Origin of the sequence: Algoriphagus antarcticus, from assembly GCF_002150685.1 — a bacterium.
In the GTDB taxonomy this organism is placed as follows: domain Bacteria; phylum Bacteroidota; class Bacteroidia; order Cytophagales; family Cyclobacteriaceae; genus Algoriphagus; species Algoriphagus antarcticus.
Map to the genome: position 1 here is coordinate 1 of NZ_MSSW01000044.1, position 57,671 is coordinate 57,671.

Annotated in this window: 51 protein-coding genes (1 of these 51 running past the window's edge); 20 read left to right on the forward strand and 31 right to left on the reverse strand. The window is 39.9% G+C overall.

Annotation, left to right across the window (positions count from 1 at the left end):
• Positions 1-116: 116 nt before the first annotated feature.
• The 4 genes from BVH04_RS14465 to BVH04_RS25170 all read left to right on the forward strand — a co-directional run bounded on the left by BVH04_RS14465 (position 117) and on the right by BVH04_RS25170 (position 3,241).
• Positions 117-347, forward strand: coding sequence for a hypothetical protein (locus tag BVH04_RS14465; RefSeq protein WP_086542181.1), 231 nt, complete (start codon positions 117-119; stop codon positions 345-347).
• 94 nt (positions 348-441) lie between these two features.
• Positions 442-990: an RNA polymerase sigma factor gene (locus BVH04_RS14470; RefSeq protein ID WP_086542182.1), complete on the forward strand. Its 549-nt coding sequence runs from the start codon at positions 442-444 to the stop codon at positions 988-990.
• Positions 977-2,341 (forward strand): porin family protein, encoded by a 1,365-nt coding sequence (locus BVH04_RS14475; RefSeq protein WP_086542183.1) that lies wholly within the window; start codon positions 977-979, stop codon positions 2,339-2,341. The genes BVH04_RS14470 and BVH04_RS14475 overlap by 14 nt, the downstream gene beginning before the upstream one ends.
• Positions 2,342-3,022: 681 nt before the next feature.
• Positions 3,023-3,241: a hypothetical protein gene (locus tag BVH04_RS25170; protein WP_140160598.1), complete on the forward strand. Its 219-nt coding sequence runs from the start codon at positions 3,023-3,025 to the stop codon at positions 3,239-3,241.
• Between the two features lie 135 nt (positions 3,242-3,376).
• On the opposite strand, the gene BVH04_RS14480 is transcribed toward BVH04_RS25170, so the two are convergent.
• From BVH04_RS14480 to BVH04_RS14495, 4 genes are all read right to left on the reverse strand, one after another.
• Positions 3,377-5,824 (reverse strand): hypothetical protein, encoded by a 2,448-nt coding sequence (locus BVH04_RS14480; RefSeq protein WP_086542184.1) that lies wholly within the window; start codon positions 5,822-5,824, stop codon positions 3,377-3,379.
• A 257-nt stretch (positions 5,825-6,081) separates the two neighbouring features.
• Complete coding sequence (locus BVH04_RS14485) at positions 6,082-7,308, reverse strand: glycoside hydrolase family 18 protein (protein WP_240510939.1); 1,227 nt, start codon at positions 7,306-7,308, stop codon at positions 6,082-6,084.
• A gap of 320 nt (positions 7,309-7,628) precedes the next feature.
• Positions 7,629-8,327, reverse strand: coding sequence for a DUF4397 domain-containing protein (locus BVH04_RS14490; protein WP_169714441.1), 699 nt, complete (start codon positions 8,325-8,327; stop codon positions 7,629-7,631).
• A gap of 218 nt (positions 8,328-8,545) precedes the next feature.
• Entirely contained in the window at positions 8,546-9,040 is a 495-nt protein-coding gene (locus BVH04_RS14495; protein WP_086542186.1) for a DinB family protein, read from the reverse strand.
• A 136-nt stretch (positions 9,041-9,176) separates the two neighbouring features.
• On the opposite strand from BVH04_RS14495, the gene BVH04_RS14500 reads away from it, so the two are divergent.
• Both BVH04_RS14500 and BVH04_RS14505 read left to right on the forward strand, forming a co-directional pair.
• A complete protein-coding gene (locus BVH04_RS14500) occupies positions 9,177-10,127 on the forward strand; it encodes a helix-turn-helix transcriptional regulator (RefSeq protein WP_086542187.1) in 951 nt (316 codons plus the stop codon).
• A gap of 511 nt (positions 10,128-10,638) precedes the next feature.
• Positions 10,639-11,436, forward strand: a complete 798-nt coding sequence (locus BVH04_RS14505; RefSeq protein WP_086542266.1) for a hypothetical protein — start codon at positions 10,639-10,641, stop codon at positions 11,434-11,436.
• A gap of 225 nt (positions 11,437-11,661) precedes the next feature.
• On the opposite strand, the gene BVH04_RS14515 is transcribed toward BVH04_RS14505, so the two are convergent.
• The 8 genes from BVH04_RS14515 to BVH04_RS14550 all read right to left on the reverse strand — a co-directional run bounded on the left by BVH04_RS14515 (position 11,662) and on the right by BVH04_RS14550 (position 19,546).
• Complete coding sequence (locus BVH04_RS14515; protein ID WP_086542189.1) at positions 11,662-12,621, reverse strand: NAD(P)-dependent alcohol dehydrogenase; 960 nt, start codon at positions 12,619-12,621, stop codon at positions 11,662-11,664.
• 105 nt (positions 12,622-12,726) lie between these two features.
• Positions 12,727-13,731 carry a DHH family phosphoesterase gene (locus BVH04_RS14520; RefSeq protein ID WP_086542190.1) on the reverse strand — a complete coding sequence of 335 codons (1,005 nt, stop codon included), beginning with the start codon at positions 13,729-13,731 and terminating at the stop codon, positions 12,727-12,729.
• 175 nt (positions 13,732-13,906) lie between these two features.
• The gene (locus tag BVH04_RS26655) at positions 13,907-14,071 is read right to left on the reverse strand and encodes a HepT-like ribonuclease domain-containing protein (RefSeq protein WP_086542191.1); all 165 of its coding nucleotides are present in this window, start codon (positions 14,069-14,071) and stop codon (positions 13,907-13,909) included.
• A gap of 171 nt (positions 14,072-14,242) precedes the next feature.
• On the reverse strand, positions 14,243-14,404 hold the full coding sequence (locus BVH04_RS25820; RefSeq protein ID WP_205635864.1) for a nucleotidyltransferase family protein: 162 nt from the start codon (positions 14,402-14,404) through the stop codon (positions 14,243-14,245).
• A 71-nt stretch (positions 14,405-14,475) separates the two neighbouring features.
• A complete protein-coding gene (locus BVH04_RS14535; protein ID WP_086542192.1) occupies positions 14,476-16,002 on the reverse strand; it encodes a glycosyltransferase family 39 protein in 1,527 nt (508 codons plus the stop codon).
• 53 nt (positions 16,003-16,055) lie between these two features.
• Positions 16,056-16,214: a PIN domain-containing protein gene (locus BVH04_RS26660; RefSeq protein ID WP_086542193.1), complete on the reverse strand. Its 159-nt coding sequence runs from the start codon at positions 16,212-16,214 to the stop codon at positions 16,056-16,058.
• Between the two features lie 616 nt (positions 16,215-16,830).
• A complete protein-coding gene (locus tag BVH04_RS14545) occupies positions 16,831-18,174 on the reverse strand; it encodes a sensor histidine kinase (RefSeq protein ID WP_086542194.1) in 1,344 nt (447 codons plus the stop codon).
• Complete coding sequence (locus tag BVH04_RS14550; RefSeq protein ID WP_086542195.1) at positions 18,164-19,546, reverse strand: sigma-54-dependent transcriptional regulator; 1,383 nt, start codon at positions 19,544-19,546, stop codon at positions 18,164-18,166. Before BVH04_RS14550 ends, BVH04_RS14545 begins: the two co-directional genes overlap by 11 nt.
• Before the next feature lie 183 nt (positions 19,547-19,729).
• Here BVH04_RS14550 and BVH04_RS14555 point away from each other — a divergent pair, with 183 nt between their 5' ends.
• On the forward strand, positions 19,730-20,155 hold the full coding sequence (locus tag BVH04_RS14555) for an FKBP-type peptidyl-prolyl cis-trans isomerase (protein WP_086542196.1): 426 nt from the start codon (positions 19,730-19,732) through the stop codon (positions 20,153-20,155).
• A 275-nt stretch (positions 20,156-20,430) separates the two neighbouring features.
• Here BVH04_RS14555 and BVH04_RS14560 read toward each other — a convergent pair whose 3' ends face one another.
• The 4 genes from BVH04_RS14560 to rsfS form a co-directional block, all read right to left on the reverse strand.
• Positions 20,431-21,261 carry a hypothetical protein gene (locus BVH04_RS14560; protein ID WP_086542197.1) on the reverse strand — a complete coding sequence of 277 codons (831 nt, stop codon included), beginning with the start codon at positions 21,259-21,261 and terminating at the stop codon, positions 20,431-20,433.
• On the reverse strand, positions 21,258-22,034 hold the full coding sequence (locus BVH04_RS14565) for a UDP-2,3-diacylglucosamine diphosphatase (RefSeq protein WP_240510940.1): 777 nt from the start codon (positions 22,032-22,034) through the stop codon (positions 21,258-21,260). Before BVH04_RS14565 ends, BVH04_RS14560 begins: the two co-directional genes overlap by 4 nt.
• Positions 22,035-22,095: 61 nt before the next feature.
• Positions 22,096-24,165, reverse strand: coding sequence for an ATP-dependent zinc metalloprotease FtsH (gene ftsH, locus BVH04_RS14570; RefSeq protein WP_086542198.1), 2,070 nt, complete (start codon positions 24,163-24,165; stop codon positions 22,096-22,098).
• 65 nt (positions 24,166-24,230) lie between these two features.
• Positions 24,231-24,578: a ribosome silencing factor gene (gene rsfS, locus BVH04_RS14575; RefSeq protein WP_086542268.1), complete on the reverse strand. Its 348-nt coding sequence runs from the start codon at positions 24,576-24,578 to the stop codon at positions 24,231-24,233.
• 63 nt (positions 24,579-24,641) lie between these two features.
• Here rsfS and BVH04_RS14580 point away from each other — a divergent pair, with 63 nt between their 5' ends.
• Complete coding sequence (locus BVH04_RS14580; protein ID WP_086542199.1) at positions 24,642-25,400, forward strand: biotin--[acetyl-CoA-carboxylase] ligase; 759 nt, start codon at positions 24,642-24,644, stop codon at positions 25,398-25,400.
• 83 nt (positions 25,401-25,483) lie between these two features.
• Positions 25,484-26,803 carry an adenosylhomocysteinase gene (gene ahcY / locus BVH04_RS14585; protein WP_086542200.1) on the forward strand — a complete coding sequence of 440 codons (1,320 nt, stop codon included), beginning with the start codon at positions 25,484-25,486 and terminating at the stop codon, positions 26,801-26,803.
• 52 nt (positions 26,804-26,855) lie between these two features.
• Here the strand turns inward: ahcY and BVH04_RS14590 are convergent, their stop codons facing one another.
• Complete coding sequence (locus tag BVH04_RS14590) at positions 26,856-27,701, reverse strand: hypothetical protein (protein ID WP_086542201.1); 846 nt, start codon at positions 27,699-27,701, stop codon at positions 26,856-26,858.
• Positions 27,702-27,799: 98 nt separating this feature from the next.
• Between BVH04_RS14590 and BVH04_RS14595 the strand changes: the two genes are divergently transcribed.
• A complete protein-coding gene (locus tag BVH04_RS14595) occupies positions 27,800-28,672 on the forward strand; it encodes an SDR family oxidoreductase (RefSeq protein ID WP_086542202.1) in 873 nt (290 codons plus the stop codon).
• A 75-nt stretch (positions 28,673-28,747) separates the two neighbouring features.
• Here the strand turns inward: BVH04_RS14595 and BVH04_RS14600 are convergent, their stop codons facing one another.
• Positions 28,748-29,815, reverse strand: coding sequence for a PAS domain-containing protein (locus tag BVH04_RS14600; RefSeq protein ID WP_086542203.1), 1,068 nt, complete (start codon positions 29,813-29,815; stop codon positions 28,748-28,750).
• Between the two features lie 451 nt (positions 29,816-30,266).
• Complete coding sequence (locus BVH04_RS14605; protein ID WP_086542204.1) at positions 30,267-30,764, reverse strand: DUF4494 domain-containing protein; 498 nt, start codon at positions 30,762-30,764, stop codon at positions 30,267-30,269.
• A gap of 159 nt (positions 30,765-30,923) precedes the next feature.
• Here BVH04_RS14605 and BVH04_RS14610 point away from each other — a divergent pair, with 159 nt between their 5' ends.
• The gene (locus BVH04_RS14610) at positions 30,924-33,290 is read left to right on the forward strand and encodes a patatin-like phospholipase family protein (protein ID WP_317045502.1); all 2,367 of its coding nucleotides are present in this window, start codon (positions 30,924-30,926) and stop codon (positions 33,288-33,290) included.
• Positions 33,291-33,360: 70 nt separating this feature from the next.
• Here the strand turns inward: BVH04_RS14610 and BVH04_RS14615 are convergent, their stop codons facing one another.
• Positions 33,361-33,840 carry an Mpo1 family 2-hydroxy fatty acid dioxygenase gene (locus BVH04_RS14615; RefSeq protein ID WP_086542205.1) on the reverse strand — a complete coding sequence of 160 codons (480 nt, stop codon included), beginning with the start codon at positions 33,838-33,840 and terminating at the stop codon, positions 33,361-33,363.
• 75 nt (positions 33,841-33,915) lie between these two features.
• Here BVH04_RS14615 and BVH04_RS14620 point away from each other — a divergent pair, with 75 nt between their 5' ends.
• Genes BVH04_RS14620 through BVH04_RS14630 form a run of 3 tightly spaced genes read left to right on the forward strand, consistent with a single transcriptional unit; the run spans position 33,916 to position 37,153 of the window.
• Entirely contained in the window at positions 33,916-35,043 is a 1,128-nt protein-coding gene (locus tag BVH04_RS14620; protein WP_086542206.1) for an NAD(P)/FAD-dependent oxidoreductase, read from the forward strand.
• 50 nt (positions 35,044-35,093) lie between these two features.
• Positions 35,094-36,557 carry a Na+/H+ antiporter NhaC gene (gene nhaC, locus BVH04_RS14625; protein WP_086542207.1) on the forward strand — a complete coding sequence of 488 codons (1,464 nt, stop codon included), beginning with the start codon at positions 35,094-35,096 and terminating at the stop codon, positions 36,555-36,557.
• Positions 36,554-37,153 carry a 3'-5' exonuclease gene (locus tag BVH04_RS14630; protein WP_086542208.1) on the forward strand — a complete coding sequence of 200 codons (600 nt, stop codon included), beginning with the start codon at positions 36,554-36,556 and terminating at the stop codon, positions 37,151-37,153. Before nhaC ends, BVH04_RS14630 begins: the two co-directional genes overlap by 4 nt.
• Here BVH04_RS14630 and BVH04_RS14635 read toward each other — a convergent pair.
• Positions 37,146-37,772 carry an IMPACT family protein gene (locus tag BVH04_RS14635; protein ID WP_086542209.1) on the reverse strand — a complete coding sequence of 209 codons (627 nt, stop codon included), beginning with the start codon at positions 37,770-37,772 and terminating at the stop codon, positions 37,146-37,148. The genes BVH04_RS14630 and BVH04_RS14635 overlap by 8 nt on opposite strands.
• A 101-nt stretch (positions 37,773-37,873) precedes the next feature.
• On the opposite strand from BVH04_RS14635, the gene BVH04_RS14640 reads away from it, so the two are divergent.
• Genes BVH04_RS14640 through BVH04_RS14650 form a run of 3 tightly spaced genes read left to right on the forward strand, consistent with a single transcriptional unit; the run spans position 37,874 to position 40,152 of the window.
• Positions 37,874-38,299, forward strand: a complete 426-nt coding sequence (locus BVH04_RS14640) for a sugar 3,4-ketoisomerase (protein ID WP_086542210.1) — start codon at positions 37,874-37,876, stop codon at positions 38,297-38,299.
• Positions 38,271-39,200, forward strand: coding sequence for a hypothetical protein (locus BVH04_RS14645; RefSeq protein ID WP_240510941.1), 930 nt, complete (start codon positions 38,271-38,273; stop codon positions 39,198-39,200). Before BVH04_RS14640 ends, BVH04_RS14645 begins: the two co-directional genes overlap by 29 nt.
• 1 nt (position 39,201) lies before the next feature.
• Positions 39,202-40,152 carry a glycosyltransferase gene (locus tag BVH04_RS14650; protein WP_086542211.1) on the forward strand — a complete coding sequence of 317 codons (951 nt, stop codon included), beginning with the start codon at positions 39,202-39,204 and terminating at the stop codon, positions 40,150-40,152.
• Here BVH04_RS14650 and BVH04_RS14655 read toward each other — a convergent pair whose 3' ends face one another.
• Genes BVH04_RS14655 through BVH04_RS14675 form a run of 5 tightly spaced genes read right to left on the reverse strand, consistent with a single transcriptional unit; the run spans position 40,153 to position 47,237 of the window.
• Positions 40,153-41,424 carry a M16 family metallopeptidase gene (locus BVH04_RS14655; RefSeq protein ID WP_086542212.1) on the reverse strand — a complete coding sequence of 424 codons (1,272 nt, stop codon included), beginning with the start codon at positions 41,422-41,424 and terminating at the stop codon, positions 40,153-40,155.
• 2 nt (positions 41,425-41,426) lie between these two features.
• A complete protein-coding gene (gene porV / locus BVH04_RS14660; protein WP_086542213.1) occupies positions 41,427-42,644 on the reverse strand; it encodes a type IX secretion system outer membrane channel protein PorV in 1,218 nt (405 codons plus the stop codon).
• On the reverse strand, positions 42,641-45,850 hold the full coding sequence (porU, locus tag BVH04_RS14665; protein ID WP_169714442.1) for a type IX secretion system sortase PorU: 3,210 nt from the start codon (positions 45,848-45,850) through the stop codon (positions 42,641-42,643). The genes porV and porU overlap by 4 nt, the downstream gene beginning before the upstream one ends.
• A gap of 44 nt (positions 45,851-45,894) precedes the next feature.
• Positions 45,895-46,587: a CDP-diacylglycerol--serine O-phosphatidyltransferase gene (gene pssA, locus BVH04_RS14670; RefSeq protein ID WP_086542215.1), complete on the reverse strand. Its 693-nt coding sequence runs from the start codon at positions 46,585-46,587 to the stop codon at positions 45,895-45,897.
• On the reverse strand, positions 46,584-47,237 hold the full coding sequence (locus tag BVH04_RS14675; protein ID WP_086542216.1) for an MBL fold metallo-hydrolase: 654 nt from the start codon (positions 47,235-47,237) through the stop codon (positions 46,584-46,586). Before BVH04_RS14675 ends, pssA begins: the two co-directional genes overlap by 4 nt.
• Before the next feature lie 56 nt (positions 47,238-47,293).
• Here BVH04_RS14675 and BVH04_RS14680 point away from each other — a divergent pair, with 56 nt between their 5' ends.
• Genes BVH04_RS14680 through BVH04_RS14690 form a run of 3 tightly spaced genes read left to right on the forward strand, consistent with a single transcriptional unit; the run spans position 47,294 to position 52,551 of the window.
• Positions 47,294-48,340 carry an NAD(P)/FAD-dependent oxidoreductase gene (locus BVH04_RS14680; RefSeq protein WP_086542217.1) on the forward strand — a complete coding sequence of 349 codons (1,047 nt, stop codon included), beginning with the start codon at positions 47,294-47,296 and terminating at the stop codon, positions 48,338-48,340.
• Positions 48,341-48,361: 21 nt separating this feature from the next.
• Positions 48,362-51,655 carry a biopolymer transporter Tol gene (locus BVH04_RS14685; protein ID WP_169714443.1) on the forward strand — a complete coding sequence of 1,098 codons (3,294 nt, stop codon included), beginning with the start codon at positions 48,362-48,364 and terminating at the stop codon, positions 51,653-51,655.
• A 14-nt stretch (positions 51,656-51,669) separates the two neighbouring features.
• Positions 51,670-52,551 (forward strand): YicC/YloC family endoribonuclease, encoded by an 882-nt coding sequence (locus BVH04_RS14690; protein WP_086542218.1) that lies wholly within the window; start codon positions 51,670-51,672, stop codon positions 52,549-52,551.
• Positions 52,552-52,602: 51 nt separating this feature from the next.
• Here BVH04_RS14690 and BVH04_RS14695 read toward each other — a convergent pair whose 3' ends face one another.
• The 5 genes from BVH04_RS14695 to sov form a co-directional block, all read right to left on the reverse strand.
• Positions 52,603-53,274: an energy transducer TonB gene (locus BVH04_RS14695; protein ID WP_086542219.1), complete on the reverse strand. Its 672-nt coding sequence runs from the start codon at positions 53,272-53,274 to the stop codon at positions 52,603-52,605.
• Positions 53,275-53,419: 145 nt separating this feature from the next.
• Positions 53,420-54,097, reverse strand: coding sequence for an energy transducer TonB (locus BVH04_RS14700; RefSeq protein WP_086542220.1), 678 nt, complete (start codon positions 54,095-54,097; stop codon positions 53,420-53,422).
• A gap of 70 nt (positions 54,098-54,167) precedes the next feature.
• Positions 54,168-54,536 (reverse strand): VanZ family protein, encoded by a 369-nt coding sequence (locus BVH04_RS14705; protein WP_140160599.1) that lies wholly within the window; start codon positions 54,534-54,536, stop codon positions 54,168-54,170.
• A 10-nt stretch (positions 54,537-54,546) separates the two neighbouring features.
• A complete protein-coding gene (gene gcvH / locus BVH04_RS14710; protein WP_086542222.1) occupies positions 54,547-54,924 on the reverse strand; it encodes a glycine cleavage system protein GcvH in 378 nt (125 codons plus the stop codon).
• A gap of 56 nt (positions 54,925-54,980) precedes the next feature.
• A protein-coding gene (sov, locus tag BVH04_RS14715; RefSeq protein WP_240510942.1) for a T9SS outer membrane translocon Sov/SprA crosses the window boundary here: on the reverse strand, positions 54,981-57,671 show its 3' end. 4,260 nt of this gene lie beyond the right edge of the window; only the last 2,691 of its 6,951 coding nucleotides appear in the window; its start codon lies off the right edge, out of view; its stop codon occupies positions 54,981-54,983.

Below are 57,671 nucleotides of genomic sequence, written 5' to 3' on the forward strand. Positions count from 1 at the left end.
TAGCGTACATACATTTTAAATTTTAAAGTTTTACATTTTAAACTCACCAGGCCAAAAAATAATTTCCCCCCTCTGTAGCGAATTAAGTAATAGCTCCGTCAGGGTATAAAAGCAAGATGAAGACTCTTCTACGAATCTATTTGGTTTTGATATTTGCGAGTAGCGCTAGGAGCGCTGGCACGGAGAATGAATTAATCAACTCGGGATTTCCGATAGAAGAATCTAATTTTGCTACGAATCCCAGCTATCCGCAGAATCTAAGAGGAATGGCTGATTGTGTGAACTCCATAGATCAAAAGGAGCAAAAAAAAAGGAATGGGACGGAAGTAGAGAAAATCTCAGAATAGAACGCCTACGACGAGATGATCGAGAGAAAAAGCTAACTAATAAGAATTCCGACTCCAATATGGATGTCGTAAACCATAGATTAATAGGTTTGAATTGAATTGGACTGACCAGGAGCTGATCGAAGGTTGCAAACGACGATCTGCTAAGTACGAAGAGGTATTCTATAAAAAATACTATGGCTATGTCATGGGTATCAGTCTGTCCTATTCCAAAGATAAAATGCTTGCAGATGAGATTACGAATGACTCATTTATCAAGTTTTTCGGATCTATCAAGAATTTCGATGACTTCCAGTCGGTCAAAGCGTGGCTTCGCAGAATCACCGTAAACACCGCGATAGACTATTTCCGCAAGCAGAAGAAGTTCCAAAATCAAACCGACGTCTCCGAGGAGACTGGGGTTTTCCATGAAGTAAATGCCCTTCAGGATCTGGCATTTCAAGACATTATAAACCTAATTAATTTACTACAAGAGGATCATAAAATGGTGTTCAATCTCTATGAGATCGAAGGCTATAGTCATAGGGAAATTGGCGAAAAGCTAGGCTTAAACGAAAGCTCCTCCAGAGTATATCTGGCAAGGGCTAAGGCTCAGCTCCGCAAATTAGTATCATTACACTTGAAAGAATATGAAGGAAGATAAGCTTGATAAGGAAATCGCTGCTTCCCTTAAAGAGAAGTTAGCAGAAGCCTCCGTGCCCTACGAATTGGGTGCTTGGGAAGGTTTTCAGAAAAAGCGCGCACTGCGCAAGCGTAAATCAATTGCCTACTGGGCATCTGGGATCGCTGCGTCTTTACTGTTGCTAGCAGTAGGGCTGAATACTGTTGATTTTTCTGAGAATCGAAATGCTGACTCAACAGGCAATCAGATAGCTGAAAGTGAAGAGAAAGCAACAGAAAATAAGGTAGAGGAACTTTCTACAAGCAATTCTAATTCAGAAAATTCTCCTTCTGAAAACATCCTTGATCAAGAATCAAGCTCGATTACTTCTGATTCCAATGCATTGGCTGAAGTAGATAAGGATCAAAAACCACAGAAAAATCTTAGCTCTACAAAAGCATTGGCAACTGTTCCTCAGCGCGAAGAAAAGACGGAAGAAAAGGAAAAGGACGCACCGCAATCATCTGTAGTTTCCCCTGAAAAGACAGTAGCGCAAGTCGAGGAAAAGCAAACTATCGAACAACAGCCACTTGTAGCCAAAACAGAAGAACCTGATATGCAACTCGTGGAGAAATTACCTGAAGGTAAGCTTGCATTGGCAAAACCTGAAGAGCCAGTAAAGCCAGAGGAAAAAGAGAATTTTGTAGTAGAAAGTGATTTTCCTGCCATCGAAAAAGATAAACCGACAGTGGGGCTTGGCATGGGTCTGTCTCCGGGATTTGGGTCAATTCAAAGCGATAACCAAGTAGCAACGGCTTCGACCATTGGACTTGGGATGCTGGTGGACATCAAGCTTCCTGGGAAGTTTACCTTGGGATCTGGTCTTGGGCTTAATTACCTCAGTCAAAATACGGAGCAGGAAAGCACGATTATGGCCTTTGGTAATTCTTATCCACAAACAGAAAAGCTGGAATTGCGACAGATGCAGGTGGAAGTGCCTGTATTCATCAAGTATCCTCTGACTAAAAACAATTCTATCTCAGTTCAGGCAGGTTTTTCAAACTTTTACGCCTTGAACGAAAGGGGAAGTCAAGAGAATAGCTATGATCGGCAAGTGGCGCAATACAGTAATGATGCGGCGGGTTTTTCTTCTGTTTCCCTGAGCAATAAGTCCATGAATACTGTCACTTCTTTGGAGCCCACAGAAAGTAAATTTTACCCATTTGCCACGGTGAATTTTGGATTGAACCTTCGTATCCTGGAATCCAAAAATGCCAGCTATGTGATTATGCCATTCTACAATTACCAGCTGAAGCAAGTTTCTGGCTACGGCGATACCTTTGGCTTATTTGGAGCGAGCTTCAAGATGAGCTTTGGAGGAAGGGAGAAGTAATTGGAATTTGTAATAAGTATTCAGTCTCAGTCTCAAAAATGGTTAATGGTTAAGAGGTTTAAAGTTTAATATCTGTCACTGTGGTCAGTGGATCCACGGACCATTTGATGAAAAATGCCTTTCTGTGATTCAGGAAGGCATTTTTGTACGCTTTAACCGCAGAGGCCACCAGAGTTCGACGAGCTCACCAACCAATGATTTTGTAAACTTTGCATAGTTGTCATGCTTTTCCACAAGTTGGATTTGTAATTGGACCTATTCTTTTGAGTCTTTGATTAAAATAACATCAACGAAGTACAAATCCTTAATGATAGGAAGGTGTAATTACTTCCAATAATTATCGGAATACAGCTAGCCTGAATTCCACATTGTTCTCTTCGTGGTGGGCATCTCCGGTTAGTATTTAATGCCATATTCTTCTTTCTGCAAATTAAAAGTTTTCTTATGCTTTTGTAAGTTGATGTAAAGTGGAAGCTCGCATTAAGGATCAGATAGCTTGCCAATTGAAAGATTTGCAAAATATGGCGAAATTATACTTCAAGAATCTGAATTCCGCACATATAAATCCTCTACCCATGCTCAAAAATTTCAAAAGCTTTCAGCAGTTTCTCTGTTGATGACATCATAAAAGCAAAGCCGTTCTACCAGTATACTCTAGGATTAGTTATCGAAGAAACCGAAATGGATATTTTTGCCCTACACCTTACGGGTGGTGAAGAAGTCACTTTCTACCCAAAGCCAACATACACCCTCTACTTTTACAGTTCTCAATTGCCCGTGAAAGACATTGATCAAGCTGTTGACGAACTGGAAAATCCTAAGACACATCGAATTCTTGTTTACTCCGGTCTTCGGTCATCGGTCTTCCAACCAGTTGACCAAAGAGAATTCTATTACTAGCACAAAAGCGTACATACAGGTTAATAAATATTACAGTTCGCAATGCTACACGCACCATAATAATATTTGGATTTTGCTTTAGAAAATCCCACTAACCCATATTGGGAAAGGGGGATTGATGCCACTAACTGAATATTATTTTTTCAAAACCACGTCTTGCGTTTCTCCAAATGTTCTGATTTCTACTTTAATATTGGCCTCTTTATCCGCTCTATCAAACTTGCTATCAATGGCAATCAGATTCTTGCCAGTGTTGATTTTAAGATCAGACAGATCTATTTCAAATCTTTTAATAATCTGCCAGTTGGAATCGTATAAAAGCACTTCCTTATCGCCAGTATATTTGAGCGTCTGACCTTCTTTGATAGTCCCCGGAAGGGCCACTTTCTTATAACCATTCATCTCTAGTGTAATTCCGCTTACATCGGAGTTCATTGCAGTCAAAGTGAAATTCACCACTTGCTCATTTCCCGGATTGTTGAACTCTAAAGTGGAATGCAATGGCTCTCCAGGTTGTCTCACCTTTTTCTCATGAGTGAATATTTCTGAATATACCTCTAGCAAGTTCCACTCGGCTTCATTGATTTTTTTGAGTGTGAACTCCTTGTCGCTATTTCGCATTTTTTCTTTTTGCGCTTCGCTAAAAGAGTTTGAAATCCTTAATTTTTCCCAGTCACCGATCAACTCCAATATTTTGTCTGAGTTACCATTTTGACTGACAGTAGGCAGATCGGCTACCAAAGCATAGCCTGCATCATATCCCGCTGATTTTGCCAGCATCCACTCCATATCTTCAATACTGGTTTCAGGAGTCATTTTAAACCAACCTAACATACCCGGCATAAAATTTCTTTGGAAATAGGCCTGATTGTTAAATCGATATTCTGCTTGACTTTCGCGGAAACCGGCATACCAAGGCTCTCCCCAGTTCATACGACTATAGATATGCCAGAAAAAATGTGTGGTGCGACTGGCATCTATTATCAGATGATCTTTCAATTCATCCGATAGATTAGTGTACCAAGTATAGGGCATCAAGGACTCTCCGTAGGTTCCCAAACCTGTAGAACGATTTCCTTCCAGCCCGTCAAAAGAAATTTGTCGCAGGCCTGTTTGGTTATATAAATCGGCCATAGTCTTTGACATCTCTATGGTCAGATCTGTTTCGGATAAGAATACCTTATATCCGTGATCCAATAGCTTTGAAATTTTGTCACCTGATTTGTGACTGTTAGCTTTTGTATCAAATGCGCCACGCTGACAATCCAACAATCGCCAGGGAGATTCTTCTGATACACTTCCGTAGCGAATCAGTTCTTCACCGATCATGACTGTTTTTAAATTGTTATTCTTCATTTGATTGAAGAATTCAGGGGATTCGATAGTGATGGTGGAAGCATTTGCATCTATATCACCGACAATCATCGAACTTCCTACTTTGGCAAGTCTTTCGTCCGGAATTGGTGTAACGTATGCATCGTCTGTTGCAATAAAATTCGATAAGAAGTGGGTGCCCATTAGAACTCCTTCAGCGGCAGCTTTATCAACAGCTGCTTTTAGACCTTCAATCCCGTTTGGAAATTCACCTTTGTATAATTCGAATTGACCCCAAGTTTCAAATGTCTTTCCATAATGATAGAGGTATTTCAAGCCTGCCTTTTTGGTTAATGCGATCGCATCATCCACCGTTGCTTCGGTGAAATTAGTAATGAGGTAAGCTGCTGCAGCATTCCGGTTTGTTTTCACCCATTCCCCATCTATCATTGGGTGAGGCAATCCTTCCGCGATTTCTATAGCGCCGATAGTTTCAAGTGCTTTTGATTCAGGACTTCCAAATAGAGCTATTTTGGAACCTATGACTCCACCATCATCATAAGGCGGAGCAACAATTTTGTCGTGGCCTACATCCGAATAAATTCTTTCAGTATTTCTATTTCTAGTATATGCTTGTAAACTACTTCCATTTGCCAGAGGCGCTGCAGCCTCGATTCTATACAAGACACTGCCGTCTGATTTGGGATGCATGTTGTTTGGATCCTCTTCTCTTACGAAGTCGAATTCTGGCATTCGGTCACTTTCATTCCAAGGGTATCCTCCAAGAGTTTTGATATTCAAGGCTTGAATGCCAATGGCAAAATCATCATCCCGAACCACACCAACTGTTTCACTGATTGTTTTTTGGATTGAAGTGGGATATGGCCCCCAAACAATTAATTCAATAGTATCATTGTTTGTTATTGATTGTAATTCGAAAGTAAAGTGAGTTCCTTTTTCTTCAATTTTAATTTCTGCAACTACTTCGTTTTCAAAATCCAAGCTTATGATATCATCTTTTACAGTAGCAGATTTTGGATGAATAATTTCATTGTTGATCCTAACTGACATTAAGGGAGCCAAGGTGTCTGTTGAAATATAATCTGTCCCAGTATTTACATCAATGAAATTGATAAATGACCCTTTGTCATTGATGGTGATTTTCAATGATTCTGTAGAAAGGTCAAGGATTATTGAATCAGAATTTGTGGAACAGGAGCCAACAATCAAACATATGAGTAATAAGAGAATTACAGATATTTGTTTCATTTGGGTTATGTTTTTGAGTCTATATATGGGGACATTACGAGCTTTTTTGGCACCTACTCTTGAGTAGCACTTTCTAAGCTATTTTTAAATGGTAAGACAATTTATTGAAACAGGTCACAATGCAATAACTATTTCACTAATCAATATATAAGTCTTTTTTTACCAACAAAGCGTTCAAAGATTGCTGTTGTTTTAGGGTGCTTTTAACTTATCACAGAGTATCCTTTAACATCAGCGATCAGTTAATCACCCTGCCTTTACTCGTATGCAGCCTTGTAAATTGCATCAAGTAGACTTCCTTCCTCTTTGGTATCGTTGCCCAATTCCCAGAACATGATGCCGCCCAGTCCTTTTTCCATAGCGTACTTGGTTTTTAGTGCGACTGAAACCGTATCGTCATACGATACCATTAACCTGTCTTTGGAATTATAGAGGTAAGGTGCTTGAGCTTTCTCATCCCAAAAGCGCTGAAAATTTTGATCCTGTTCATACGATTCTCGAATTCGATGATAAGACATCCATCCGATTTGAAGTCCCCCACTTAACTGGTATAATCCGTTATTTATCGGTGGTACGCCTTTCCAGACTCTTCCGTAGAATGCAGATCCAATCACTATCTGATTGGGATTTACGCCTTTTTTGATCAGGAAATCCACAATTTTCTGTGCAGAACGGGGATCGGGATCAGGACTTTCACCGTTTTGGTACAAGCTATCTAGATGATCATGAAATGGTGTACCCGCGATATCCTCACTACTCACGTCACCTAAAGGCGTATGATGTCCTGTGTAAATAGATACTCCGGATACCTGGTCATAAGTCATTACATTGGTGTAATCGGCATATTTCATTACTTCGCCCATATCGACAAAATCGTAATAGCGCTTCCAGCCGGCCGAAGCGAAGGTCAGAATTTTGGGAGAGTCAAATGTGTCCAGCATCTCACGTAATCCTTTCATCAGGGCAGTGAAATTTTGGGTGTCCTCTGGACGTGACATAGTGCCTGCACCGGAAATTCCCGGATACTCCCAGTCCATGTCCATACCGTCGAGCTGATATTTTTTGATGAAATCTGCAGCGCTGTTAATAAATTTTGCGCGGCTTTCTTCAGTCAGTGCCATATCAGAAAATCCATCAGCACCCCAGCCACCACAGGCGATCATTACTTTTAGATCAGGATTTCGTTCCTTTTGTTTAACTAATGCCTCTATCTTTGGCCCCGCAGCTTCAGGATTTCTGAATTTCATTTCCCCATCGATCACGTTAGTGAAGGAGTAGATGATATGGGAAAGCTTTTCTACAGGGATTTTTTCAGGTTCATAAGTGCGTTCAGCCACGTAATAGGCCATGATCACCGGTTCGGCTGAGGAATCAGTATTTATGGATTCTTCGGACTGTTTTGATTGTGGTGAGCAACTCAGCATAAAAATCAGAATTAAGAGCTGAGGAAGAGTTGAGGTTTTTCTGGTCAATTTTATTTTCATAAGTCTTAACAAATAATTTCGAAGAAGTAACAATTACTTAAATTAAAATCTTTTTTATGCATCATGTGAAAAATTTATTTCATATACCTGGGATTAATGCAAAAGAAGTTTTAATAAATCATAGGCAATACCTTCAGACAATTATTTGGCATCAATCAAAGCGATTTAGTCAGCTTAAAAAGTAAAACAAACTGAAATGCGTAGCCTTAGTTAAATGACCACGCTAACCTTTGCCGATCATTGATTAAATGGTAGAGCATGGATCAAAAAAAATCCCGATCAAATCAGACCGGGATTTTTCATTGTGGGAGTAAGATTGCTTAGTAATCTATATAGTTGGTTATTAATTGTAAATCAAGCTTTTTGGCATTGTCAGTTGCCTGCTTGTAGCCTCTTATCACAAGGGTATAAACTCTGTTTCCTTTCAGTTCAATGTTCGTAGCAGTTGCAAGGGTTTCTCCTGTACTTGAAACGACAGTTAGTTTATACATTTTGGTCGCTAGACTTTTAAACGTTGAATTAGACTTGAAAACAACGTCACTGAAAACTGGAGTTTCTACTGCATCGATCTTGAGAGAGACAGCTCCCGCGTCTGGCGAAAGATTTACCATTCGGATCTGTGCCTCGGTAGCAGTTGGCTCCGACCAGTCATCATCTACCAAGACAGCATCCAATACTCCCGCAGCCTCTACCATAAACATGGAGTAAACAGAATCAACTTTGATCTCAAATTCTTTCTCCAAAAGAGAAGTCAGGGAATTGCTTTCCGAAAACTTGAATAGCCTGTCTCCAGGAAAGAAGTTTTGGTAAGGCAACACATCTGAATATTTCAAAGAGAAATCATTCACTTTATTTTGGTCAGCATACACGATTACCCCAGAGTTACCAGGTGCGCCGTTGAAAATAGAAATGTAACCTGCAGGTGGGTAATCACTCGGGTCATTGTCATCCAAGCAGCTTGTCAATCCCATAGTTCCGGCTAGCAATGCTAGGGTAGCCAGAGATTTAAAATTCTTCATTGCAAATGATTTTACACTCATCATATGTATTTGTTGGTTTTAGTTTATAATCAATACCAAGACGCATGACAAGATTTATTCGCTACATAAAGAATGAAAATTTGATTAACGGTCTGCATAATAGACGTTATAGTATGAATATTAACGCCGTGGTCTGCGTCACAGACCACGGCAAAAACAGGCCACGGCACTTTTCATTCATACCACAGCTGTGAAAATCAATATTGCTCCCAGAAATTCGGAGGTGTGATCCCTAATGCTCGTAAATATACATACCCTTGGCCGCGGTGGTGAATTTCGTTGTCTATGATATAAAATAGAATGCTGTAGCCAGTACCATCATATTGCCCAAAGGCCACCACTTTTTCCTGAAATTTCTCCATAGAAATATCTTTCCAATAATTCTGGATTTTTTCTGTGGATTCATCATAGCTCGCTAGAAGGTCAGCTTTTGTTGTAAGTTCTGTCTTCTCTTCATCAAAAGTCCCCCAATCGTCGGTCGCCAAGCCCCTAGCGGTAGAGCCATCCATTGCCAACATTTCTTTGGTAAGCTGAGCATATGTACGCATTCCACCTATGCTGAATTCGAAAAGTTCTTTCTCAGGAAAAGCTTCCAACGCTCTTCGAGTGACTTTGCGATGGCCAAGCCAGTGCGTCAAAAGTTGATCCTTGTTGATGATTTGAGCGGTTGCTGCTACTTGTGTAGATTCCATAATATTTGTGTTTTGTTTAAGAATAATCAAATAAACAACCCGACAGTGTCAACCCTATGTCAGTAGGATTTTGGGATTTGAAAGATTTTCTGATTTTTTTCAGTTTCTTTACTTTTAAGCTCCACACTCATTTTCCATGAACAGAATCGATCGGCTCACCGCCATACTTACGCATCTGCAATCCAAGAGAACTGTTCGTGCGGCTGAACTGGCAGCCCGTTTTGGGGTGAGTTTGCGGACAATCTATAGAGATGTGAGATCTTTGGAAGTGTCAGGGGTGCCGATTATCGGAGAGGCAGGGCAGGGATATTCGCTAGTGGAAGGATATCGACTTCCTCCGATTATGTTTAGCAGGGAGGAGGCGCTGGCGATGTTGGTGGCGGAGAAGTTGGTGGAAAAATCGTTGGGTGAACAAAGCAGCAAGTTTTTCAAAGAAGCGCTGATCAAAATTAAGTCAGTGCTTAAATCCTCTGAAAAGGATTTGCTGGTGGAGGTACAGGATACGATCCAAGTGTTGAAGTCGGATCCTTCACAGGTCATGAATAAATCCAGTAAAGCCTTTCAAGCCATGCTTCAGGCGATTTCGGAAAAAAAAGTGGTAGCAACTACCTACGTTACTTTTGATCCAGAGCAGACTACAGACAGGGAGTTGGAGCCTGTAGGCATGTTTCATTCGTATGAACAATGGTATCTGATGGCATACTGCCGGATGAGGAAAGATTACCGCACGTTTCGACTGGATAGATTTAGCAAATTTCGGATTACAGATATTTCCTATTCCACGGCAAAGCATCCTTCCTTGCAGTCCTATTTGGACAAAGTATCAGGCGAGCAACAACTTCATCAAATCATTTTAGAAGTGCCTGACGGATCTTTGAAATACCTGGTGAACTCAAGGTATAATAATGGGTATGTGTCAGAGGAAAAAGTTGGGCAAGTGACCGAAATGACCTTTATGAACTCATCCATTGAGGGGTTTGTACGCTGGGTAATCGCATTGGGGGATATGGTGGTGATCAAACAGCCGAAAGTCCTTCGAGATCGACTGGATGAATTGCTGGGAGAAATTAAGGAAATGCAGGGTTAATTATTGCTGTGATCTTTGTCGTAATTCCTCACCGTCTTCTATGTCTAAGACCATTATTTTAATTTCTAATATCTATTCAAAATATGGCTCTTCAAGAAAAAAATAACACAATTAACGAATTTCCTTGATGAGGTTTATTTTTGGAGAGGTACAAGAGATGATCCGCAAGTCACTTTTCTAACACCAAAGAATAGGGGTTTTTTTTTCCGATAGCGGGGAATTAAAACACTTCTTAGAGGATAATATGGCCTTCTTCATAAGCATCATTTGCTATGTACTTAACACAATCATATGTCATTTGACCATAATCAACTGATGAAAAATCAACTTAATTATTGAAAATGCTAAGCCTATCAAGCTATCACGCCAAAAATGTATGGTAAATCAACAGCCTTAAATCGTAGATTCTTATCCAAGATGAATAACTTTGAGTTCAAGTTTTATTCCGAGTAGCGATGGAATGGCATTTGAGACTATTAGTAAAAATCACAAACTTCAAAAACTGAAAATTATGAACGTAAAAATATTGGGTACTGCTGCTGTGGCATTATTAATGGCGGTAAGTTGCGAACCTAAAAAAGCTGAAAATGAAGAAGTAATGGAGACTGAAATGACTGCGCCAGCTTCTATCTCAATTGAAAAATTTGAGGCTTCTCCAGCTTATGCAAGCTCCACTTTGAAAATGACAAAGCCTGGCAATACTACTATTGCGAAAGCTGGGGAAGTTGACTTTGCATTTGAAGTGGGAGATTATGAGCTGACTGCACAAACTGAGAAAAATGAAATGGCGGGTATGCTTGCCAATTCTGATAAAGGACAGCACATCCACTTTATTTTGGACAATGAGCCATACTCTGCTCACTACGAAGCAGAATTTAAGAGGGCAATGCCTGAAGGAACACACTATCTAGTAGCATTTTTGAGTAGATCTTATCATGAGTCAGTAAAGAATGACAATTCTTTCATTGCCAAGAAAATGGTAATTGGCGGTGCCAGTGACGACATGAATGTAGATTTTGATCAGCCCACCATGATCTATAGCCGTCCCAAAGGTGAGTATACTGGAGCAGAAACTGAGAATTTATTGCTTGATTTCTTTTTGCTGAACACTACACTTTCTGAAACTGGAAACAAAGTAAGAGCAACCATCAATGGTGAGGAATTTATGATTACTGATTGGGCGCCTTATGTGATTAAAGGGCTTCCTAAAGGAGAAGTTTCTATTAGATTGGAATTGTTGGATGGCGATGGGAATTTGTTGCCAGGTGGATTTAACGATGTTACCAGAACAGTGACTTTGAAAGATTAAGTAAGAGCTAAAACCACCAAAAATGAAAACTCCGTGTGATTGACTTCGCATGGAGTTTTTTTATGGGTTTTTACCACGGAGCACTCAGAGGTTTGCGCGGAGGTCGCAATGATAAGTCGTCCGGCTTCTCCAGAAGCTGGATGTAGATGTTTGAATATTTTGTGCAGGAAATCATCAACTGTGGTAAGCGGATGCATAGACCATTTAGAGCTAGCCCTTTATCAGCTAACAATTGATGATGACATTCCCCGTTTTTTTGCCAGAAAGAACATATTCATAGGCTTCTGCTATATCATCTAGGGGATATTCACGGTCGATTACAGGTTTGAATTTTCCTTTTTGCAACATTAATTTTATGTAAGGAAGGGTTTTGGATAAACTATAAGGTATTGGGAAAACAACTTTCTTTCTGCCAAAAAGAGGAGTGAGGAGAGCTAAGAAGATGTTTTGTGAATAAGGTCCTAATTCTGACGATATATAGATGCCTTCCTTTTTCAGCAATGACTTACACTTTCCGAAGGTACTTTTGCCTACAGCATCAAATACAAAGTCATATTTTTCAATATCAGATGTGAAATCCTCTTTCGAGTAATCGTAAACTTTATCAGCTCCCAAGGATTGGACAAGCGCGACGTTTTTGGTAGTGCAGGTTGCTGTCACATGTACTTCAAATGTCTTGACGAATTGAAGCAATGCTGATCCAATCGCTCCTGTCGCACCATTGATAAGTATTCGCTGTCCTGGCTGAATGGTTACTTTGTGGATAAATGAATGAGCATAATGTGCACCTTCCAGACTCGCGGCAGCTTGTTTATAATTAAGGTGATCGGGGATGGTCAAAAGATTTTCTTTAGGTGTCAAAGCCATGAATTCTGCTTGCGATTCTAAGCCTAGATCGGTAAAGCCGAAGACCCGTTGATTGACTTGGAAGGAGTGGATATTTTTCCCAATTGCCACCACCTCACCGGCGAAATCAGTTCCTAAGGTTGTCTTCCGAGGCTTAAAAAAACCAATGATAAATCGCATTACTAAAGGTTTGGCTGCGAGATTGGCACAATCTGTCCTGTTTACCGTCGTAGCATGAACTCGAATTAATATTTGATTGTCCCTTGGGACTGGGTTGTCGATTTCCTCAACTTGAATTGTTTTGGGACCTCCATATGACCTTCGAATGGCAGCTTTCATAGGTTAAGTGTTTTGTTCAAAGATGCTTCCTGTATGATTAATCCTACGTTCGGAATTTGGGAGTACATTCTATAACTAATGGTTCACTACCTATTGATCCTCAGACTACTGAACAGGAAAGTACTCAGGAACAAGAGCTTTCATTTTATCCAAGGTTTCATCCATGGAGAGCTCACACATTCCCCCAGCCGCATTTGCATGTCCGCCACCATCGAAATGATTGGCTGCCAAAGCATTTACAGGATTCACTTTGCCCTTAGAGCGGAAGGATATCTTGATGATTCCATCCCGTTCTGAAAGCACAATGGCCACTTTCATTCCTTTGATGGATAAAGCAAGATTGGCTAAACTATCTGTATCTCCTTTTTTGTACTGATACTTTTCCAACTCCCCTTTGGTCAGTGAAATGATAGCGACCGAGTTTACATCCAAAATCTCCATTTTTTCACTCATCGCAAATCCTTGCAGGCGAAGGCGGCTAGCTGTATTTGTATCATTCAGCATTTCATGGATCATGTAATGTTTGACGCCTCCGGCAAGCAGTATGGCAAGGACCTCGTGTGTTCGGGGTTTAACGGAATTGAAGCGAAAGCTCCCTGTGTCAGTCAAAATTCCTACATACAAAGGAGTTCCTATTTTCTCGTCCAGTAACGAGCCGTTTTCTGACAGCTCGATCAATTCCACAATCAACTCTGCCGTAGATGATGCAGAGGTGTCGGATACCGTAATTGAAGCGAAGTCCTGTGGGTCAAGATGATGATCGATCATGATTTTGGTGCAGCTGGCGGACTCCAGCAAGGGAGTCATATCCTTGCCCACACGATCTGTGGAATTATAGTCTAAACAAAAGATCAGATCTGCTTCTTGGAATGCAGTGTTCACTTTCTCTGGTTCTTGATCCATCGTAATAATGTGTGACAAGTCAAGGAAATCCAAAAAATCAGGAGCTTTGTCAGGATGGCAAATGGTAGCTTTTTTCCCAAGCTTTTCTATAAAATGCAATAGACCCAATGAGGAGCCGACAGAGTCACCATCGGCGGATTTGTGGGCGGTAATGAGGATGTTCGATGCTGCTAGAATTTCAGCTTCGATTTGTTTGTAGGTATTCATGAAGGGGATTTTTACTGGAGGAAAAGCTTGAATGAAAAAGAACGATGTGGGTGATGTTCTTTAATCTGCAAAGGAACAAAAGAGAAGAGGAAAAATGGTGGTTTAGGATTTTAAATTCCTGCACTTTGATTTTTGTGACGACCGTGGACTGTGTCCACACAGAACATTTTAATCTCTATTTTTTAGATAGAATGATATGCACTTGATTTTGCACATCTGGAATTTTGTTTTTTACTACATCCCAAACAACGGAATAATTTACTCCCATATAATCATGAATGAGTCGGTCTCTCATTCCAGCCATGTTCTTGCATTGAATGGTATTAGGATAAAGCTGCATTCATCAGAAATATATTTAAGATAGTCTAGTGGATTGTTAGCAATATTCCACTTCTCTTAAAATCTTTGGGCCGATGCATGGGCTAAGTCCAAAAGTAGTGACAACTTCTATTTTCTGACTTATGAATATGCTTTCAAATAAATCGTAAGCAGTCATGAAGTTGTCAAATGTTTATATTTCAGGTTCGAAATCTATGAGCAGATCAATATCACTGGCAATCGTATGTTCATTGTGTAAATAGGTACCGAATAAGCCAATTTCTCGAACCCCAAGTTTAGAGAACTGAGGTTTATTTGACCTGAGTTTATCCAATATGATTTCCTTTGTTGTCATTTTTTGGCTTTTATCAAATATACAAAGTCTTGTCAGTGCTCTGAGTTCAAACGGATCACTTCACAAATTTCTCACTCTCTCAATTCAGCCTTTTTCTCCTCAATCTCACTAGTCAGAATCGCATTGATATCAGTTTTGGTGCCGAGAAGAAGGTGGATGATCGCTCCATACTCACGGGCATTTGGATCGGTAATAGTTCCGATTTCTTCTGATTTCTCAAAAAGTAAGATCTCCCGCTCACTTACTCCATCTAGTGCATCTCGTACTAAGATTACATTCTTAATTTCCCGACTGAGATCTATCCAATTGACATAATCAGCATTCATTGTGACAGCTTGCAAGCCTTTGGTCTTGGTGTAAAAATTGATCGCTCCAGCCTGTCCGTAGTTGTCGCAGATGATTAGGGTGTATTCATCAGCAGGCGCTTTGGAATAAGCCAGATCTACCTTCGCTGCCAGTTCTTTCCAGCCTAGCATATCCGCAAAATCTTGGGGGATGTCATGGATTTCTCCATCTTCCCAGCGTGTCAACTGCAAACCGGGATGTCTTGAATAGTTATCCTTAAGTTTCTCAGGGGGTTCAATAGGAAATATCAATGGTATCATTAGTGTAAATAGTGCAACAGGAACAATCAATGCCACTGGTATCAGGTAGGTCTTCCAACCTGAGTTCAGTAGTTTTGAGAGATAAATTGACCCAAAAGCGAAATGAATAGGGTAAATACTGATGGCATAATAGCTCTTTGCTCGGAAAATCATAAAAACAGCCAAGGTCACTATCAGACAATAAAATAGAAATCTATATTTCTTGAAAGGAGGGTAAGTGAAATAGGCAACCATTGCTACAATCAAAATGAAAAGAGAACCTATAAAGAATAGTGGCTGATCTATTAAAAAGTCCAAACGATTGTTATTGACAAGTTGATTCTGGCTCAGCATTCTCATATGCCAAATCACGGGAAAATCATTCACCCATTGCCAGATCAGATTTGGTAATGTGATCAAAGCAGCAAGTGCAAGTGCACCATAAAAGTGAGGGTTGGTAAAGACTTGTCTTTGTTTAGTTACTAATAAACCAAGAACTAGCCCAATTGCCAGAAAGACTACCGTGTATTTATTTAGAAAGCCAAAACCAAATGCTATTCCCATCCAATATAACCAACTGTTTTTACCAGTTTGTAGGTGTCTAATGACGGTGTAAAACACAAAAGTCCAAGCTAATACATCGAAGGAATTAGGCTGGAAGAGAGTATTGATTCGAGTCAATGCAGAAAAAATAATACCTATTGCAGCCAGAGAAAGTGCGAATAGATTTCCTCCCAAACTTTCTACTGTTTTCCAAACCAACACTATCGTTAATGCACCAAAAAGAGCTGGGAAGAATTTGACCCAAAACTCAGTATAACCAAGCAGGTAAATCAAATACGAAAACCAAGAAGTGACCGGAGGAACGGATATATAGCCCCAAGCTAAATGATGTGCCTGGTCAAGATGTAAATACTCATCTCTTTGCAGATCATAACCTGAATCAATCAACAAGTATTGTAGAACAAACTTGAATAATACGAATCCGATTAAAAGTAGGGTCTTTTGATTCATAGGGTTTTAAAAATAAATGTGGGCAATTTCAAAAGTTATTGAACCTACTAGCCTTATCGTAAGGCAAGAAATTCAGTTGTATTTACAAGATTTTTGAAATTCTGACTTTTTAAGCCTTTGTATAAAATCTTGTCTCCAGTCCACAACGTAGCTCCTGAGAATTCTGATAATGCAACAAAAGCAACATCGTCTGAATCAATTTTTTTGATGATTTTCTCAGAGGATAGTCATGTTTTCACTGGTATAATCTCTTCATTAATAAACTTTAGTTTGGAGAGAACCAATGCATATGAAATTTGTAATTAATCTTCTGAAATATTTGAGATTTTTTTGAGTTTGTCCCAATGATTCCGTATTTCATTGCGCATGTATACACAACTATAGAATTCAAATCTCCCTTCTGAATTGAATATTAGATCACCAATAGTGCCTTATGAGTTTAAAAGAACGCTAAAAATTATATTGGTTACTATCACTACTTTCATTTAATAAGACGATCCTTGTTTTCTTTCCACCAACCTGCTTTTACATCCTTAGCTAATGCATCCACATCTGTCTGCTTTGCATTTGAATTGGCAGTAGCTTCCTAGTAAGTTAGGTAGACAATGAGGTTTTGAAGTCCCTCTGTTTTTACATTAGATGGAAGTCTGATAATTACCTCATCTTCCGTTCTTTCAATGATCATGGTGTCGATTTTTAGATTAATTGAAGATACTGATTTATTCATTTAATGAGAACATACTTCAAAGTTGATTTATTGATGTCTCCTTGAAAATCCTTCAAGGTCCTAAAAAGCGCAAAAGGTTTTGTCTTACTGCAAATTCCGTTTTACCCGTTAAATATTAACTTAAATGTAGTCCCTTCACCCTGCGTAGAGCGCACTTGAATATTTCCTTTGTGGCGACGCATGATTTGCTTGGATAGGCTCAAACCGATTCCCGAACCTTTAGATTTGGTGGTAAAGAATGGGATGAAAATCTTGCTTAGCGCTTCCTCTTCGATGCCTTTTCCGGTATCGGCTATTTCAAGAATAATCTTTCCTGACTCATCTATAAATGCTCGCAAGATGATCCGTTTTACTTCTGAATCTTCTACTGCCTGAATGGCATTCTGAGTAAGGTTAATAAGTACTTGCTCAATCTGAGTTTGGTCTCCAAAAAGAATTAACTCCTTTGGATTGATCTCTTTGATAAATTCAATGTGTTGTTCTTCAAGTTGGTGTTGTAGTAAAATCTCAAGTTGATGGAAAAGCTTTGCGATAGCAATACTGCTGAACTTAGGAGCTGGAATATGTGCCAAACTTCTGAAGTCAGACACAAAGCTGATCAGTCCCTGACTACGCTTTTCAATCGTACTAATCCCTAAAAGGTAGTCTTCCATTTCTGAAGGGGTTATTTGCTCCACGTGCTCTATTTTGCTTTCCATTTCCCCTTGGATAGTACCTGCCAAAGAAGAAATCGGCGCAATGGAATTCATGATTTCATGAGTCAGGATTTTGACAAGATTTTGCCAAGCTTCCATTTCCTTTTCTTCTAGTTCAGACTGAATATTCTGCAGAGATACCAATTTGAATTTCTCCCCACGCATCAGCAATTCAATCACATACACCGAAATCTGCATGATTCCGTCAGGATGGGCGATCTTAATCAACTCACTTCCGCCCGTGCGCAGGTTATTGATTGCTAGGTGTAATTCTTTGTTTATGCCTTCGATCTCCCCGATGTTTTTTAGCTCTTCCACATGGAGAATTCGCTTTGCAGCAGTGTTTACGATTTGAATACCGCCGTTTTCCCCAAAAGTGATCAAGCCAATGCTCAGGTGCTTAAACACTGATCGGAAATATTGATAGTTGGCTTCCTTCTCGGCTTGATCTTCCTTTAGCTTAGCGAGAATCGCATTGAATTCTATGTGTAAGTCATCGGTTTCGGTACCATCAAATTTGACAGGATAGAGTTGAGAGTATTTGTCCTGCTTGATATTATCGAGGAAAACGCGCACTTTATTGAATGAGCCTTCAGAATAACGAAGCAAATAGATGATTTGAAATACGACCAAAACGAGTAAAAGGGAGATCATAAAAACTCCCCAACTATCGATGATAGCGTAGGCAAGTAGAAATAAGGAAGCCGCTAAGAAGGCGATCCTTCCGAGTAAGCCAACTTTATAGTCCATATTTTTCCAGCCTTCTGTAAAGTGAAGCTCTGGTCAGACCAAGCTCCTTAGCTGCCTTGGAGATGTTTCCGCCGTTTTTGTCAATTGCTCGCTGAATGGTAGTTTTCTCCATATCGTCGAGGTTAAGTGTCACTGAAGTTGGTGCTTTGTCAGAGGTTGGCTTGGCAGAAAGGAAGAAGAAATCCCTAGAATCCAATACCTCGCCTTCTGCCATAATAATCGCCCGCTCGATGGCATGCTGAAGTTCCCGGATGTTTCCTGGCCATCCATAATGCTGCAAAAGATCCATTCCAGCTGTAGTAAATCCAGTGAAGTTTTTGCGGTATTTCTGACTGTAGCTTTTTAGAAAATGATTCGCCAGAACTGGAATATCATCTTGTCTTTCACGAAGTGGAGGAAGGAAGATTTCCACAGTATTGATTCGATACAATAAATCCTGACGGAAATTATTATCAGAAGTACTTTCGTGTATAGGCATATTCGTAGCACAAATCAGGCGGATGTCCACTGGGATGGCTTTGTTGGTGCCTATTCTGGTAACTTCCCTTCTTTGGAGCACCGTGAGAAGTTTTGACTGCAGAGGAAGAGAAAGATTTCCGATCTCATCCAAAAACAAAGAGCCTTTGTCAGCTATTTCAAATCTACCTGAGCGATCATCTTTGGCATCGGTAAACGCACCCTTTTTATGGCCAAAAAGTTCAGATTCAAATAAGGTTTCTGTAATAGCACCCATATCTACACCGACGAAAATTTCATCTTTTCGAAGTGATCGATCATGAATAGCTCGCGCTATAAGTTCTTTACCTGTTCCATTTTCTCCTAAAATCAGCACGTTTGCATCTGTCTGGGCTACTTTATCAATGATGGAAAAAATGTTTTTCATAGAAGCACTTTGACCGATGATATCAGTGTAAGGCTTCTTCATATCCGTCTGCATCTGCTTTTGTTTTTTTTGCAGCTTATCGACTTCATTGTAGCTTTCCTTTAATCTGATTGCAGCAGATAGCGTCGCAATCAATTTTTCGTTTTGCCAAGGCTTCAGAATGAAATCGGTCGCACCTTCCTTAAGGGCTTGAACGGCCATTTCCACGTCACCAAATGCAGTGATCAGGATTACTACGGCCTTTGGATCAATCTCTTTGATTTGCTTTAGCCAGTGAAAACCTTCCTTGCCTGAGGTTGTATCCTCTCGGAAATTCATGTCCAGCAGGATTACATCGTAATTATTGTTATTGACCAGAAAAGGAATTCTACGTGGATCCTTTTCTATCATGACTTCTTGAGCATGCTTCTTTAGAAGCATTTTAGCGGCAAAGAGTAAGTCTTCATTATCATCGATGATAAGAATCTTGCCTAAATCTTGAGTTTCCATGGTTAATTGTTTGGACTTACTTATGGCAAAATGATGCCAACCCTAATATAGGCCTATATACTGGGTTTTTGAAGTAGAAGTGTCCAAAAGTGTACGTTTTTATACTGAAATCGGACAATAGTCATCGGATTTTTCTCCCTTGATAGATTTTTGTAACTTTGTGCTTTACTAAAACAAAAGACTATGCAAGCTAAAAAAGGGGATGCAGTTCAAGTGCATTACACTGGAAAATTGGAGGATGGAAGCGTATTTGATTCTTCAGCCAATCGCGAACCGCTAGGATTTACCTTAGGCGACGGAAATATGATTAAAGGATTTGATACAGCTGTTGACGGTATGGCGTTAGGCGATAAGGTAACAGTGACAATTCCTGCTGCTGAAGCCTATGGCGAGCGGAGAGAAGATATGATCATCGCTGTACCTATAGCACAAGTTCCTGCTGATATCAAGCCCGAGATCGGATTGGCATTGACTCTTCAGGGAGACAACGGTCAGCCTATGCCAGTAACAGTAGTAGATGTGGATGCTGAAAAAATTAAGTTAGATGCTAACCACCAATTGGCAGGTAAGGATTTGATCTTTGATATTGAGTTGGTGAAGGTCAACTAATTGTTCTGAATTTATAAAATTCGAAAAGGCCGTTTCAGAGATGAAATGGCCTTTTTTGTTTGAAGAGTATTAGACCACGGTGGCCACGGTTGTTTGGGCAAAGGTCGTAGTTGTCCTGCTTCTCCAGAAGCTGGACTTTTCTGAGGGTTTCATTCCCACTAAGTGAGTACTATGTGTGGGTCTTTGTGAACAATGATGGACAAGTATTCTTGGGATATTGGAAATGTCCAAAGTCGATTGTGAAATAAAGAAGTAAAAAAAGAGAGAGAATTAACTCACTTAAAAGACTTCAGCCAAGAAGGAGTAGAATAGAGGCTTATTTTGTCTTTGGAGACTAATGCAATTCTTTCCTGGCCGATTTGAAGATAAGCGGCTTCAGAATTATCCAGATCAGCAAGAGTGACAATATCGTTGGTTGAAAGAGATACTGCCATTAGGTTATTCCCTTCTATCCAAATTAGGTGCTCTTTGTAATAGCACAATTTGTTGATGCCTTTTACTTCAATTTTTCGCATCAGATTCCCTTGATTGTCAAAAATGAAAACGCCAGACTCTGGTGCATTCATAAACAGGCGATTTTTGAATTCTCTGATTTCTGAGACGCTTAAGTCTTCTGATTCTAATATAAGATTGAGAGGTTGGGATTGAATGACCTGGTTTCTAAGATAGTCCAATGATTTGAGGCTCAGATCTGATTCATCCCAGACCCAGACCACATTATTATTGCCCAAGGTTGCCGCTTTGGCTAGGCTGATGTCAGCAAGGGAAAATCCTTTTTCTGCCAAGGGGTTCAGAAATCTATCGAGTATTCTATACTGTTGCAGATCTGCTGAAAAGGTGAAAATATTCACCGTCCAACCTGCCTCTAGCTGATTCAATCTTCCTTGGCGAGCGGGCGAAAATAGATTGAGTTGTTTTCCATCTTGGCTGAAAAGGTAAATATCCCCCAAACTAGTGCTGGCGAATAATTGATCTTTGGTGTCAAAGGAAACCAGATCAAGATTTTCAAGCGGTATTTCAGCAAGTGGTGTTCCTAATTTCCCTACACTTTGTGAAGTAGCCAAAATTGGAAGGAGGATAATTACAAGGAAGAAAAGTAGCCTCATCCCTCGAAGGTGATAAGCTGGGCTTTTTGGCCATCAAAAGACAAAAAGGTGTTCTGAGTCACCCATTCGCCGAGGTTGAAATAGGTTGCTCTTTTCCCAACTTTCAATTCCAGAGGCAAGTGTCTATGCCCGAAAATATAGAAATCATGATGTTTCTTTTCCTCTAGTTCTTTACAGTATTTCCAAAGCCATTCATCCTCACCAAGGAAGTGATTTTCATCTTTTTCGATATTGGTAATACGGCTATGACCAGACCAACCCTTGGCGATTTTCATTCCCAGATCAGGGTGAAACCAGCGAAAAAGCCATTGAGCTATCTGGTTAGTAAATACTTTCTTGAGGAACTTATAAGAATTATCTCCTGGTCCCAGACCATCTCCATGACCGACCAAAATAGATTTTCCTTCTATTTTCAGCTCAATAGGATGAGTGTAAACAGGGATCCCCAGCTCAACAGTGAAGTAGTCTTTCATCCATAGATCATGATTTCCAGTGAAAAAAATGATAGGCATGCCCCGCTCTCGGAGTTGATGGATCTTTGAAATAAAGGGAATAAAGCCTTTGGGAATTACTTGCCCATACTCGAACCAAAAGTCGAAAATATCTCCAACCAAAAAGATGGCAGCGGCATCCTCCGCCACGGAATCCAACCATCGTATGATCCGTTTTTCGCGAAGTTTGCTCTCTGCTTCATTTGGTGCTCCAAGATGAAAGTCAGATGCGAAATAGATTTTTTTTCCATTCAACGGAAAATCCAACGGGGTTGATTGCATGACTAAAGATAAACGTGCAGGTACAAAATCAAAAAAGCCCCGAATTATTCGGGGCTCTTATTTACATGATTCGATTATCAGAATTTGGCTCCGGAATTGGATCTATCAGGGGATCTGAAGATTCTGGATCAGAATCTTCCTCCTTATTAATCAAGTCTGGCTCTTTAGAATCATCCTTTTTATTGGTATATGCCTGATAAGTTGTTTCCTTATCGAAAGGTCTTTTGCCAATCAATCGCTCCAAATCTGCTTGGAATAAAATTTCTTTTTCCAAAAGCTCCTGAGCTAAGATGTCAAGTTCTTTGATTCTATGAGTTAGCAATTCTTTGGTTCTGTCATAAGCTGACTTAATTAGTTTTCTTACTTCCTCATCTATCACCTCAGCAGTAGATTCAGAATAAGGCTTGGTCATTTTGTAACCATCGGCTTTAGAATCGTAGAAGGAAACATTCCCGATTTTATCATTCATGCCGTACACTGATACGATAGAATAAGCCAATTTAGTGACACGCTCCAGATCGCTTAAGGCTCCTGTAGAGATTTTGTTAAAGATGATTTCTTCTGCAGCACGACCACCAAGTGTCATACACATCTCATCCATCAACTGCTCTGTTTGATATAAGAATTGTTCCTTTGGCAGATACTGAGCATAACCCAAAGCAGCCACTCCACGAGGAACTATACTTACTTTGACCAATGGATCAGCATGCTCCAAGAACCAGCCAGCTACAGCGTGACCAGCTTCGTGGAAAGCAACGATTTTCTTTTCGTCTGGCGAAATGATCTTGTTTTTCTTTTCCAAACCACCAATCACACGGTCAACAGCGTCTTGGAAATCCTGCATATCTACAGCATTTTTATTTCTTCTAGCTGCGATCAAAGCGGCCTCGTTACATACGTTTGCGATTTCGGCTCCAGCAAATCCTGGAGTTTGTGCAGCACATTTTTTCGGATCTACGTCATCAGCCGTTTTGATAGGCTTCAGGTGAACTTTAAAAATAGCTTCTCTTCCTACGATATCTGGCTTGTCGATAGAGATCTGTCTGTCGAATCGTCCTGGTCTTAGCAAAGCGCTATCCAATACATCGGGTCTGTTAGTTGCAGCGACTACAATTACGCCTGTGTCAGTACCGAAACCATCCATTTCCACCAATAGGGAGTTCAGTGTATTTTCTCTTTCGTCGTTTGAACCTGGCATTTGGCCTTTACCTCTTGATCTGCCGATCGCATCGATCTCATCTATAAAGATGATACAAGGTGCTTTCTCTTTGGCTTGCTTGAACAAATCACGAACTCTGGCAGCACCCACACCGACAAACATCTCTACGAAGTCAGAACCTGAAAGTGTGAAGAATGGTACACCCGCTTCACCTGCTACAGCTTTTGCCAGTAGAGTTTTACCCGTACCTGGAGGTCCTACTAGCAACGCACCTTTAGGGATTTTACCACCGAGTTTGGTGAATTTGCCTGGATTTTGAAGAAATTCAACGATTTCCTGAACCTCCTCTTTTGCTTCGTCAAGTCCTGCCACATTGTCAAAAGTGATTTTGACTTTATTCTCAGCGTCGAACAATTGAGCTTTGGATTTACCCACATTGAATATCTGTCCACCTGGCCCGGAAGGCCCAGCCATACGGCGCATCATAAACCAGAAGAGCACAAATAGCAAAATCAAGAATCCAAAGCTACCGAAGTAGCTACTCCAGTTTTCTTCAGTGGCTACAGATAATTCTATTCTATTTTCCTGAGGAACTTGCTCCTTTAATGCATCAAAGTCATTTGCGAATTTCTCTATAGAGGCTACCTGAAATGAATAGTGGGGACCTTCAGGATTGAAAAAGGTAGAATTGGACTCCAATTCTGTTTTGTATTTATCTGTGGATAAAGAGGTGGATTTAAGCGTGATATCAACACGTTCCATGTTTTTAACCATGGTCACTTTGGAGAGATCTCCAGCCAAGTACATGTCTTCAAATCTCTTTTGTGTGATATCAACAACTGAATTCCTATTCTGAACCCAGGTAAGACCAAGTAAGACAGCTACAGCAGCTATAATCAGCCAAAGCTGAAAATTGGGCTTTTGGGGTGTCTTTGGTACAAATTTTTTGCTTTTATTATTAGTATCGCTCATTTCTTATTTGGGTAATTTCATAAACTTTAGGTAAAACGGAAAGTTAAGCTGAAAGTTCGCAGCTTTTATACAATTCGAGTAAAATTAGCATCGCCCCAAAGATCCTCTAATCCATAAAATGCTCTTTTATCATTAAGGAAAATATGTGCAACAACGTTCACATAATCAACCAAGATCCATTGACGGCTATTTTTTCCTTCACTTTTATAGGGATTTCCTTGGCCGCTCTTAATCACTTGTTCTTCGATAGAATCTGCGATTGCGTCGAGCTGGGTGTCAGAGTTGCCCGAGCAAATAACAAAAAAATCTGTTACTGTATTTTTTATGTTTCTAAGGTCCATCACTACAATGTCTGAAGCTTTTTTTTCCTCCATTCCTTTGATGATTACTTTGCTCAGCTCTTCTGCTGTCATATTATTCATTTAATTTTGCAATTTCCTGGATAAAAATACCCTTTTTCATCGAATTCAAAATTTATGTATAAAATTCTTGCCAATACGATTTTTTTAGGGAAAGATGTCCATTTCCTGCCAGAGTGTCACTCGACTAATGACATTGCTTTGAATCTGGTCAGGCAAAAGCAAGCAGCTGAAGGCAGTGTTGTGATTTGTAATCATCAAACAAAAGGAAAGGGGCAAAGAGGTAATTTTTGGCAATCTCAAGCTGGACAGAACCTCACTTTCTCATTGGTGCTTCGACCAGATTTTATGGACATTTCGGAGCAGTTTTACCTCAATATGGCTATTTCGAATAGCATCAGACGCTTGCTTCAGGAATATGTACCTCGTTTGGAAGTGAAATGGCCTAATGATTTGATTGTTCCAGGATTTGGGAAAATCGGTGGGATTTTGATTGAAAATACTTTTTCTGGAAAAGAATGGGAATATGCTGTAGTGGGCATTGGATTGAATATTAATCAACTTAGCTATGATTCACCATATGCTGCGTCCATTCGATCCATCACTGGGAGTCACTTCGAATTGGAAGAATTGTTTCGACTGCTGATCACACAGTTGGAGCAAGGCTATATTCAGTTGAAAAAAGGAAAATGGAAAGAAATCAAGTCTGAATATCTGATGCACTTATATAGAATACAGAATTGGGCTAAATATTCAGCAAACGGGGAACAATTTTCAGGGAAAATAGTTGGGATAAGTGCACAGGGTAAACTGGAAGTAGAATTGGGAAATGGGGAAATAGCAATTTTTGGCTTAAAAGAGATCTTATTTCTATAGTATTTATCGATTTTAGTTTCCAAATTTTATACGGTACCTTTGCGCAGGTTTTAAGTGAAATTATTACGTTAACTATCAATATTATGTCAGAAATTAAATCTGAAAAGTTCGTCCAGTACAAGGTAAAAGATATTTCCTTGGCAGAGTGGGGAAGAAAAGAAATCAAATTGGCAGAATCTGAAATGCCAGGTTTGATGGCACTGCGTGAGGAGTATGGTGCCTCGCAGCCTTTGAAGGGTGCAAGAATCGCTGGTTGTCTTCACATGACAATCCAAACTGCGGTTTTGATCGAAACTTTAGTTGCTTTAGGAGCTGAAGTGACTTGGTCATCCTGTAATATTTTTTCTACTCAGGATCACGCTGCTGCCGCTATTGCTGCTGCTGGCATTTCCGTCTATGCATGGAAAGGTTTGAATGAGAAAGATTTCGATTGGTGTATTGAGCAGACGTTGTTCTTCGGAGAAGATCGTCAGCCATTGAACATGATCTTGGATGATGGTGGTGACTTGACTAATATGGTATTGGATCAGTATCCTGAGCTAGTTAGCGCTATCAAAGGCCTTTCTGAAGAGACTACCACTGGTGTTCACAGACTCTATGAGAGAATGAAGAATGGTACACTTCCAATGCCTGCTATCAATGTGAACGACTCTGTGACTAAGTCTAAATTTGATAACAAATATGGATGCAAGGAATCATTGGTAGATGCTATCAGAAGAGCAACTGACGTGATGATGGCTGGTAAAGTAGCCGTAGTAGGTGGATATGGTGATGTAGGAAAAGGCTCAGCTGCTTCATTGGCAGGTGCTGGAGCGAGAGTAATCGTTACTGAAATCGATCCGATCTGTGCACTACAAGCAGCCATGGATGGCTTCGCTGTGAAGAAAATGGTAGATGCTGTAAAAGAAGCTGATATCGTAGTTACTGCTACTGGTAATAAAAACATCATCACTGAGGAGCATTTCAGAACGATGAGAGATAAAACTATCGTTTGTAACATTGGTCACTTCGATAATGAAATCGATATGGCGTGGTTGAACGGAACTTACGGAAATACAAAAATTGAGATCAAACCTCAGGTAGATCTTTATAATGTAGATGGAAATGAGATTATCATTCTGGCTGAAGGCCGTTTGGTAAACTTAGGCTGCGCGACTGGGCACCCATCTTTCGTAATGTCAAATTCATTTACTAACCAGGTTTTGGCACAACTTGAATTGTGGAATAATACAGACGAGTACAAGCCTGGTGTTTATGTCCTGCCAAAGCATTTGGATGAAAAAGTAGCGGCTTTGCACCTTGCTAAATTGGGAGTTAATCTAGAGGTTCTTTCTCAGGATCAAGCAGAATATATCGGCGTAACAGTAGAAGGTCCTTTCAAACCTGACTATTACAGATATTAATAAAATATGAATTCAAAAAAAGCCCCGATGCGAATCGGGGCTTTTTTTGTTCTTATTCATTTGGGTTTAACAGCAATTTTCTACCGTCTGGCAAAATCGCGGTGGCAGAAACTTTGCAATCCTCAAGCAGCGGTTCATAAGTCACAGTATAAGTAACTTCAGAATTCTCTCTCCGTGCTACAAACCAGTTTTCTTTGCCATTGCTTGGAAGAATCTCATTTTGCTGATAGCAAGAAATACTATGTATTACAGGCGTATCCATGGTTATTTTAAAATCGCGTCCAGCCGCATTGACTCCTGTAATTCTTCCTACGGAAGTGAGACTTAATAGTGAGTGGATTCTCAGTGAGTCAGTTGTCAAGGAGTCGCTTAAGTAATCTTTTGTATGAAGGAATTTTCCTGAGAATTCTGAACTTAACTCAGCTTGTGTTCTTTCTATAATCTCGATAAATTCTTCAGAAACTTGAAGTGAATCCTCACTGGAGAAAGATCGGATCCCCTCAATAGAATTTGATCCGAATCTGTATTCATCGTATTCCATCGTCCATTTCTTAATTGGGCTGATGGTAGTAGTATCAAATTTGATTATCAATCTTCCGCTTCTGGCATATTCTCCTGCTTGATCACAAACTGTATTTGAAAGGAAATCCAGAGTGACTTCTTTAGCTTTTTCATCCAAAGAAATTACCGGGCAGCTTGGTAAACCAACAGAGTCCAGTTGCTGATATTGCTCCCAGGACAGCATAGCAAAATAGAGGCTTTCGTTCCAATCCTTAGAAATACTGAACAGCTCAGCTGCCTCTTTGGTCAAGTCTGTCTGAATTACTTTATCTTCATCCTCCTCACAGCTCATCAAAATAGGCATTAGGATGATGAGTCCGAAAATTATTTTTTTCATTCTATGACGTTTAAAAATATTGGAGTTGGTTCAAGGATTCTACTTCAATTACCACGCCGAATTAACTATCTTCGAAATCAACGATAAACTACAAATTTATGATTTTAGCAGAGGGTATGCTCAAACCTGGAGCACTAAAAGGGAAAAATATTATAGTTACCGGAGGCGGAACAGGTCTTGGAAGATCGATGGGAGAGTATTTTTTAGAGTTGGGAGCCAATCTAGTTATTACCTCCAGGAAGCTCGATGTACTCCAGGAAACAGCTAAGGAAATGATGGTCGTAAAGGGAGGAAAGGTAATTCCATTAGCTTGTGATGTACGCGAGATTGATCAGGTAGAAGCTATGTGGAAAGATGCTACGGATCACCTTGGACAAATTCATGTGGTGCTGAACAATGCTGCGGGGAATTTCATCAGTCCTACAGAACGACTTTCTACCAATGCTTTTAATACGGTATTGGATATTGTGCTGAAGGGCACTTCTCAAGTGACTCTTACAGCTGGCAAAGACTGGATCGCAAAGAAGCAGACTGGTATTTTTCTCAATATTGTGACTACGTATGCTTGGACTGGATCAGGGTACGTCGTTCCATCTGCTGCAGCAAAAGCAGGAGTTTTAGCCTTGACGCGTTCTTTGGCTGTAGAATGGGCAAAATATGGGATTCGCTCCAATGCGATTGCGCCAGGGCCATTTCCGACCGAAGGAGCCTGGAGTCGATTATTGCCTGGAGATTTGCTGAAGAAATTTGACCCGGCTAAAAAAGTACCAGTAGGAAGAGTAGGAGAGCATCAGGAGCTTGCCAATCTGGCAGCTTACCTAGTCTCAGATTACTCTTCTTATGTAAATGGAGAAGTAATGACAATTGATGGGGGAGAATGGCTTAAAGGAGCTGGAGAATTTAATAATCTTGATCAGATACCAGAAGAAATGTGGGACATGATGGACGCATCAAGAGGAAAAAAAGCATGAGCCTCAAAGTAATTTGGGGCTATCTGAAAGCTAAATGGAAAATGAGGAATTTTTGAACTTTTGTAGTTCTTAGTTTTACATCAATGCATTATTCGTATCGCTTGACAAATCATTCTCTATAGATTTGTTTTTTTGGACAGATTCCTTGATGCTTTTCTTGAGGGATTGATCCAGCGATTTGGTTTCATTTTTGATCATCTGCACAAGTTGGCTGGATTCGCTGTTTAGCGGTTCGCTTTCAAGAATTTCCAGAATCCCCAGAATATTTGCCACCCGTGCCCTAAGCGTGTGGGACTGTTCAAACGCAAGTTCTTTTAAAAAGTAATGATGTTCTTTAATCCAAATGTCTTGTTTCTTTCTGTCGGAAATATCTAAAATACATCCTAATATTTTGGTAGGATATCCTGCGTTTGACCATTCAATAGTTTTACCAAAACCTAAAGCCCAGATTATCTTATTGTTCTTTTGATTTATTCTGAATTCCTTTTTGAAAGGCATATTTCCCGAAGTCTTAAAGTGGGTTCCCAAGTCACGCATCAGTTTTGGGAAATCCTCGGGATGGATATGTTTCTGCCAAGAAATAGGAGTGGTTCCTTTTAATTCATCTTGTGTATATCCAAGCATTTGTCCCAGACCCTGACTAATCTTATCTCCTTTGTTTGTTAAATCAAACTCCCAAAAACCAAGCAATTTATCTTCTAGTATGCTGTCTATTATTTCCTTGCCATCATTCTTAGAGCTGTCAAAGAGATCTCCCAATCCAATATTATATGGCATTGGCTGGATGACTGGATGTCCTATACCCAAGCAAGTCCCAAACTCTTCTGAAATAAAAAAGAACTCCCATTTAGTGTCTACAGCATCTCCTTGTGGATTTTCTATCTTTTGAAGATCTACAGTGAAAGATTGATGTGAATTTCTCCAAGCTTTATTCCGATGAGTCTCATATTTCCCCCAATTTGAAGCAACAAAATAGTCTGCGAAATAGATTGGTTTATTTTTTTTATCGAAATAATTAGGGTTGGGGTCAATATCAGACTCAGTGGTTATGACCTTACCAGTTTTGTCTAGGGTGACCTGAAAGAAGTAATCTGACACAACCCCTAAGTGACTTAGGGCCTGAATAGCATGGTAGTTGTTCATAAGTCAAATCTAAAGAAACTTTATTCGTTTTGTTTTTAAAAACATATAATTAAGTGTAAAATACAAAAAATTATATTTAAAATAATACAACCGATTTAAACTGGCTTAGAATCAGTAGGGATAAATGGGGATAAGGTGATTTCAGTTTTTGAGTAAAAAATATCAATTTGGTTTCAGGCAGCTCAGCCGAAAGGTAAATGATGGGAACCTATGGCTTTGATGCCGGCTGGGGCAGCGGTCGATAAGCTTAAAGAATGAGTAGAAAAAGTGAAAGTCGGGGATCAAACTATGTGAAGTACTGCGATGTCTACTATTTGCCCGTACAGGTAGATGGAAAAGATGCTTGTCAAATCATATTAGTAGAAAAGGCATTTCTATTATCAGATTTATTAGAAATGCATAAAGGCCGCTAATTGCGGCCTTTATGCATTGTAGATATACTTGATGTTGACTATTCCGCGTCTTGAGTAACTTCGGATACTGGTCTGAAGTTGCCTTCTGGCAGTTGCTCAGCTACTTCGTCTCGTTCAAAAGGGAATACCTCTACAATTGCGCTTTCTACAATATCTGGCACTCTAAAGCTCACTAGCATATTTCCCAAGCTTTCTTGGATTCTATCGTATGCTTCTTTGACATCATTGGCGGTGACGATCATATATTGTGTGACTTTTTTCTCTTTGCCACTTTCGCCATCAGCGACCATATAGGAGATTTTACACTTATGCCAGATGTCGGCATCCTCGTAAAAGAATACATCTACGATATTGCTCTTGCTGATACCGGTAACTTGAAAATCTCCCCGAATCTGAGAAGCAAGCCTATCATATAGAATTGCCTCTGCCTCGGTAAAGGATACCGCATCCACTAGGTACTGCTCAGAAATATTCTTCAGCAATCCTTGTTCATTTTCTTTCGCGTACTTGACTTTGCACAAAAACCAGGTTCTCATATCTTTCTATTTGAATTTTCGAAGGTAAAATTTATCCTTAGAAGGACAAGAGGATTTCCGTTCAAAGAAATTGATAAACTACTAGCAATAGTACTAAGTCACTGACTGTCAGGTTGATTTATTTGTGTTGGAAATAAGCTTTAAAATCGAGTCTATCGAATGCTTCCTGAATTGTGGGGTGTTAAAAGAAAAGCAGTAAATTATCGCAAAACCTTGTACATGCGGGATAAAATCTGGTATAGCTTTCCGGTTCAGTTATTTCTACTTCACTTAAGAAAAAACCTAGGACTTGTTCTTATTTGGGTAGTCCTTATGGGCGTGATTTTGGAGTACTTCGGAGTTGTATTGGGAATTCCATTTCTCTTTATTGATCCAGAATATTTGCATGAGGTTTCATGGGTGAGTTTTTTCTTAATGGGAGTAGGATTTGCTTTTTTGACCATGGGGTTTCACATGTCCACTTATATAATGGATGGTCGTCATTTTCCATTTTTAGCGATACTGAACAAGCCTTTTATCCATTATTGTGTAAATAATGCAATTATCCCACTGATTTTCTATTTACTTTACATCATCAGATTTGTGGGTTTTCAGCTTGGTAATAATCTGTCAAATGACTGGGAAGTATTGTATTACCTTCTCGGATTCTTAGGTGGGGGAGTGATTACCTACTCCGTAATATTTGGGTATTTCTCTTTGACAAATAAAGATTTTTTTATCCTTTTTGCTGGGACTGTGAATAAGAGGCTTCGCAAAGTAAAGTTGACCCGGGCAAACGTACTGAGCCAGTATAAGGATCTGAAAACGCAAAATTACAAGGTTTTATACTACTTGAATATAAACCTTCATCCTGAGAAGGTACGGCCGGATATTTCCAGATTTGAAGGGGCAAAGTTGCTCCAGGTGTTCGATCAGAATCACTTGAATCTGTTTATCATTCAAATTGCCTTGATACTCTTTGTCTTATTTTTGGGCTTTTTCAAAGAGAATCCATACCTCCAGCTACCCGCAGCGATGAGCGCAACTCTATTGTTTGCTATACTGATTATGCTGGTAGGTGCGGTAAGTTTTTGGTTGAGAAGATGGTCCACCTTTGCAGTATTTGCCTTTCTGATTCTGGCTAATTACTTCAGCAACTTCAATTTCCTTAATCGTCCACACGAAGCTTATGGATTAAATTATTCAGTACCTCCTGTTAACTATAGTCTCGCACACATGGATTCCCTCCTGACTCCTGAACTAGTCAAAAAAGACCGGGATAATGTGCTAAAGATTCTGGACAATTGGAAAGCCAAGTTTCCTGATGAAAGCAAACCAAAGCTAGTGATGGTCGCTGCTAGTGGAGGCGGGCAGCGTGCAGCACTTTGGACAGTGAAGATTTTGCAGAGCATGTATGAAATAGAGGAAGGTGAGGTTATGAAGCACACAGAATTACTCACAGGCGCTTCTGGTGGAGTTTTGGGCGAAGCATTTTTCAGAGAAATTTACCTTAGATCCTTAACTGATCCTACAGTGGATCCTTTGGATGAAAAGTACCTGCATCAAATCTCTGCCGATAATCTCAATCCAATAATTTTTACTTTACTGGTTAATGATTTATTGATTCGAAATCAATATTTCCTTTACAATGGACACAAGTATCTCAAGGATAGGGGGTATGCTTTTGAGAGTCAATTGAATCAAAATACTGAAGGAATTCTCGATAAGCCAATTTCTGCCTACAAAGAGCCTGAGTTTTCGGGAACCATCCCTCTGCTTCCGGTTACTACTTTGATCACAAATGATGGTAGGAAGCTGGTGATTTCTCCGCACTCGATGTCATTTTTCGGAACATCCATGCTAGGCAAATTAGGTGCAGATGAGAAGAAACAGACGATAGATTTCCTTAGGTTTTTCGAAGATCATGACTCCGAGAACCTGCGATTCCTCTCCGCTTTACGGATGAGTGCTACTTTTCCTTTTATTACCCCAAATATTGAGCTGCCCAGCGATCCAGTTATGGAAACTATGGATACGGGTCTTTCAGACAATTTTGGGATTCAGGACGCGCTCCGTTTTATGTATGTCTTTCAGTCTTGGATCAATGAAAATACAGGCGGCGTAGTTTTGGTTACGATTAGAGATTCTGAAAAAGTAACTGAAATAGCGCCTAGTTTTCCACCTCGTATTTTCGAGAAGATTTTTACCCCGCTAAAAAATATTTACGCCAATTGGGATAATGTCCAAACCATCCAAAACGAGGTTCTTTTCAATTACATGGCTGAATCTATGCCTTTTGATCTGGAAAGGATAGAATTTGAATATGCACCAGAAAAGGTGCAAGCTGAGGAATTGACAGAAAGTCAGGAGACTATGCAGCGGGCATCTTTGAATTGGAGGTTGACTTCGCGAGAGAAAAAGTCAATTCTGGAAAGTGTCTATACGCTTAAAAACCAAAGCTCATTGAAGCGTCTTGAAGAGCTTTTTACAAAAAATCAGCCTGTAGTGGAAGATAGCGTCCTAGTGGCAGAAGAAATTAATCAATAAGCTAAACTTCAAATTCCTTCCCTCCAAGGAGAAAAGGTTGAGACTTAGTCCTAGAGAAAGCGAAAAATCATCAATATGAAAACCCCCACTTTTTATAAATAAAATGCATCAGCCAAGCTGGACCTATCAGTAGAAACTGCAGGTCTTTCAGGAAAGTGGGTTTTTTGCCTTCAACCTTATGTCCATAAAACTGCATGATCCAAGAGAGGACAAAAATAGCAATACTGAACATCCATAGCTTTCCTGGGGAATTCAAATCAATGAAATTTGCTACAGCCAGGCAGAGAGCCGAAAATAGAAACATTCCCAAAGTAAGTGGTGTGGAAAGCATGAGGTAATAAATCAGAACCAACGCCAAAACTATTGTGGCCCAATTGGCAAAATTGCCCAGAAAAGGCATCAGATCAGGAAGCGGCCCAACAGGAATACTGAAAATTAAGCCAACAATGCTAAAGAAAATTGCCGGCACACAAAACCAGTGTATGAGCTTATTAGTCATGTTTTGATGACTCAACCCGTATTCGTAGAATAACGCATCAATTTTTCTCATGGTATTTTGGGATTATATCGCTTAGATTTATTTAAAATACTAAATCTATTTTAATTCCTTTTTCTAAAATTCGAAATGTTCAGCTATTGGGAGAAAAAACACTTTTTTCATTACGACCTCATCGTGGTTGGTTCGGGCTTTGTCGGACTTTCCACTGCCATTCATTATAAGAAAAAACACCCAAAAGCAAACGTGCTTGTGTTAGAACGCGGAGTTTTTCCAACGGGAGCAAGTACCAAAAACGCAGGTTTTGCATGCTTTGGGAGCTTAACGGAGATATTGGATGATTTCTGGCACATGACACACGATGAAGTTTTGGCTCTGGTGGATCGGAGATATACAGGCCTCCAAGCGATAAGGAAGCAGTTTGGTGAGAAAAATCTGGGGTATTCTCACTCCAATGGCTATGAGCTTTTGGAAGAAAGCCAGTTAGAAGCTACGGATCAAATGGCTGGAGTGAATAAACTCTTAAAGTCCTTATTCAAAGAAGAGGTGTTTTCTCTGGTAAAAAATCCAGGAAAAATGGGTTTTTCTGATCAGGTAAAGGCAATTGTCAAGAATAAATTTGAAGGAGAGCTGGATCCTGGGATGTACATGACCTCGCTTTGGAAGCTAGCTCAGCAGGAAGGCATTCGAATATTAACGGGCGTCTCTGTATGTGAAATCCGAAAAGATGAAGGAATAGTCCTAGCTGAAGATGCAGCGGGAGAAATAAACCTGGAATTCATGGGCGGGAAAATTGCCATTTGTACCAATGCTTTCACCAAGAAGCTTTGGCCAGGCTCAGATATTCAGCCTGGCAGAGGGTTGATTCTCTTATCGAAACCACTGGATTTCGAAATCCCTTGGAAAGGATCATTCCATATGGACAAAGGATATGTTTATTTCCGTCAAATAGACGGAAGACTATTACTGGGAGGTGCTAGGAATATCGATTTTGAAGGAGAAAAAAGTATGGGTTTCGAAGTCAATCCAAAAATAAAGTTTCACTTAGAAAAGCTTGCAGATGAGGTGATCTTTCCAGGTAAAAATCTTGCTTGGGATACTGAATGGACTGGAATTATGGCCTTTGGCAAAATAAAATCTCCGCTAATCCAGCAGGTGGATGCCAAAACTGTGGCAGCGGTAAGACTTGGCGGAATGGGAGTCGCGATTGGCTGGCAAGTAGGGAAGGAGCTTTCTGTACTTTTGTCCAAGATGTAATTAATATTTTTTCATTAGATTCAAATCCTTAACTCATCAAACCCCGATTAATGCAAGGTTTAAACCGTACTCCAAAAGTTTTTGACGCACTGATTCCACTGGTTTTTTTGATTGTCCTTTTGGTATTGAATATTCAGGTTTTTGGTACAGATGGACTTTCTGGTTCCAATCAGATAGTACTGATCCTTTCATCCATGGTTGCCGCTTTGGTGGCAATTTATCGGTTAGGGTTTAACTGGGAGACGCTTCAGGATGGTATCGTCAAAAGTATCAGTGCGGCGATGTCCAGCATTTTGATTCTATTTTTAATTGGTGCTCTTGCAGGTACTTGGTTGCTCAGCGGAATTGTTCCCGCTATGATTTATTATGGACTTCAGATTTTGACCCCAGTGATATTCTTGGTTGCGGCATGTATCGTGAGTGCTATCGTTTCAGTGGCTACAGGAAGTAGCTGGACTACAGTTGCGACGGTGGGTGTTGCTTTATTGGGTATAGGCAAAGCTTTGGGATTTGAAGAGGGGATAATTGCTGGAGCTATCATTTCAGGAGCTTATTTTGGGGACAAAATGTCGCCACTTTCCGATACGACCAATCTAGCTCCGGCCATGGCGGGCACGGATTTGTTCACTCACATTCGCTACATGGCGAAGACTACTATTCCATCCATTTCTATCACCTTGATCATCTTTGTGGTGATCGGATTGAATTATGAGATTAATGGTGAAGTGACTGATGTGCAAGCCATTTCAGATGTGATTTTGGAGAAGTTCAATGTGACCGGTTGGCTGTTTATTGTTCCGATATTAGTGATTGTAATGATCGTGAGAAAAGTATCTGCTATTCCGGCATTGCTCACAGGAGCACTTCTGGGAGGGCTTTTTGCTATCATTTTTCAACCTGATATCATTCGTTTGATTGCCAATGAAAATGCCTCTTATGCTTACCAGAGTTTCAAAGCTGTAATGATGTCTCTGTATGGCGAAATCAGCATTTCTACGAGCAATGATGTGGTAAATGAGTTGCTTGTCACCAGCGGAATGGGAGGAATGATGAATACTATTTGGCTGATTATTGCAGCGATGGTGTTTGGGGGAATCATGGAGGAGAGTGGTATGCTGAGAGTTATTGCTGAAGCAGTGATCCAGAAAGTTCATAGTGTTGGTTCATTGATTGCATCCACAGCTGCGACTTGTGTGTTCTTTAATATCACCACCTCAGATCAATACCTTGCAATCCTAGTTCCAGGTAGAATGTATGCCGATGTGTATAGAAAAAGAGGGTTAGCTCCAGAAAATCTCAGCAGAACTTTGGAAGATTCTGGCACAGTGACTTCTGTTTTGATACCTTGGAATACCTGTGGAGCTACACAGGCTTCGGTTTTAGGAGTGGCTACACTAACGTATGCCCCCTATTGCTTTTTTAATATTATTAGTCCCTTTATGACCATTCTATATGGTTATTTCAAAATTGGGATCGCCTATTACGATGAAGAAGAAGAAGAAAAGTTGGTATGATTTCATTTAAGATTACGAAAGAAGAAGTAAATGCCCTTCCACTTGGACAGTTTGAGGGAGAAATGTTTTTAATCGATAAAGCAGACGATGTAGAGGAAGTTGCAGAATTTCTTGTACAGCAGCGGGTCATAGGCTTTGATACGGAGACTAAACCGGCCTTTCAAAAAGGAGTGGTGAATCAGGTTTCGTTACTTCAGCTTTCTACCTCGACTCAGGCGTTTTTGTTTAGATTGAATAAAATCGGTTTTCCGGATTCTATTCGAAATATTCTGGAAAAAGATAGCATTGTGAAAGTTGGTGCAGCGGTTCACGATGACATCAAAGGACTGGCAAAGCTTACAGATTCGTTTTATGCCACTTCATTTTTCGATCTGAATGATGAACTGAAAAGAGTTGGGTTTGTAAATATTGGCGTAAGAAATCTTTGCGCGATGGTACTTGGAATACGAATTTCTAAGTCTGAGCAAGTATCAAATTGGGAAGCAGAAACCCTCACAATCAAGCAGCAACGTTATGCGGCGACTGATGCTTGGGGATGCATGGAGATTTTCAAAAAGCTAAAAGCTGAAGGCTATTTGGATGAATTGTTCAAATAACAGTCAATTCCAAACTTTCAATGTCCTCTAGAGAAGTGACAATAAGCTCCTCCAGACCTTTCCTGAATTCCAGCTCCATCTGGCAGTCCAAAGTCATTTCTTGAGATAGAATCTGTAAGTCATGTGCTTTGATGAGTTTCATGACATCGTTCATCACAGGATAAGGGAAATGAATAGAAACTGAAGTTTTAAGGTGCTCTTCCATGATTTCATTTTCCTCGATTGCCAAAGCGGCAGAGGTTTTATAGGCTTGGATCAAACCACTTATCCCAAGTTTTGTACCGCCAAAATAGCGCACAACTACTATCAGAATATTCGTGAGATTGTTAGACCTGATCTGACCCAAAATCGGATCTCCGGCAGAATGATTTGGTTCTCCATCGTCATTCGCCCGAAATTGATCGGCATCTTTACCCAGCATCCAAGCAAAGCAATGATGTCTGGCATCAAAGTATTTTTTTCTTAGATCACTCAAATGATTTTTGATTTCCTCTTCATTTTTCACCGGGAAAGAAAAATAAAAAAACTTACTGCTCTTGTCTTTGTAAAGCCCTTCACTGGTTCTTGAAACAGTTAAAAATGTATCTTCGAATGTTGACTCGTCGCCGAAGTCTGACATAGGTTTGTTGCTTTGGATGAGAGCGAATTTAGAAAATTAACAAATGGGTAACAGTTTATCCATTTGAATTATATTAATTTTAGCTGGAGGAATTAGTAGAAATGCCTGAATCAATTATTTCGCAAGCACCTTATAGGTTCGTCCTTCCCGGGAATTCAGATGAAAAGGGAAGTCTTCACTTTTGGGAGAATTCAGAAATCTTTCCAGATGGGATACAGAGATGTTTTTGGATTTCAGATGTGAAGGAAGGTGAGACCCGTGGAAATCACGCACACTGGCATGAGTCGCAAGTGATTGTGGCAGTAGCTGGGAAGATTCAATTAGAGATTCACTCGGTTCAGGATCAAGTTTTTGATTTCGTACTTGATTCGCCCGAGCAAGCTGTTTTCATTCCCCCTTTAAATTGGTTAGTAGCTAGATTTACACCCAACTCAGTCTTGCTTGGGATGTCGGATCGGGCTTTTTCGGAAGATGATTATATCAGAGACTTAGACTATTTTGGAAAGCTTCAAGCAAGAAATAAATGAATCCCACGAGCTTCGGGTGATTTCCGCCATTAAGGAGGATAAGGATTATTTTCTAAGCAATTTCTCGTCGGAGAAGTATCGGGATCAGCTGGATTTTATCTGGGAGAAAAAGCAAAAAGTCAAAGCAAGAATCACTTTTGCAATTTATAAAAGTGGTGAAGCAGTCTCACTTCCTAAAGCGCCTTTTGGAGGTTTTTGGATACGTGATGGCTTGAGTTCGGTCTCTTTGGAAGCTTTTATTTTGGCCATAATTGAAGAAATGAGCCATCGAGGAATCCAATCTATCTCCCTTACCCAGTCGCCAAAACCCTACGAACCTCAATTTGATTTGATTAATTACCTGTTGTTCAAAAGTGGTTTTGAACAGGCAAAGGTACTTACTCATCATTTTTTCATAGGTAGAAAGAAGATCAAGAAATTAGTGCAAAAGGAGTCTGACAAACTTCAAAAGAAAAGCAAGCATTCTGGCTTGCAAATCAATCACTCTTCTATTTCTAATTTTGGTTTTTTGAAAGAAATTCGCTCTTGGAATGCTCAAAAGGGCTATGAAATTTCGATTGATGAAAATAGAATTGTGCAGCAAGTTTCAGAATATCCAGATCGATATTTTCTGATTACGGTTAGCAAAAATGGCGATGCAATTGGGTATTCTCTTGGTGTCAAACTCACCAGTGATTCTTTATATTATTTTCTGTCTGCTATGAATCCGAAAATTCCTGTGAAGAACGGAGGCGAGCTTATCCTGAATGAGCTTTTTCAGCTTGCTGTGGAGCAAAAAGTGAATTTTATTGACTTGGGGTCCTCAGATCTAGATAATGGAGCAAATCATAGCCTGATGTTCTTCAAGTCGCGCTACTCAAATGATATCTGCAACAAGATCACTTGGGTAAAGAAGATCTAAGATGGAAGAAGCTGATCTTGTCACCGTTATATGTATTGCTTTCAATCATGAGAAATGGATTGAAAAAGCATTGGATAGTGTTCTCCTCCAGGACTACAGATTGAAGGAATTGATCATTGCTGATAATGGGAGTTCCGATCAATCTGCTGGAATTATACAGGAGTGGGTGAAAAAACATTCCATGGAGCTTCCAGTTTCTGCTAATTTTAAATCAGAATCAATCCCGTATTGTAGGCTTTTCAACGAAATGCTGAATCTGGCAAAGGGTGATTTTATAGTTGATCTCTCAGGAGATGATTTTTTATACCCACAGCATCTTTCACTTTCCATTGAAAGAATAAGGCAAGTTCCAAATTCGGCTTTTGTTTTTTCAGATGCTGACATCTGTGAAGAAAACGGAGCTAAAGAAAGTTATTATAAGGGAAATGAAGTTGATGATCTGAGAGAAAGGGTGTTAGCAAGGGGGTTTTATCAAACACTTATAAGTAGAAGCTATATTTCATCTCCTACGGTGGTTTTTAGAAGCCAAATTCTCAAGCAAGAAGGTGGATATGATGAAACACTTTCTTATGAGGACTTTGATATACAGATTCGCCTTACAAGTAAATATCCAGTTGTCTATTCTGATCACGTCGGCGTTTATAAACGAAAGCATTCCCATTCACTTTCGGCCAATCAATACCGGCGCTATCAATCAGAAATGCTTCCAAGCACGTTTCGTGTCTGCGAAAAAATCAGAGAAATGAATGAGTCCTTAAGTGAAGATTTGGCTTTGAAAGAGCGAGTTCTTTTTGAATTGAAGCATGCACTCTGGTCTGCGAACTTCGATTCGGCAAAAGGTTTTGTGAACCTAGCTAATGAGCTAAATGCAAAAGGTCTAGAGTTTCGACTTTACAAGGTTTGGCTTCGACTTCGTCTAGACATTTCCTGGCTTTATGTCCAATTAACCTGACTAGCCAACTATAACTTCGATAAAAGGAGGTTTAGAAAAGTATTTTTGTCCAATACTAAGTATGTCTTCTGCAGTGAATTTTTTCAAATACGCCAATTTCTCAGCGTAATAGTCGAAGTCCATTCCTGAATGATGAACTGCTTTGAATCTATCAATCAAGTCAAATGAAGTGCTGAATTGCTTAAGCATCTGCCCGATGAGAAAGTTTCTTACCACCTCAAGTTCGTCTGCATCAATTTCCACTTCAGTTAAGACTTTTATTTCATGATAGATTTCTTTGACTACCTCTGAATAGAATGCTTTTTGAACATCGGCTTCTATTACCCAATAGTTCGAGTCGCCAATTTCAGCTAGAGATGAGTGAATTCCATAGGTATGACCTTTGTCTTCACGGATATTTTTGATAAGCCGAGAACCAAAATATCCTCCAAGAATTGTATTAAAAACCGTAAGCGCTATAAAGTCGGGATGTATTTTTGGAATCGACCAACTGCCGATGCGAATACTGCTTTGTACTGATTTCTCTTTGGGTTCTGTCACTGCCAACAGTGTATTTATACCCGGCAAAAGAACAGGTTCTAAAACTGGCCTATTTGGTAGTTTTCCCAATAGTGAGCATAGACTCTCCAGCTCTTTCGTATCGAAATTTCCAGTCACGAAAATTTCCAAGTCTTGCCAAAGCATTGTTTCGTAATAGGAGATCAGTTGATCTGTTGTCACCGTAGCAACGTGACTTTCTTCTATTTCTACTCCATAAGGATGATATGCACCAAACAGGCATTTTCTGAAAACTTGACTAGCTCTTGAAGCTGTTCTTTCTCTTTCTAGTTGGATACTAAGCTTCCGCTGTGACTGACGCTTTTCCAGCATATCCTGCGGAAAAGTGGCATCAGTAAATAAGGAACTAAATACCTCTAATACGGTAGAGAGATGTTTTTTGGTAGATAAAAGCCCAAGTCCTTCGTGCGAGAATGTCAAAATAGGATGAACCTCTGATGCATAAAAGTCAAAGAATTCAGCGATTTCTCCAGCCTCTTTTTGCTTTGTCCCTTCCTGTAGCATTTGAAGTGTGAAGGAGGGGACAAGTGTGTGGTCGAGGGGAAGAGAGGCTCGTTGACCTTTGCCAAGCACATCGATTTTAACGGCGTCTATACCAGGTGTAGGAATATAAAAGAACTTTGCTCCATTGGAAAGTTTGAATTCCGATGGGGGCAATAGTTCAAAATCCTCAGGAACATTGAATTCCGGAGCCTTTGACCTGTCTAAAATCATTTTTAATTGGAAATATTGTAAATCAAAGAGAATCGCAATGTCTCTGCAAGTGGGTGGTTTTGCCTTTGAGGAACCAAGTAAGAGAAGTCAAATCCAAGTCTTTTCAGATCAAAACCCACTCCCATGGTGAAGTATTTTCTTCCTCCTTTATTTGGGTTCTCATAAAAATAACCTGTGCGAAGAGCAAACTTATCGTCGTAGGTATATTCGGCTCCGAATGAAATTATGATTTCTTGCATTTCCTCCGAAAATCCTCCAGGAGCATCAGCAAAAGACCCAAAAATCCCTGAAATTAATGGCCGATTTGGATCTTTTCCGTTCCCTGGTGCTATGATGAGATTTCCGTCTGCATCTGTTTCCAAAGTTCCATCTTCATTGGTCGAATAGATAGGTGGAGTAGGGACAAGGAGTTTGTTGAGATCCAGTGCAAAAGTAATCGTGTTCATTGGGTCAAGATCTATAGAATATGCAGCTCCCACCTTAAGGTTGGTAGGGATGTAATCCAGATCATCTGCTGAGTTATAAGTAATCTTTGGGCCGATATTCGATATACTAAGTCCCCATGAAAAGTTGGCGTCTTTGGCTCCAGCGAATATTGGTTTTGAATAATAAAGTCCCACATCTGTTCCAACACTAATTCCAGCTTTGGCCTCACTGCCCCCAACTGAAGATATATTTCCTGAAAGATTAGAGTATATGAACCGTGCAGAAATACCCAATCCCAGGTAGGTGGAAAGTTTTCTTGAATACGTCCCGCCTATTGCAATATCACGTGGATTGAATTCACCTAGTGGATTTCCGTTGCCATCAGTCAACTGAATATCTCCCATATCGAAGTAGCGCAAATCAAATCCAAATGCAGAAACCTCATCAATTCTGAAAAATCCGGTTAGGTAGCTCAAAGACATGTCGTTCACAAGCTTACCTAGCCATGGCGAATACGAGAGGGAAAATCCCACATCATTTTCTACGAAGGCAAGTTGACCTGCATTCCAATGAGCTGAACTTGCATCGGGGGAAAGAGCTACCCCAACATCTCCCATCCCTGAATGCCTTGAGTCTGGAGCAAAATTCAAAAATGGCACAGCTGTAGTTATCACTCTTCGATCAGGGTCTTGACCAGAGATAATAGTGCTATTCTGCGCATAGGCAGAGAAAGTAGCCAGGGTAAAAACTGCAATAAGTAAGTTTTTCTTATTTTTTGTGGCTATTTTTTTCATTGAATCACGATTAGTCCGCTTACTGAATCTGTCGAATTATCAAATTCTGACTGTAGCGTTAATTTGTAAATATAAGTTCCTTTTGCTGGATATTTGGTTTGGCTTTGTAAAAAAAACCAAGACAAATCCCCAATGAGAGCGTTGGCTTTGACTAAACGCTCGCCTTTTGAAAATAGTATCTTGCCATCTGTTTGGTAAACAGCAAGTGTTAAAATTAAATTTTCTCCAGGTCTGTTATGCTCAAGCTCAAAATGACTTTCAATTTGGGTTGGGTTTGGGTAAGTTTTGTGATTTAAGATACGAAGTCTATTGCTCCCTTTTACAATTATCTCTTGACTGAGCACATTCTCATTCCCTAAGTTGTCCCAAGCTCGGATAGTAACCAAATTCTTACCTTCTTTTAATTCAGTGAGTCTGAAATTAGCTTTTCCGGATGTATAGGTGCTGTTTTCTGCTACAAAATATTTATTCAATTGTATCTTATCATTTTGATTTATTTGGATGGTCAAATTTTCAGATGGTAAGAAACCAGAGATGTTTACTCCACTCGAATCTGTAAAAGATGCTTCCATACTTATAATAGTAGAAGGAAAAGTGAATGGAGCGGACTCTTTTCCCCCAAAAATAGCAGTAATGACAGGGCCTTCTGTATCTTCTGGAAAATTGCTTGAAGTACCACCTACCAGAGGTGAGTCAAATCCAAAAGCTTCCCATGCTTGTTCTTGACTTTCTCCAAGGATACGAATTCTTCCTTCTCCAAATTCCAAATCTATGTTTTTTGGAATGATCATTTTCCCTTTGATCTGGCCAGAAGCAATTTCCCCCGTTCCTCTGAAGAGAAGGGTTTTTTCTTCCTTAAATTCCACAGTGCTGCTTTCATCTCCCAATGTTTTGCTTGGTGCTGGTTTATCATGGAGTTCAATTGTATAGCTTCCTTCGAAATTAGAGGCTATTCCTCCAGTGCTGGGATTTTTCACCTCGGCCTCGAATTCCACTTCTTGCAGAGCAGAAAGGGTGTCCAAAGGGTTCTTAGTTTTTGGATTTTTGAAGGAAGTAAATTCTATTTGGAATTCAGGAGCAGCCAACTTCATGCTTGGATCTGCCAAAAGACTAAAGTTCCTGTTAAGAGCTCCGTTTTGACTTTTGTTTTTTGTATTTCGGAAAATGGTACCCAAATCCTGAGCTAGCCCGTTTTCCAATCTGAAAACTTCTTCAATAAAAGCTTCATTAAGCGAGAAATTCACACTACTGAATACAGGTCTTCCTGTAGTCAAAAGACCTATTGCGCCCTTGTTCTGAGCAATAAGCAGTTCTTCAGCCGCTGATCGCAGGAAGGGGCTATCGTGCCGCCCAAACTCGCAGGTAGCTGTCATCCAAAGAGCCAGTTGATCCTGATCAGCCCAATTATTAATGTCTGAGGTCAGGAATACTTCTTCAGCTGTAAGCGTAGTTTCGTTTCCATGGCCAATATAATTCAAGAGCAATGTCCCACGATCTAGCGTTTCTTCCAGCGCAGATTTTGTTTGGGGTGAGGACTGCCGTTCTCCTGTTTTCTTCTGTTCAAATCTGTCCAGATACAATTTCTCCTGCTTGTATTCTTTGTGATTGATATTCAGAAAGGCAGCGTGCGATTCAGAATCGCGTAAATGGATATTGTTATCCCCGTCATCAGCAAAAAAGGTCACTGTTTTTTTCCAGTCGCCAGCTTTAGGATTGCTTTCGTAGTCAATGATTTTGTCTACGACTACATTGGCTTCCTGTGCGTTGATTACCGGCAATCTACCCACGCCGATTTGCATAGTTTCATCGCCCTCACGGCTTTCTTCCCATTCGCCCTGACCATATTCGAGCAGAGAGAAATAATCATCAGAGCTAAACGTAGTAAGAGGATTCAGGCTGTTTCTACTAGTGTAAATAGGAACCAGATTTGGTCTTCCTCCGAGTTTTCCTTTGTAATCAAAAGTCCCTTTTCCTAGGATTAATAAATTTTGAAGTTTTGCGCCTTGATGATAATGCCAAGCAACAAAATTGCGAATAGCATTTAAGTCATTGTTGCCATAGCCAAAAGCATCGTAAATGTCTTCTAGGTAGAAAACTTCGGAATGAATCCCCATTCCGATTTTATGAAGGCTAAGCTTCTCAGCGGAATTGCTCAGCATTCTAGGAGCAATTATCACTAAGTCTGGCCAAGAGGATTGTGATCTCAGACCAAGAGTGGCGGGTTTCATTCGGGATATTTCTTTGGTTTCTTCCATGTTGAAAACAATAAATTTCTGTCCGGATATGATTGATCCCGAACTTAGATCAAGGGCTTTGGGACTGAAAAAATCACTTACTTCCCAAGCTGATAAACTAGTCAAAGGAGATATGGAAATGGAAGCAGGTTTGCTTAAATAATAAACACCCTCCTTAAGCGAATCACTGGAAAGTGGTACACCTATTCCCAGATATTCGAAATAACCAGCACCATTGGGATCTGAAGCTTGGAATGAAATTCTTAATCGATCTATTTTATTTCCTGAGGGTGAAAAGCTTTCATTGACACTAGCTTCTTGGCCTTTGATGCCATAAGTAGTACTTGGAATTCCATCAATAGAACTCTCATATATAGTCAAGTCATCTACTGCTACAGAGATTTTAGCTTTGGTACTTGACCGACCCATTAATTTCCCGACAACTTTCCAATCGGCGGTTGAATTGGTTTGTAGAGGAAAAGCATATCCTCGTGTTATTCCTGGAGCAACTGCTCGTGAATACCAAGCTCGCCCAGAATTTAGGATATTGTTTTCATCCTCTTTAAGCCAATTCCATTGATAAAGGATGGATGGAACTGAAGTGCCTGATTGTCCAGCGATCGTTGAGATTCTCTTTGTTTTTGGCGATGTCCCAATCAAAAAACTAATTGAATCAGCGTACTGATTAGGATGATATTCTGTGCGGTATTCAGTAAACTCATACTTGTTAGGAGAAGAAAGATAGAAATACAAGTTGCCGTCTTTTTCCCAACCCGGAACCTCTTGGAGGTCTAAGTTTTCACTCTGCAAAAGTTGGGGCAGCATACCTGGATATCCATACACTGCAATTTCATTCAGTGAATTTGCCCCTAACTTTTGAGCTTGAATGGAAGTTATTTTATAAACGCCTTCGTCGGCGATTTTAAATTTGAAAAATGAGTTTTGGCCAAATGCTGATTCAACAATCAGCAATAAGCTGAAAAGGAAAGAAAATAATAGCTTGTGGCACTGGCTAATCATTCTGGACTTATACTATTCTCTACAACCGATAATCCTAGATAGGCTAATATTACAAGGGGGATTCCTGCCAATCCAAACGACAAAATGAGCAACAGCCCAATAGCTAATAGCGCGTACCTAAATTTGTTTGAAGCGAAAGCATAGGACTTGAATTTCAGTGCGATTAAAGGAAGCTCCACAAGCAATAAGATCGCAAAGATCCAAGCGATGACCACCAAGAAAAAGGGTGAAGTGAGCCAAATACCCACCCAAGGCCACTGAATAGCGAAATAAGGCAAGGTGCTGATGAATAATGCGTTTGCAGGAGTGGGCAAGCCGATGAATTTATCGCTTTGTCTGGTATCCAAGTTGAACTTTGCCAATCGAACTGCAGATAATATTGGGACTATCAATGTAAGATAGGGAAGCCACTCAAGTTGAGTACTGACTTTGGTCATTTGAAAAAGAATCATCCCCGGAAGAACTCCAAAGGAAACCAGGTCGGCCAGTGAATCTAGTTGTTTTCCGATTTCACTTGGTACTTTCAGCAGTCTCGCGGCAAAGCCGTCAAAGAAGTCAAATATTGCTGCCAAAATGATGAAATAGGCACCTGAAACAACGTTACCATTGATTACCCAAATAATTCCAATCACTCCAGAAAGCAAATTCAGCAGTGTGAGTACATTTGGGATGTGAGATTTGATTTTCAAGATCTTGCGTTTTTACCCACGAATGGGTTGTGAATTTTTTCGAAAGCTATGGTGGTTTCAGGACCATGGCCTGAATAAATCACCGTTTCATCTGGAAGCGTAAATAGCTCTGATTTGATTTTACTTAAAAGCAACTTATGATTTCCTCCTGGTAAATCTGTTCGGCCAATACTTCCTCTGAAAAGCGTATCTCCAGCGATGCATTGATGCGAAGCTTCATGGTAAAAAACCACGTGGCCAGGAGCATGTCCAGGAACGAAAATGATTTTGAGCACTTCATCCCCGACTTCGATCTCTTCTCCTTCCTTGAGAAATCCATCAGCTTCGCTAGTTTCATAGCCTACAAAACCATAACTGGGAGCATAAACTTCCACAGCCTTTAGCACCGCAGCTTCCTCCTTATGAATGAGCAGCTCAACGCCAAAGGTTTTTTTTGCCCATGCATTTCCCAATACATGATCAATATGACAGTGCGTATTGAGTAATTGAGTGACCCGTATCTTTTTCTCTGCTACAAAATCCAGTAAATCTTTTCGCTCAGCGAGATCGAAGCAGCCTGGATCTATCAAAGTACCATTGCCTTTTTCATCATATAGCAAATAGGTGTTTTCCTGAAAAGGGTTGAATGTAAAAGACTTAATATGAAGCATGGGAAATGTATATGGGTAATGGAACAAAATAAGGAATTAAACCTTTATTTTGGGCTATGGAAATTGATTTTTTGCTCATTGGACAGGGACTTGCTGGTACAGCTCTGGCTTATAGACTGAAGCAAGCTGGTAAGAAAATCAGGATAATCGATGAGCCTGGAGCAAATAATTCGAGTAGAGTTGCTGCTGGACTTTTCAACCCTGTGACCGGTAGGAAGATGGTGAAAACATGGAAAGCTGACTTGCTTTTCCCCGTGATCAAACCGTTTTATCAAGAGCTAGAACAACTTACTGGAAGCAATTTTCTAACGGAAAAGGCAATCTACAGACCATTTCTCACTATCGAAGAGCAAAATGAATGGATGGGGCATAGTGCTGATCCAGGCTTTGAATCGTATTTGGAGAAGATTTATTCAGAAAGTCAATCTGAATTTCTTAGGGATCCTTACGGCGGGGTTATGCTTCGTAACTCAGGTTGGCTGAATATCAACAATCTACTTGATGCGATGACTTCGTATTTTAGGGAGGAATTGATTTCAGAAAAATTTGAAGAAAGTTTGCTTTCACGTAAAGGTGAATTTTGGTATTATCGTGATTTAAATGCTAAATCGATTATTTATTGCAATGGCTTAGGAGCGAAGAATTCCAGATTCTTCAATTATCTTCCGTTTGATCCTGTTAAGGGAGAAATTTTGGAAGTTAAACAACAGTTTACTCCGGATTATGTTGTGAACAGAGGAGTTTTCAGAGTTCATTTAGGAAATGGAATGCATCGGGTAGGGTCAACTTATACAAAGCATGATTTGGACGTAGGGGCTACAAATGCTGCGAAAACCGAGATTTTGGATAAATTGACAGATTTGGTTCGGCTTCCGGTAGAGGAAATTATCAGTCATAAGACTGGAATTAGACCTGCGACGAGAGATAGAAAACCATTTTTGGGAAAACATCCTATTGAAGTAGGCGTTTACTTATTCAATGGTTTTGGAGCCAAGGGTGTTTCACTTATTCCTTATTTCAGTGAACAAATGGTAACATATCTACTAAATGATAAGGCTATTGACTCGGAAGTGGACATAGCTCGGTATTTTAATTATATTTAAAGACACCTTTCAGCAAATCGAATGCGATATCACCTTTTCCGAATTATAGTTTTTGCTGGGTTATGGTCAAATTCATTTTTTGCCCTTGCTCAGTTTGACCAGGAGCGATTTGGCAAAAACAGAATTCAAAACCAGCAATTTGAATGGTATTATTACTCCTCAAATAATTTTGAGGTGTACTATTATGACCGTGGTGGCGCAAATGCCAAGATGGCCATTGATTATCTGGAAAGTGAGTTTAATCGACTCACGCAGATGATTGGTTATGTCGCTTACACCAAGCCAAAAATTTACATTTATAACTCTCCAGAAGAGCTTTTGCAAAGCAATATCAATCTCAACAAAGAAGAGTATAATGAGCAAGGCCAAACAAATTTCAATAGACTACTGGCAGAGGTGGCTTACAAAGGTGAAGTCGATTTGTTTAAACAAGATCTGATCTATGGTATCACCAAGGTGATCATAGAGGAAATGCTTTACGGCTCTTCTGTCTCTGATGCTTTTCAGTCCAATCTTACGAATAGCTTTCCAGAGTGGTATGTGGATGGTATTGCTTTGTATTTGGCAAAAGGATGGAGTCGGGAAATGGATGATTTCGTGAGGCATTACATCCAAGAGGATCAAAATCCAAAAATACTCAAACTGAAAGAAAAAGAAGCTGCCCTAGTTGGACAATCCGTATGGAATTACATCGCCGAAAGATATGGCAGAAGGTATATATCCAGTATACTAAATCTATCTAGGATAAATAGGAATGAAGAAAACAGTATAGCTAATACAGTAGGTCTCAACTACAAAACCTTCGCGGAAGATTGGAAAAAGTATTACTTAGATGTGAATAAGAAAGTTTCTTCGACTTTCAAAGTTCCTGATAGGGATGCGGCAGTAGCAGAGACTTCTCCGAGATTCATTGGTGCAATAAATGACATCAAATTTAGCCCTGATGGGCTTAATTTAGCTTATGTAATCAATAACGGCGGAAAATATAAAGTTCAGGTAAGAGACGTGAGTTCTGGACGAGAACAAACAATCTTTGCTGGAGGGACGGCCTTGCAAGATCAGGAGGCTAATTTCAGATCTCCGATTATTGCTTGGAGAGATTCGGCAAACATAGCCATTGCCTCTTTCAAACGGGGCTTTACCACATTGCGACTTAGATCACTGGATGGGTCAAATCAGGATAAAATATTCCTAAGGAATATTACCCAAATCCTTAGCCTTGACTTCAATAGTACAGGAAAAAACATGGTGCTTTCGGCTATTTCAAATGGGAAGTCTGATATCTATACCCTCAATGCCAGAGGTGCAGGCAAAAGGTTGACCAATGATTCTTTTGATGAATTGACACCGGTATTTCTGAATGATTCTACTATAATTTATTCTTCAAACGCGACAAATCTGCCAGATTCTGTGATGGGGAAAAATTTGGAGTTAGCTTCTTTGCCCAATTACTATAATCTCTATATGGTGCAAGTGACTGATACAATAGTCACGAAGCAGCTGACCAATTCAAATAGCAAAAACATAAGGCCGAGGAAGGTAAATAACAACACTATTGTTTACCTCTCCGATCTCAGTGGCATAAATAACCTGATGCGGATGAGTATTGGAAATCAAGTTTCTAATCAGATTTCTGCATTCAATAAAAGTTTGGAAGCATTCGATGTGAATAGTCGAATGAACAGAATGGCCTATTCGGTCCGAGATGGAAGAGAGAGTTATCTAGTTGTAGAAGGGTTCTCTAATTCTGATCAATTCACTCCAAGCACTCCAAGAGTACAGCTAGAGCAGGCAAAAAATCTGAATGAAAGAATGGCTGCAAGAAGAAGGTTAGAGGATAAGGAGGCAAAAGAAAACCCACCGCAGGTGACTCCGGAACCGAATCCTACTATTCAGCCATTGATAAAACTAGATACTACGGCAAAGAAGTCAACCTCTTCCATCGATCTCAAGCGTTTGAGTTTTGAGTCTAAAAATGGCATCAATACCGATAATTATACTTTCGATAATCTACCGAATAATTTAAACACTACTGAAGCAACAGTCTCTGAATCCAAAGCAAATCTGCTAGAAACTTTTAGAAAGCAGAGCCTAAAAAAGAGAGTGGTAGGGCCAAAGCAAATGGAACCGCAATTTTTTATAAATAATATAAATACCCGATTTGTGGTAGATCCGTTGAGGGGATTTGGGATTGGGCTTACAGGTAAAATGACTGATTTGCTCGATAATCATGCATTTCATGGAGGCTTGATGACTACACTTGACTTTAAATCAGGTGGGGATTTATTTTTTGAATATGAATATTTAAAAAGCAGAGTGGATTTCAAAGGAAGATTTGATCGCAAAACAATTCTGGTTGATGATCAGGGTGATATTACTGATCAAAAATATGTGCTGACGAAAGTGGAAGCAGGTCTTTCATATCCGTTGAATGCAAATTCAAAAGTTTCCCTTTCACCTTTTGTAGCAAAAACTCAATATTTCAACTTGAATTCTGATTCCTTGATCAATGGTCAAAATCCTGATCAAAATCGTCTTGATGTTAATTATGTAGGAGGAAGAGCAGAATTTGTTTATGATCGAACACAGCCTCTGGGACTTTATTCACAGACTGGATTCAAAGGAAAAATTGGTTATGTACAGTATCAATCTTTTGGTAATAAGGAACGCTCATTTAGTAATTTTTATCTGGATCTGAGAGAGTATAGAACCATCCACAAGAATATTGTTCTGGCTGCCAGATTATATGCAGGTTCATTCATGGGAAATAATCCCCAGACATATATTGTGGGGGGAATGGATAATTGGTTGTTCAATGAGTTTTACCGACCACCATCCAATAGACCTGAATCTTCACCTATCAGAAATCCTTCAGGTGTAGAAAATTCAAATATTCTTTTTGCTGATTTTGTGGATTTGAGAGGTTACGATTACGATGAAATTCGCGGTAGAAATATGGTTACATTCACGGCTGAGCTGAGAATTCCTGTATTCTCTTACTTGACTAGGGGGAATATCACATCGAATTTTATTCGAAATTTCCAATTAATCGGATTTTATGACGTTGGCTCCGCCTGGAACGACTCGGCACCTTGGGAGCGAGTAAATGATCAAAACACGGAAGTGATCAATACAGAAGGATCTCCTTTTACTATTGTACTGAACAATTTCAACAATCCTTGGCTACAAAGTTATGGCGCGGGATTACGTACAGTTTTGCTTAACTATTATGTCAAATTTGACGTGGCAAGACCAATTCGAAATTATGAATCAGAAGACTTAAGATTCTATGTAACTTTGGGTTTTAATTTCTAACTACAAATTTTATTATGATCAAGTCAATGACCGGTTTCGGAAATGCCGGATTTGAGGATGAGCGAATGGTAATACAGGTGGAAGTTCGCACCCTCAATTCAAAATTTTTGGATCTTTCCATCCGTAGTCCCAGACAGTTTAATGACAAAGAGCTAGAAATTAGAAATCTGGTTCAATCCATTTTGGATCGTGGTAAAGTGAGCATTTCGATTGATTTTCAATCTAAAGGTTCTGCCGAAATGCCAGTCAGCATTAATGAAGATTTGTTTAACCTGTTTTACCATAAGTATAAAGAACTTGCAGACAATGTAAATGATAACTCTCAGGATCTTTTCAAACTTGCTTTGCAATCTCCAAGTGTAGTCACGCAAGTAACTGGCGAGCAAAGAGATGATCAGGCAGATTGGGAGGAGATCAAAAAAGTCCTGACAATAGCTTTGAATAAATGTGATTCCTTCAGACAAGACGAAGGGAATTCTTTAGAGAAAAAGCTTCAAGGGAATATTGAAACCATAGCCAGTGGTTTAAGTAAAATTGAGGAGGAAGAAGGCAATCGAAAAGATAGAATCAAACAAAAGATCAGAAATCATTTCAAAGAATGGCTGGATGAGAATTCTTTTGATGCAAATCGCTTCGAGCAGGAATTGATTTATTACTTCGAAAAACTCGATATTACCGAAGAGATCGTGCGACTTGATACCCACTTGCAGTATTTCGCAAAGTGTCTGCATGAAGAAACCAGCCAAGGTAAAAAACTGGGTTTTATCAGTCAGGAGATAGGTAGAGAAATCAATACTATCGGCTCCAAGGCGAATGATGCAGGAATGCAAAAGCATGTGATCCTTATGAAAGATGAGCTTGAAAAAGTGAAAGAACAATCATTGAACGTTTTATAGAAAAAGGGGCATGCAGCCCCTATTTATTTTGATCAAAGGTAATCTCTTAGGCTAGTTCAATCGAAAGCGTATCGGCATAGTCATCCGAGACCTTACCGCTCTTCCTCCAATTTTACCTGGGTTCCAATTTGGTGAATTTTGTATAACTTCCTTGGCCACTTCATCACATCCACCGCCAATTGTCCTCACAAGTTCTATATCTTGAATTGATCCATCGGTGTTGACTACGAATCTTACTATTACCATTCCTTCAATACCCATTCTTTTTGCTTGCGAGGGGTACTTAAGGTTTTTGTTGAGATATGTGTACCAAGCATCCATGCCGCCTTTGAACACCGCCTGAACATCTACGTATTCCTCTACCTTGTCTACTTTCTCAATGCTGGGAGGAGCAGAGATTACTACTTCTGGAATATCCTTATCTTCTGTCGTATTGATGTCTACGGTGATACCGGCGAGTTTTTCTATCACAATATCATCGGGTTTGATTATTATCTCTATAGGAACTGGTGGTGGTGGAGGAGGAGGTGTTTGGACGGTAACAGGAATTTCTATATTATCCCAATCATCTCCCATTCCATCAAATGTCTTGATAGTTGCTTGATCCTTGGCTTTCCATTCGAAAGCCAACAAAACTACTCCGAGAGTTACTGCCAGTCCCAAGTTAAACAATGTGCCTGACCATCTTTTGAGATCAAACTTTGGGTTTTTTTTGTGTTGCATGAGTGTAAATTTAGAGGTTAGAAACACTACTCTAATAATCTACACTTCATAACTCGCTGATGCTAATCTACTAACACTTTTTAACTAAGCTAAAAGCCGTTAAAACGAAGTCAAAAAAAAGACCCGATTTCTCGGGTCTCTATGATTAGCTAAGTTTGAATCTAATCGGAAGTCTCATACGAGTACGTACTGGACGTCCACGCTGTTTTCCAGGTTCCCACTTAGGAGCTTCACTTACTACTTTGACCGCTTCTTCGTCACAACCTCCGCCGATTCCTCTCAAAACTTCAACGTCTTGAATAGAACCATCGGTGTTTACTACGAATACTACGATTACGGTACCTTCTACACCCATACGTCTAGCCTGAGTAGGGTATTTCAGGTTTTTAGAAAGGTATTGATTCCAACCTGACATTCCTCCAGGAGGATTTGGTTGGGTTTCCACAACGTCAAAGATTTGATCAACTTTTTCCTTTACAGGAGCTTCAGCGATTACCACTTCTTTGATTACAGTAGTTTCTTTTACATCGACATCAAAGTTAACTTCGATTTTTTCTTCGATCTCTACCTCATCAGGAATCTCCTGAATGATAGGCTGCTCTACTGGTGGTGGTGGTGGTGGTGGTGGCTGCTCTGTGATTGGAATATCTAGCAATTCTTCGAAGTTGTCAGTTACTTGACCAAGGTCTTTCAATGAACCATCGTCAAATGACTTCCATTCGAAGGCAGCAAGTGTAGCACCAACAGCTACTGCCAAACCAAGATTCAAGAACATTCCTGTTCTTTTGGTTAGATCAGCGCTGGGAGTCTTTTTTGCTTCCATGATAAGTTTGGTTTATTAAGGTTAATTTTTTCTTTTATTTCAGTTTAACAATTCTAATAATTAATAGGCACTAATCCAAGCCAATCGCCCTTGTCGGAATCTTAAAATATGCTAATAAACCTGCGGCTCCACCTATTTCATTGACAATCATGTCCATATAATCGAAAGATCGAAATGGAATATATAGTTGAGCGCATTCTAAAACTATTCCAGCGGCTACACCGAAAATCAAATAGTTTTTAAGAACTCTTCCCTGAAGGCCATTTACAAAAACTCTTTTCACACCTACTCCACACCAAAGAAAACTCAACGTGCCAAAACATACGAAGTGAATTAGTTTGTCCTCGAAGTTAAAGGAAGCGTCAGGGAAATTACCCCCCGGAGTCAACATGGCAACGGCAATTAATATCAGCGAAACTATAGCAAGTCCTAATCTCAAAATGGTTTACTTATTCTCCTACCAGTTCAGCATATTCTGCTGCAGAAAGCAAGTCAGAAGGTAATTCTTCCGTAATTTTGACTTTGATCATCCAGCCTTTCTCATAAGGGGATTCATTTACAAGTTCTGGAGAATCTTCCAAATCAGGATTTACTTCCAAAATTTCTCCTGTGACAGGCATAAACAAATCAGAAACGGTCTTTACCGCCTCTACTGAGCCAAAAACTGCATTGGTGTCCAATGTTTCACCTGTTGTTTCAACTTCTACATAAACGATATCACCTAGTTCGCCTGCGGCAAATTCAGTAATTCCAATAGTTGCAACATCACCATCGATTTTAACCCATTCGTGGTCTTTGGTGTACTTTAGTTCTTGAGGAAAATCCATGTTTGTAATTATTTATATCGGAGCCAAAATTAATAGGAAACAGGTACGAATGAAATCTATTGACCTAAATTAAATCGAAGTTGCCCACCGAAAGCTGTGGAAGTTCGCTTATAAGCTGTAGTCACCCTGGGATCATTGATAGTTCTGTCGAAATACAGTGTGAGATTTAGGTTTTGATTGATCAGATATGAAATGGTTGGTCTTATTGAAATATTCAAGTTACCACTCGTTACAGTACTACCTTCCTCTATCTTCCGCTGAATTTGTTTGGTACTAACCACCTTAGAATCCAATTTGAACTGAAGGTCATTTTTGAGAACCGTTTGCCTTCCCTGGAATTTGAAAGGGATTTTCATACCAGCTTTGGTATATCCTAAGGTCAATCCAAAATCGTTGCTTTTTTGCTCTGTTACTTGTGAGTTAGAGAAGTTCAAGCCTAGGTTCCGTTCCTTATTGTATATCAGGGCGATATTCAATCTGTCTTTTGTTAATAAATCTATTCCAATCAGCGGGCCAAATCTTTCCGTGAGTACAACCTGATTAAGCACATATATTGGAATAAATTGCCCTACTTCATTCACTTGAGTGGGTCTTGGGATTTGTTGAAGTGTGTTGTAAAGCTCCAGTCCTTGCTGGTATTGAAGGGAATTGGAGAAATTACTCACGTCATAGGTAGATGTGTACATATGGGTGATATTGATACTACTGAATACTTCACTCAATCCTTTTATTCTAGAAAGTCCACGGTAATCCAATCGCCAGTTTGGCAAAGGTGTCTTAGGAAAAGAATTCATGTTGAAAGTAGCAGGGTCTTTACCACGATAGGCAGCTAGGAAAGCAGGAATTAATACAGTTTGGCCATTGATGCTATATTCTCCGCCAGTGTCCATTACATCCAATCTGCTTTTGATGATTGCTCTGTTATTTTCGAAATCGGTGAAAAGTGGCGAGACATTATCAAAACCGTCCTTGCTAAAAGCGGTTCCGAGCATAATCGTTGTGATGCTATATGCCCCCAATCTATTCGGGCTGATGGATTCGTAAACTCCAGGATTATCGATAGAATTCCTGAAAATTTCTTGATAATCTCCAACTTCTCTTTTGGAAGCATTCAGGGTGATTTTAAAGTCTTGAAAAGGCTCTATTAAACTACCAAACCTCATATTCACTACGCTACTCTGACTGAAGGTCTGCGTCAGCGCACTACTTGGTGCCATTATTCCGGCTTGAGCAAATTCATTTCTTATACCTGCGTCCTGGCTACCTAGTAAGAAAGCCAAGCCGGGGTTTTCAAATGCACGATCCATTCCCAAAAGTCCTGTATTAGGCATATAACCAGGTAAGAAAGTACCTTCAATTTTCCCATAATTGAAAGTGACCTCCTTCACCATCATAAGTGTTTTAAGTAGCTTATTAGTGAAGGGCGTCCCTACCGTATCTTCCGCTTGTGTCCCAGGCCTACCAGGAATACTTGGTCGTTTGGGAGCATTTAGTGCAGCTAGTTTTTTGCTTTTATTGTAGAGCTTGATTAGATCTAGCTTACCGTTGAGAGACTGATCACGTGTGTTTTGAATGGTGTTACCAAGCGTATCTTTTTGTCCTATAGCACCGGTCAACCAAGTATATGTAGTGGTGTATTTATAATCTGCTCTAATCCAGTCTGTGAGAGGGGATTTGTCTAGCGGTAGGGTATAATTAATGGATATGTTATGATTGTAATTAGTACGTCGGCCAAATCTCCACGCATTGTACTTCAGTGAATCAGATTTCTGCTCCGTATCCAAATCGCCCTGAGGTTCATCTACTATAGCCATTACACTTCCTGTATAGTCCACCCGTAGATTTTTTGTCAAATCCCAATTTACCGAGTAAAAGCGGTTCATAAAAAAACTTTTCTGGAAAAGAGGATCTACTCCGGATGTACTGAGCTGATCATTTCTATACTGAGATCTTAAATACTTTCGATCAATATCCAATCTGGCTAATACCAGAGTAGGGGATAGATTCAGGTTGAAATCTTTGATTAATTTTAAATAAGGGGAATCTAGGAAAGCTGAATTTTTGAATGGCTCTATGGTAATAGGTTTTGGCTGGAAGCTATAAGTGACGTTTCCTCGATAAGTTTTGTAGCTATATTCCTGAATTTGTGCATTGGTCTGGTTCATAAAGCCAAAAGCATATGAAAATGATAAATTGCTTAGGTCGTAGAAATTGCTTTTTGCTTCAGGATTAGTTTTGATTTTCCGCACATTATTGAAACTTATGTTTTTGCGGTTCACTTGCTCCAATGCAATGTTTCGATACTCATCTTTTTGATCCTGAGTATCGAATTTTTGCAAGGCCACTTCAAAAGGCACATCAGGATTTAAAGGATCGTACTCTGGCTTCGTCGTACTATTTTCTATAGATAAATACATTGGAATACTGATTCCCAAAGCTTCCGGTAGTAGCTTGTGAATTTCTACATTGGTAGAAATGTCATACTGGGTGGTTGCTTGTCTGGATCGTTCAGAAAGTCTTGTTTCCAATCCTCCAAAGCCTATTGAATTGTGTCTGATTGATCCCGAGACAACCGCTACATCTGCGATTTTTACATTCATTAATGCATTTGCTGCCCAGCCATTTGATTTGGTAAAGCCCGTCACCCTAAGCTCATTTGCCCAAATACAGATGCTGCGACTACCTCCTCCATTGGTTCCGGGATTTCTTACTCCAATCATCGAAGATTGGGACTGACTCAATTCAGG

What these genes read in the sequence shown, in the direction of transcription:
- BVH04_RS14465 (WP_086542181.1), top strand. Translation starts at nt 117, where the DNA reads ATGAAGACTCTTCTACGAATCTATTTGGTTTTGATATTTGCGAGTAGC.
- BVH04_RS14475 (WP_086542183.1), top strand. Translation starts at nt 977, where the DNA reads ATGAAGGAAGATAAGCTTGATAAGGAAATCGCTGCTTCCCTTAAAGAG.
- BVH04_RS25170 (WP_140160598.1), top strand. Translation starts at nt 3,023, where the DNA reads ATGGATATTTTTGCCCTACACCTTACGGGTGGTGAAGAAGTCACTTTC.
- BVH04_RS14480 (WP_086542184.1), bottom strand. Translation starts at nt 5,824, where the DNA reads ATGAAACAAATATCTGTAATTCTCTTATTACTCATATGTTTGATTGTT.
- BVH04_RS14485 (WP_240510939.1), bottom strand. Translation starts at nt 7,308, where the DNA reads ATGAAAATAAAATTGACCAGAAAAACCTCAACTCTTCCTCAGCTCTTA.
- BVH04_RS14490 (WP_169714441.1), bottom strand. Translation starts at nt 8,327, where the DNA reads ATGAAGAATTTTAAATCTCTGGCTACCCTAGCATTGCTAGCCGGAACT.
- BVH04_RS14495 (WP_086542186.1), bottom strand. Translation starts at nt 9,040, where the DNA reads ATGGAATCTACACAAGTAGCAGCAACCGCTCAAATCATCAACAAGGAT.
- BVH04_RS14500 (WP_086542187.1), top strand. Translation starts at nt 9,177, where the DNA reads ATGAACAGAATCGATCGGCTCACCGCCATACTTACGCATCTGCAATCC.
- BVH04_RS14505 (WP_086542266.1), top strand. Translation starts at nt 10,639, where the DNA reads ATGAACGTAAAAATATTGGGTACTGCTGCTGTGGCATTATTAATGGCG.
- BVH04_RS14515 (WP_086542189.1), bottom strand. Translation starts at nt 12,621, where the DNA reads ATGAAAGCTGCCATTCGAAGGTCATATGGAGGTCCCAAAACAATTCAA.
- BVH04_RS14520 (WP_086542190.1), bottom strand. Translation starts at nt 13,731, where the DNA reads ATGAATACCTACAAACAAATCGAAGCTGAAATTCTAGCAGCATCGAAC.
- BVH04_RS26655 (WP_086542191.1), bottom strand. Translation starts at nt 14,071, where the DNA reads ATGCAGCTTTATCCTAATACCATTCAATGCAAGAACATGGCTGGAATG.
- BVH04_RS25820 (WP_205635864.1), bottom strand. Translation starts at nt 14,404, where the DNA reads ATGACAACAAAGGAAATCATATTGGATAAACTCAGGTCAAATAAACCT.
- BVH04_RS14535 (WP_086542192.1), bottom strand. Translation starts at nt 16,002, where the DNA reads ATGAATCAAAAGACCCTACTTTTAATCGGATTCGTATTATTCAAGTTT.
- BVH04_RS14545 (WP_086542194.1), bottom strand. Translation starts at nt 18,174, where the DNA reads ATGGACTATAAAGTTGGCTTACTCGGAAGGATCGCCTTCTTAGCGGCT.
- BVH04_RS14550 (WP_086542195.1), bottom strand. Translation starts at nt 19,546, where the DNA reads ATGGAAACTCAAGATTTAGGCAAGATTCTTATCATCGATGATAATGAA.
- BVH04_RS14555 (WP_086542196.1), top strand. Translation starts at nt 19,730, where the DNA reads ATGCAAGCTAAAAAAGGGGATGCAGTTCAAGTGCATTACACTGGAAAA.
- BVH04_RS14560 (WP_086542197.1), bottom strand. Translation starts at nt 21,261, where the DNA reads ATGAGGCTACTTTTCTTCCTTGTAATTATCCTCCTTCCAATTTTGGCT.
- BVH04_RS14565 (WP_240510940.1), bottom strand. Translation starts at nt 22,034, where the DNA reads ATGCAATCAACCCCGTTGGATTTTCCGTTGAATGGAAAAAAAATCTAT.
- ftsH (WP_086542198.1), bottom strand. Translation starts at nt 24,165, where the DNA reads ATGAGCGATACTAATAATAAAAGCAAAAAATTTGTACCAAAGACACCC.
- rsfS (WP_086542268.1), bottom strand. Translation starts at nt 24,578, where the DNA reads ATGACAGCAGAAGAGCTGAGCAAAGTAATCATCAAAGGAATGGAGGAA.
- BVH04_RS14580 (WP_086542199.1), top strand. Translation starts at nt 24,642, where the DNA reads ATGTATAAAATTCTTGCCAATACGATTTTTTTAGGGAAAGATGTCCAT.
- ahcY (WP_086542200.1), top strand. Translation starts at nt 25,484, where the DNA reads ATGTCAGAAATTAAATCTGAAAAGTTCGTCCAGTACAAGGTAAAAGAT.
- BVH04_RS14590 (WP_086542201.1), bottom strand. Translation starts at nt 27,701, where the DNA reads ATGAAAAAAATAATTTTCGGACTCATCATCCTAATGCCTATTTTGATG.
- BVH04_RS14595 (WP_086542202.1), top strand. Translation starts at nt 27,800, where the DNA reads ATGATTTTAGCAGAGGGTATGCTCAAACCTGGAGCACTAAAAGGGAAA.
- BVH04_RS14600 (WP_086542203.1), bottom strand. Translation starts at nt 29,815, where the DNA reads ATGAACAACTACCATGCTATTCAGGCCCTAAGTCACTTAGGGGTTGTG.
- BVH04_RS14605 (WP_086542204.1), bottom strand. Translation starts at nt 30,764, where the DNA reads ATGAGAACCTGGTTTTTGTGCAAAGTCAAGTACGCGAAAGAAAATGAA.
- BVH04_RS14610 (WP_317045502.1), top strand. Translation starts at nt 30,924, where the DNA reads ATGCTTCCTGAATTGTGGGGTGTTAAAAGAAAAGCAGTAAATTATCGC.
- BVH04_RS14615 (WP_086542205.1), bottom strand. Translation starts at nt 33,840, where the DNA reads ATGAGAAAAATTGATGCGTTATTCTACGAATACGGGTTGAGTCATCAA.
- BVH04_RS14620 (WP_086542206.1), top strand. Translation starts at nt 33,916, where the DNA reads ATGTTCAGCTATTGGGAGAAAAAACACTTTTTTCATTACGACCTCATC.
- nhaC (WP_086542207.1), top strand. Translation starts at nt 35,094, where the DNA reads ATGCAAGGTTTAAACCGTACTCCAAAAGTTTTTGACGCACTGATTCCA.
- BVH04_RS14630 (WP_086542208.1), top strand. Translation starts at nt 36,554, where the DNA reads ATGATTTCATTTAAGATTACGAAAGAAGAAGTAAATGCCCTTCCACTT.
- BVH04_RS14635 (WP_086542209.1), bottom strand. Translation starts at nt 37,772, where the DNA reads ATGTCAGACTTCGGCGACGAGTCAACATTCGAAGATACATTTTTAACT.
- BVH04_RS14640 (WP_086542210.1), top strand. Translation starts at nt 37,874, where the DNA reads ATGCCTGAATCAATTATTTCGCAAGCACCTTATAGGTTCGTCCTTCCC.
- BVH04_RS14650 (WP_086542211.1), top strand. Translation starts at nt 39,202, where the DNA reads ATGGAAGAAGCTGATCTTGTCACCGTTATATGTATTGCTTTCAATCAT.
- BVH04_RS14655 (WP_086542212.1), bottom strand. Translation starts at nt 41,424, where the DNA reads ATGATTTTAGACAGGTCAAAGGCTCCGGAATTCAATGTTCCTGAGGAT.
- porV (WP_086542213.1), bottom strand. Translation starts at nt 42,644, where the DNA reads ATGAAAAAAATAGCCACAAAAAATAAGAAAAACTTACTTATTGCAGTT.
- BVH04_RS14675 (WP_086542216.1), bottom strand. Translation starts at nt 47,237, where the DNA reads ATGCTTCATATTAAGTCTTTTACATTCAACCCTTTTCAGGAAAACACC.
- BVH04_RS14680 (WP_086542217.1), top strand. Translation starts at nt 47,294, where the DNA reads ATGGAAATTGATTTTTTGCTCATTGGACAGGGACTTGCTGGTACAGCT.
- BVH04_RS14685 (WP_169714443.1), top strand. Translation starts at nt 48,362, where the DNA reads ATGCGATATCACCTTTTCCGAATTATAGTTTTTGCTGGGTTATGGTCA.
- BVH04_RS14690 (WP_086542218.1), top strand. Translation starts at nt 51,670, where the DNA reads ATGATCAAGTCAATGACCGGTTTCGGAAATGCCGGATTTGAGGATGAG.
- BVH04_RS14695 (WP_086542219.1), bottom strand. Translation starts at nt 53,274, where the DNA reads ATGCAACACAAAAAAAACCCAAAGTTTGATCTCAAAAGATGGTCAGGC.
- BVH04_RS14700 (WP_086542220.1), bottom strand. Translation starts at nt 54,097, where the DNA reads ATGGAAGCAAAAAAGACTCCCAGCGCTGATCTAACCAAAAGAACAGGA.
- gcvH (WP_086542222.1), bottom strand. Translation starts at nt 54,924, where the DNA reads ATGGATTTTCCTCAAGAACTAAAGTACACCAAAGACCACGAATGGGTT.